The organism is Streptomyces sp. G-G2 (assembly GCF_030063135.1).
In the GTDB taxonomy this organism is placed as follows: Bacteria; Actinomycetota; Actinomycetes; order Streptomycetales; family Streptomycetaceae; genus Streptomyces.
Genome location: NZ_JASISO010000044.1, coordinates 1 through 57671 on the forward strand (window position 1 = coordinate 1; position 57671 = coordinate 57671).

47 protein-coding genes and 1 pseudogene are annotated in these 57671 nt (G+C 72.3%); 29 read left to right on the forward strand and 19 right to left on the reverse strand.

The features are described 5' to 3' along the window. The first annotated feature begins 38 nt into the window (after positions 1-38). Positions 39-1424 (forward strand): hypothetical protein, encoded by a 1386-nt coding sequence (locus QMF80_RS28890; protein ID WP_283458515.1) that lies wholly within the window; start codon positions 39-41, stop codon positions 1422-1424. A 203-nt stretch (positions 1425-1627) separates the two neighbouring features. After that, positions 1628-4018 (forward strand): ATP-binding cassette domain-containing protein, encoded by a 2391-nt coding sequence (locus QMF80_RS28895; protein WP_283458516.1) that lies wholly within the window; start codon positions 1628-1630, stop codon positions 4016-4018. A 302-nt stretch (positions 4019-4320) separates the two neighbouring features. On the opposite strand, the gene QMF80_RS28900 is transcribed toward QMF80_RS28895, so the two are convergent. The 3 genes from QMF80_RS28900 to QMF80_RS28910 are packed head-to-tail and all read right to left on the reverse strand — an operon-like array spanning position 4321 to position 8327. Then, entirely contained in the window at positions 4321-6369 is a 2049-nt protein-coding gene (locus tag QMF80_RS28900; RefSeq protein WP_283458517.1) for a dipeptide ABC transporter ATP-binding protein, read from the reverse strand. Further along, positions 6366-7319: an ABC transporter permease gene (locus QMF80_RS28905; RefSeq protein ID WP_502962946.1), complete on the reverse strand. Its 954-nt coding sequence runs from the start codon at positions 7317-7319 to the stop codon at positions 6366-6368. The genes QMF80_RS28900 and QMF80_RS28905 overlap by 4 nt, the downstream gene beginning before the upstream one ends. Positions 7320-7343: 24 nt before the next feature. Beyond that, complete coding sequence (locus QMF80_RS28910) at positions 7344-8327, reverse strand: ABC transporter permease (RefSeq protein ID WP_283458518.1); 984 nt, start codon at positions 8325-8327, stop codon at positions 7344-7346. 266 nt (positions 8328-8593) lie between these two features. Here QMF80_RS28910 and QMF80_RS28915 point away from each other — a divergent pair, with 266 nt between their 5' ends. The 3 genes from QMF80_RS28915 to QMF80_RS28925 all read left to right on the forward strand — a co-directional run bounded on the left by QMF80_RS28915 (position 8594) and on the right by QMF80_RS28925 (position 11555). Beyond that, positions 8594-10282: an ABC transporter family substrate-binding protein gene (locus QMF80_RS28915; protein WP_283458519.1), complete on the forward strand. Its 1689-nt coding sequence runs from the start codon at positions 8594-8596 to the stop codon at positions 10280-10282. 96 nt (positions 10283-10378) lie between these two features. Continuing rightward, positions 10379-10921 (forward strand): hypothetical protein, encoded by a 543-nt coding sequence (locus QMF80_RS28920; protein ID WP_283458520.1) that lies wholly within the window; start codon positions 10379-10381, stop codon positions 10919-10921. 1 nt (position 10922) lies between these two features. Then, a complete protein-coding gene (locus QMF80_RS28925; RefSeq protein WP_283458521.1) occupies positions 10923-11555 on the forward strand; it encodes a hypothetical protein in 633 nt (210 codons plus the stop codon). Here the strand turns inward: QMF80_RS28925 and QMF80_RS28930 are convergent. Further along, complete coding sequence (locus tag QMF80_RS28930) at positions 11545-11763, reverse strand: hypothetical protein (RefSeq protein WP_283458523.1); 219 nt, start codon at positions 11761-11763, stop codon at positions 11545-11547. The genes QMF80_RS28925 and QMF80_RS28930 overlap by 11 nt on opposite strands. Positions 11764-11932: 169 nt before the next feature. On the opposite strand from QMF80_RS28930, the gene QMF80_RS28935 reads away from it, so the two are divergent. From QMF80_RS28935 to QMF80_RS28945, 3 genes are all read left to right on the forward strand, one after another. After that, positions 11933-12136, forward strand: a complete 204-nt coding sequence (locus QMF80_RS28935) for a hypothetical protein (RefSeq protein ID WP_283458525.1) — start codon at positions 11933-11935, stop codon at positions 12134-12136. 341 nt (positions 12137-12477) lie between these two features. After that, positions 12478-16467 (forward strand): Pls/PosA family non-ribosomal peptide synthetase, encoded by a 3990-nt coding sequence (locus tag QMF80_RS28940; RefSeq protein ID WP_283458527.1) that lies wholly within the window; start codon positions 12478-12480, stop codon positions 16465-16467. A gap of 41 nt (positions 16468-16508) precedes the next feature. Further along, complete coding sequence (locus tag QMF80_RS28945) at positions 16509-17951, forward strand: M1 family metallopeptidase (protein WP_283458531.1); 1443 nt, start codon at positions 16509-16511, stop codon at positions 17949-17951. Positions 17952-17978: 27 nt separating this feature from the next. On the opposite strand, the gene QMF80_RS28950 is transcribed toward QMF80_RS28945, so the two are convergent. Both QMF80_RS28950 and QMF80_RS28955 read right to left on the reverse strand, forming a co-directional pair. Continuing rightward, the gene (locus QMF80_RS28950; RefSeq protein ID WP_283458533.1) at positions 17979-18344 is read right to left on the reverse strand and encodes a hypothetical protein; all 366 of its coding nucleotides are present in this window, start codon (positions 18342-18344) and stop codon (positions 17979-17981) included. Positions 18345-18445: 101 nt separating this feature from the next. After that, a complete protein-coding gene (locus QMF80_RS28955; protein WP_283458535.1) occupies positions 18446-18877 on the reverse strand; it encodes a hypothetical protein in 432 nt (143 codons plus the stop codon). Between the two features lie 265 nt (positions 18878-19142). Here QMF80_RS28955 and QMF80_RS28960 point away from each other — a divergent pair, with 265 nt between their 5' ends. Further along, positions 19143-20522 (forward strand): Vps62-related protein, encoded by a 1380-nt coding sequence (locus tag QMF80_RS28960; RefSeq protein WP_283458537.1) that lies wholly within the window; start codon positions 19143-19145, stop codon positions 20520-20522. Between the two features lie 103 nt (positions 20523-20625). Here QMF80_RS28960 and QMF80_RS28965 read toward each other — a convergent pair whose 3' ends face one another. After that, positions 20626-21657, reverse strand: coding sequence for a medium chain dehydrogenase/reductase family protein (locus QMF80_RS28965; protein WP_283458539.1), 1032 nt, complete (start codon positions 21655-21657; stop codon positions 20626-20628). 197 nt (positions 21658-21854) lie between these two features. Here QMF80_RS28965 and QMF80_RS28970 point away from each other — a divergent pair, with 197 nt between their 5' ends. Beyond that, a complete protein-coding gene (locus QMF80_RS28970) occupies positions 21855-22550 on the forward strand; it encodes a TetR/AcrR family transcriptional regulator (protein ID WP_283458540.1) in 696 nt (231 codons plus the stop codon). Between the two features lie 172 nt (positions 22551-22722). On the opposite strand, the gene QMF80_RS28975 is transcribed toward QMF80_RS28970, so the two are convergent. Next, entirely contained in the window at positions 22723-23994 is a 1272-nt protein-coding gene (locus QMF80_RS28975) for a serine hydrolase domain-containing protein (protein ID WP_283458542.1), read from the reverse strand. Between the two features lie 216 nt (positions 23995-24210). Here QMF80_RS28975 and QMF80_RS28980 point away from each other — a divergent pair, with 216 nt between their 5' ends. The 4 genes from QMF80_RS28980 (at position 24211) to QMF80_RS28995 (ending at position 29510) form a co-directional block, all read left to right on the forward strand. After that, positions 24211-25578: a mycothione reductase gene (locus QMF80_RS28980; RefSeq protein ID WP_283458544.1), complete on the forward strand. Its 1368-nt coding sequence runs from the start codon at positions 24211-24213 to the stop codon at positions 25576-25578. 445 nt (positions 25579-26023) lie between these two features. Then, the gene (locus tag QMF80_RS28985; protein ID WP_283458546.1) at positions 26024-27700 is read left to right on the forward strand and encodes an NAD(P)/FAD-dependent oxidoreductase; all 1677 of its coding nucleotides are present in this window, start codon (positions 26024-26026) and stop codon (positions 27698-27700) included. Continuing rightward, positions 27697-29160 (forward strand): ATP-binding protein, encoded by a 1464-nt coding sequence (locus QMF80_RS28990; RefSeq protein ID WP_283458548.1) that lies wholly within the window; start codon positions 27697-27699, stop codon positions 29158-29160. The genes QMF80_RS28985 and QMF80_RS28990 overlap by 4 nt, the downstream gene beginning before the upstream one ends. Next, the gene (locus tag QMF80_RS28995) at positions 29157-29510 is read left to right on the forward strand and encodes a UBP-type zinc finger domain-containing protein (RefSeq protein WP_283458551.1); all 354 of its coding nucleotides are present in this window, start codon (positions 29157-29159) and stop codon (positions 29508-29510) included. Before QMF80_RS28990 ends, QMF80_RS28995 begins: the two co-directional genes overlap by 4 nt. 42 nt (positions 29511-29552) lie before the next feature. Here the strand turns inward: QMF80_RS28995 and QMF80_RS29000 are convergent, their stop codons facing one another. The 3 genes from QMF80_RS29000 to QMF80_RS29010 all read right to left on the reverse strand — a co-directional run bounded on the left by QMF80_RS29000 (position 29553) and on the right by QMF80_RS29010 (position 32772). After that, positions 29553-29867 (reverse strand): hypothetical protein, encoded by a 315-nt coding sequence (locus QMF80_RS29000; protein ID WP_283458553.1) that lies wholly within the window; start codon positions 29865-29867, stop codon positions 29553-29555. Then, complete coding sequence (locus QMF80_RS29005; protein WP_283458555.1) at positions 29864-30232, reverse strand: STAS domain-containing protein; 369 nt, start codon at positions 30230-30232, stop codon at positions 29864-29866. Before QMF80_RS29005 ends, QMF80_RS29000 begins: the two co-directional genes overlap by 4 nt. A gap of 101 nt (positions 30233-30333) precedes the next feature. Then, complete coding sequence (locus tag QMF80_RS29010; RefSeq protein WP_283458556.1) at positions 30334-32772, reverse strand: SpoIIE family protein phosphatase; 2439 nt, start codon at positions 32770-32772, stop codon at positions 30334-30336. 151 nt (positions 32773-32923) lie between these two features. On the opposite strand from QMF80_RS29010, the gene QMF80_RS29015 reads away from it, so the two are divergent. The 3 genes from QMF80_RS29015 (at position 32924) to QMF80_RS29025 (ending at position 34270) form a co-directional block, all read left to right on the forward strand. Next, positions 32924-33763 carry a class II glutamine amidotransferase gene (locus tag QMF80_RS29015; RefSeq protein WP_283458558.1) on the forward strand — a complete coding sequence of 280 codons (840 nt, stop codon included), beginning with the start codon at positions 32924-32926 and terminating at the stop codon, positions 33761-33763. Between the two features lie 120 nt (positions 33764-33883). Further along, a complete protein-coding gene (locus QMF80_RS29020) occupies positions 33884-34006 on the forward strand; it encodes a hypothetical protein (protein ID WP_283458560.1) in 123 nt (40 codons plus the stop codon). A gap of 42 nt (positions 34007-34048) precedes the next feature. Beyond that, a complete protein-coding gene (locus QMF80_RS29025; protein WP_283458562.1) occupies positions 34049-34270 on the forward strand; it encodes a hypothetical protein in 222 nt (73 codons plus the stop codon). Between the two features lie 31 nt (positions 34271-34301). On the opposite strand, the gene QMF80_RS29030 is transcribed toward QMF80_RS29025, so the two are convergent. Together QMF80_RS29030 and QMF80_RS29035 are read right to left on the reverse strand one after the other, a co-directional pair. After that, positions 34302-34847: a DUF6328 family protein gene (locus tag QMF80_RS29030; RefSeq protein WP_283458564.1), complete on the reverse strand. Its 546-nt coding sequence runs from the start codon at positions 34845-34847 to the stop codon at positions 34302-34304. Positions 34848-35010: 163 nt separating this feature from the next. Further along, entirely contained in the window at positions 35011-35172 is a 162-nt protein-coding gene (locus tag QMF80_RS29035) for a hypothetical protein (RefSeq protein WP_283458565.1), read from the reverse strand. Positions 35173-35270: 98 nt separating this feature from the next. On the opposite strand from QMF80_RS29035, the gene QMF80_RS29040 reads away from it, so the two are divergent. The 9 genes from QMF80_RS29040 (at position 35271) to QMF80_RS29080 (ending at position 46813) form a co-directional block, all read left to right on the forward strand. Then, positions 35271-35717, forward strand: coding sequence for a hypothetical protein (locus QMF80_RS29040; RefSeq protein ID WP_283458566.1), 447 nt, complete (start codon positions 35271-35273; stop codon positions 35715-35717). Positions 35718-36224: 507 nt separating this feature from the next. Beyond that, entirely contained in the window at positions 36225-37688 is a 1464-nt protein-coding gene (locus QMF80_RS29045) for a xanthine dehydrogenase small subunit (RefSeq protein ID WP_283458567.1), read from the forward strand. Further along, entirely contained in the window at positions 37685-40084 is a 2400-nt protein-coding gene (gene xdhB / locus QMF80_RS29050) for a xanthine dehydrogenase molybdopterin binding subunit (RefSeq protein ID WP_283458569.1), read from the forward strand. The genes QMF80_RS29045 and xdhB overlap by 4 nt, the downstream gene beginning before the upstream one ends. Position 40085: 1 nt before the next feature. After that, positions 40086-40967, forward strand: a complete 882-nt coding sequence (gene xdhC / locus QMF80_RS29055; protein ID WP_283458604.1) for a xanthine dehydrogenase accessory protein XdhC — start codon at positions 40086-40088, stop codon at positions 40965-40967. A 127-nt stretch (positions 40968-41094) separates the two neighbouring features. Next, positions 41095-41649, forward strand: a complete 555-nt coding sequence (locus QMF80_RS29060) for a PadR family transcriptional regulator (protein ID WP_283458570.1) — start codon at positions 41095-41097, stop codon at positions 41647-41649. 86 nt (positions 41650-41735) lie between these two features. After that, complete coding sequence (locus QMF80_RS29065) at positions 41736-43463, forward strand: acyl-CoA dehydrogenase family protein (protein WP_283458571.1); 1728 nt, start codon at positions 41736-41738, stop codon at positions 43461-43463. 214 nt (positions 43464-43677) lie between these two features. Beyond that, the gene (locus QMF80_RS38430) at positions 43678-43923 is read left to right on the forward strand and encodes a LuxR C-terminal-related transcriptional regulator (RefSeq protein ID WP_283458572.1); all 246 of its coding nucleotides are present in this window, start codon (positions 43678-43680) and stop codon (positions 43921-43923) included. A 119-nt stretch (positions 43924-44042) separates the two neighbouring features. After that, entirely contained in the window at positions 44043-45308 is a 1266-nt protein-coding gene (locus tag QMF80_RS29075; protein WP_283458573.1) for an RICIN domain-containing protein, read from the forward strand. Positions 45309-45544: 236 nt separating this feature from the next. Continuing rightward, the gene (locus QMF80_RS29080) at positions 45545-46813 is read left to right on the forward strand and encodes a YhgE/Pip domain-containing protein (RefSeq protein ID WP_283458575.1); all 1269 of its coding nucleotides are present in this window, start codon (positions 45545-45547) and stop codon (positions 46811-46813) included. A 148-nt stretch (positions 46814-46961) separates the two neighbouring features. Here QMF80_RS29080 and QMF80_RS29085 read toward each other — a convergent pair whose 3' ends face one another. The 4 genes from QMF80_RS29085 to QMF80_RS29100 form a co-directional block, all read right to left on the reverse strand. Further along, positions 46962-47798: a phosphatase PAP2 family protein gene (locus QMF80_RS29085; RefSeq protein ID WP_283458576.1), complete on the reverse strand. Its 837-nt coding sequence runs from the start codon at positions 47796-47798 to the stop codon at positions 46962-46964. A 66-nt stretch (positions 47799-47864) separates the two neighbouring features. Next, positions 47865-48818 carry a YihY/virulence factor BrkB family protein gene (locus tag QMF80_RS29090; RefSeq protein WP_283458578.1) on the reverse strand — a complete coding sequence of 318 codons (954 nt, stop codon included), beginning with the start codon at positions 48816-48818 and terminating at the stop codon, positions 47865-47867. Between the two features lie 53 nt (positions 48819-48871). Beyond that, the gene (locus QMF80_RS29095) at positions 48872-50641 is read right to left on the reverse strand and encodes a bifunctional phosphatase PAP2/diacylglycerol kinase family protein (RefSeq protein ID WP_283458580.1); all 1770 of its coding nucleotides are present in this window, start codon (positions 50639-50641) and stop codon (positions 48872-48874) included. Continuing rightward, complete coding sequence (locus QMF80_RS29100; RefSeq protein WP_283458582.1) at positions 50638-50805, reverse strand: hypothetical protein; 168 nt, start codon at positions 50803-50805, stop codon at positions 50638-50640. Before QMF80_RS29100 ends, QMF80_RS29095 begins: the two co-directional genes overlap by 4 nt. Before the next feature lie 282 nt (positions 50806-51087). Between QMF80_RS29100 and QMF80_RS29105 the strand changes: the two genes are divergently transcribed. Genes QMF80_RS29105 through QMF80_RS29115 form a run of 3 tightly spaced genes read left to right on the forward strand, consistent with a single transcriptional unit; the run spans position 51088 to position 55433 of the window. Then, a complete protein-coding gene (locus tag QMF80_RS29105) occupies positions 51088-52569 on the forward strand; it encodes an MFS transporter (protein WP_283458584.1) in 1482 nt (493 codons plus the stop codon). A gap of 39 nt (positions 52570-52608) precedes the next feature. Further along, positions 52609-54723: a helix-turn-helix domain-containing protein gene (locus tag QMF80_RS29110; protein ID WP_283458586.1), complete on the forward strand. Its 2115-nt coding sequence runs from the start codon at positions 52609-52611 to the stop codon at positions 54721-54723. Beyond that, a complete protein-coding gene (locus QMF80_RS29115; RefSeq protein ID WP_283458587.1) occupies positions 54699-55433 on the forward strand; it encodes an SDR family NAD(P)-dependent oxidoreductase in 735 nt (244 codons plus the stop codon). Before QMF80_RS29110 ends, QMF80_RS29115 begins: the two co-directional genes overlap by 25 nt. A gap of 112 nt (positions 55434-55545) precedes the next feature. Here the strand turns inward: QMF80_RS29115 and QMF80_RS29120 are convergent. Continuing rightward, a pseudogene (locus tag QMF80_RS29120) lies at positions 55546-55894 on the reverse strand (amino acid permease); the annotation flags it as partial. Positions 55895-56010: 116 nt separating this feature from the next. Further along, entirely contained in the window at positions 56011-57429 is a 1419-nt protein-coding gene (locus QMF80_RS29125) for an NF041680 family putative transposase (protein WP_502962947.1), read from the reverse strand. Positions 57430-57671: the final 242 nt, after the last annotated feature.

Sequence of the window (57671 nt, forward strand, 5' to 3'; positions counted from 1 at the left end):
CCTCTCCCCCTCTCCCCCAGCCAGAAGGTCCCACGTACGTGCGCATGCTCGCCAGACGCCTCCTGCTCCCCGGCCTCACCACCCTGGCGCTCACCGCCACCGGCTGCTCGACCGCCACCCCCACCGGCGCGGCGGCTCCCACACCCGCGACCGCTCCGTCACCGGCGGCCGACGGCGCCCAGCGGCTGGAGGTGGCCGCCGCGCCGCAGGGCGCTCCCGCGCCGACGGCTGTGGGCCGCGCCGGCGCCGGGCGGGGAGCCCCGACGAAGTCCTCACTGAAGGTCGCCTCCTACGACCGGCAGACCCGACGAGCCGTCATATCCGATACCCGGCAAGCACCTTCGGCGCCGGGTCACTCCCCCGCGCCCGCCCCACCCGTCGCCGTGGGCGACGTCGTCGCCAGCGCACCGGCTCCGGGCGCCCCCGACGGACTCCTCGCGAAGGTCACCGAGGTCGGCCGGAAGACCTCCCTCGGCACCGAGGTCCAGACGGCCCCCACGACCCTGTCCGCCGTGCTCGACGCCGACAAGGCGGACGGCAGGGTCCCCGTCGACCCGGCGTCGGTCACGGTCGAGCCCCTGATGAAGGGCGTCACCTTCTCCTGGGCCAGGAGCCAGGGGGCCCGGTTCGGGCCCCAGGGCGCCACGCTGCCCCTGGGCAGCCTGCGGCTCGATGTGACCGCGCCCGTCGACACCGCCCCGGACGCCCCCGTGCAGGCCGCCGCCTCGGTCTCCGGTTTCGTCCAGCTCGCGCCCACCGTGGAGTTCTCGTACGACGGTTCGGGCGGCTCCGGCCCGCGCTCGGCCTTCCTCGGCATGAGCGGTGTCTGGTCCTCGCAGTGGAGCCTCAAGGGCCGCGCCGCCGCGAGTACGGGCGCCCCCCGGCGGATCCCGTTCGCGAAGCTGCACAGCGCTCCGGTCATCCAGGTGGGTCCGGTCCCCGTCGTCGTCGACCTCGACCTGACCGTCTACGTCCAGGTCGAGGCCGACGGGCGCGTCACCCTCGATGTCCGGCAGGACGTCAAGGGCGACTTCCGCGTCGGCGGCGCCTACGCGACGGGCCCGGGCTGGACCCCGGTCAGCACCTCGAACGTCCACAGCACACCGGTGACGAGCGAGGTCACCGCCGCGGGCCGGATCAAGGGCGCGCTCGGCGCCGAGGCCTCCGTGGGGCTGTACGGGGCCGTCGGCGTCTCCGCCGACTTCGCTCCCTACCTGCGCGGCGAGGCCGACGCCAAGGCGTCCGCCGCCACCGGCGGCGCGGCCTCCGCGCACGCGGCCTGGGCGCTGTACGGCGGCTTCGGCCTCAGCGGCCAGCTGCACGCGCAGCTGTCCCTCTTCGGGACGCCGGTCTTCGAACGCCGGATCCCGCTGGGCGCCCTCACCCGCGAGTGGCCCCTCGTGAGCGGCCGGACCAAAAGCTAGTGCCGCGCAGGGCCTTCCGCCCCCGTGGACCAACGGCGGATGCCGCTCCTGGGTGAGACGGTTCGGGCCGTCCCCGACAATCCGCACGGAACGGGTCAGGAATGGAGAAGCGGTTCCGGCCACGCAGCCCGTAGCGTTTCCGAACGAGCCAGGCGCCGCCGCCGCAGACCGCGGGGGCGGCGCCGCCCGACGGAGGAGACACGATGAGCAGGGGCACGAGGACGGACCAGCAGTCGCCCGGGTCGTACGGCGGCGACAGCCACGATCTGATCCGCGTGCACGGCGCGCGCGTGAACAACCTCAAGGACATCAGCGTCGACATCCCGAAGCGACGGCTGACGGTGTTCACGGGCGTCTCCGGGTCGGGCAAGAGCTCCCTGGTGTTCGGCACCCTCGCCGCGGAGTCGCAGCGGCTGATCAACGAGACGTACAGCGCCTTCGTCCAGGGCTTCATGCCGACGCTGGCGCGCCCCGAGGTCGACGTACTCGAAGGCCTGACCACCGCGATCATCGTCGACCAGCAGCGGATGGGCGCCGACCCCCGCTCCACGGTGGGCACCGCGACCGACGCCAACGCCATGCTGCGCATTCTCTTCAGCAGGCTCGGCCGGCCGCACATCGGGCCCCCCGGCGCGTTCGCCTTCAACGTGCCCTCGGTCAAGGCGAGCGGCGCCATCACCGTCGAGCGCGGCGCCAGGAAGACGGTGAAGGCGACCTTCAGCCGCACCGGCGGCATGTGCACGCGCTGCGAGGGACGCGGCTCGGTCTCCGACATCGACCTCACCCAGCTGTACGACGACTCCAAGTCGATCGCCGAGGGCGCCTTCACCATTCCCGGCTGGACCTCGGACAGCTTTTGGACCGTACGGGTCTACGCCGAGTCGGGCCTGCTCGACCCGCACAAGCCGATCTCCAAGTACACCAGGCGGGAGATGCGGGACTTCCTGTACCGCGAGCCCACCAAGGTCAAGGTCGAGGGCGTGAACCTCACCTACGAGGGGCTGATCCCCAAGATCCAGAAGTCGATGCTGTCGAAGGACCGGGAGGCGATGCAGCCGCACATCCGGGAGTTCGTGGACCGGGCGGTGACCTTCACGACCTGTCCCGAGTGCGACGGCACCCGGCTCAGCGAGGCGGCCCGGTCCTCGAAGATCAAGAAGATCGGCATCGCCGACGCCTGCGCGATGCAGATCAGCGACCTGGCCGAATGGGTCCGCGGGCTCGACGAGCCCTCGGTGGCCCCGCTGCTCGCCACGCTGCGGCAGACCCTCGACTCGTTCACCGGGATCGGGCTCGGGTACCTCTCGCTGGACCGGCCCGCGGGCACCCTGTCGGGCGGGGAGGCCCAGCGCGTCAAGATGGTCCGCCACCTGGGGTCCCCGCTCACCGACGTCACCTATGTCTTCGACGAGCCCACCGCGGGCCTGCACCCCCATGACATCCAGCGGATGAACGCGCTGCTGCTGCGGTTGCGGGACAAGGGCAACACGGTGCTCGTGGTGGAGCACAAGCCGGAGACGATCGTGATCGCCGACCACGTCGTCGACCTGGGCCCCGGCGCCGGAACGGCGGGCGGCGCCGTCTGCTTCGAGGGCACCGTGGAGGGGCTGCGGGCCGCCGACACCGTCACCGGCCGTCATTTCGACGACCGGTCCGCCGTCAAGGAGACGGTACGCACCTCAACCGGCGCCCTGGAGATCCGCGGCGCGACGAAGCACAACCTGCGCGGCGTCGACGTCGACATCCCGCTCGGGGTGCTGGTCGTCGTCACCGGCGTCGCCGGGTCCGGCAAGAGTTCCCTGGTGCACGGGTCGGTCCCGGCGGGTGCGGGTGTGGTGTCGGTCGGCCAGGGTGCGATCCGCGGCTCGCGGCGGAGCAACCCGGCGACGTACACCGGGCTGCTCGACCCGATCCGCAAGGCGTTCGCGAAGGCCAACGGCGTCAAGCCCGCCCTGTTCAGCTCCAACTCCGAGGGCGCCTGCCCCGCCTGCAACGGCGCCGGGGTGCTCTACGTCGACCTCGCGATGATGGCGGGCGTCGCCACCCCCTGCGAGGAGTGCGAGGGCAGGCGGTTCCAGGCGTCGGTGCTGGAACACCGGCTCGCCGGCCGCGACATCAGCGAGGTCCTCGCGATGTCGGTGACGGAGGCCGAGGAGTTCTTCGGCGCGGGCGAGGCCCGCCTCCCCGCCGCGCACACCATCCTGGAGCGGCTCTCGGGCGTCGGTCTCGGCTACCTGGGCCTCGGCCAGCCGCTCACCACCCTCTCCGGCGGGGAGCGCCAGCGGCTCAAGCTGGCCACGCACATGGCGGAGAAGGGCGGGATCTACGTCCTCGACGAGCCGACCACCGGCCTGCACCTCGCCGACGTCGAGCAGCTGCTCGGCCTGCTCGACCGGCTCGTCGACTCCGGGAAGTCGGTGATCGTCGTCGAGCACCACCAGGCGGTGATGGCGCACGCCGACTGGATCATCGACCTCGGCCCGGGCGCGGGCCACGACGGCGGCCGGATCGTCTTCGAGGGCACGCCCGCGGAGCTCGTCGCCGGCCGCTCCACGCTGACCGGCCAGCACCTGGCGCAGTACGTCGGCCCCTGACCGGCGGCTCCGCGCGGAGCGGTTCAGGAGGTGGTGGCCGACGAGGACCACGACCGCGTCGCCGGGCGTGAACAGGTCTCCGCTCGGGGCGCCCCGCACCCCGGGCGCGCCGAACGTCGGAGCGCCCTCCGGGGACGGCCGGAAGGCGGGCGCCGCCGCGTTCCCGCGGTCCGGCACCCCCCCGAACCCAGGACCGTCCCGGCCCCCGGTTTCCCCTCCGCGCCCCCGGTACCGGCACGACAGCGCACACGGCCGGACCCGCCTCCCGCCGTGCGGGCCGGGACCCGCAGTGCGCGCGGCCCTCAGAGCACCTCCCGTACCTCCGGGAAGTGGCACGACGCCACGTGGTCGGCCGCGTGGGACGTCGGTTGCGGTTCGTCGGTCGCGCACCGCTGCCGCTGCCGCGGATCCAGTCGTACGTAAACCGGGCAGCGCCCCCGGAACCGGCAGCCCTCGTAGCGCCGGGTGGGACTCGGCGGGTCGCCGACCAGCAGGATCCGGCCGCGCTGCCGCTCGCGCTCGCGTTCCGGGTCGGGCAGCGGCACGGCGGAGAGCAGCGCCTGCGTGTAGGGGTGGCGGGGGCGCTCGAAGACGTCCTCGACGGTCCCCGCCTCGACGGTCCGCCCGAGGTAGACGACGCTGACCCGGTCCGCGATGTGCCGTACGACGGACAGGTCGTGCGAGACGAAGAGGTACGCGAGCCCCAGCTCGGCCTTGAGCCCGCGCAGCAGGTTCAGCACGCCCGCCTGTACGGACACGTCCAGGGCCGAGACGGGTTCGTCGAGGACGAGCAGCTTCGGTCCGACGGAGAGCGCCCTGGCGATCCCGACGCGCTGGCGTTGCCCGCCGGAGAACTCGTGCGGGAAGCGTTCGGCCGCCGCCCGGTCGAGCCCGACCTGTTCGAGCAGCTCCGGTACCCGCCGGGCGGCGCTCGCCCGGTCGGCTCCCTGCGCGCGCAGGGGCTCGGCGATGATGTCGCCGACCGGCATCCGGGGGTCGAGGCTGGCCATGGGATCCTGGAAGACGATCTGCACCTGCCCCCGCAGGGCTCGGCGTTCGGCCCTGCCCAGCGTGGCCGGGGTCTTCCCGAAGAGTTCGACCGCGCCGCCTTCGGGCCGCGCGAGGTGGAGCAGTTCGAAGAGGGTGGTGGACTTGCCGGAGCCCGACTCGCCCACCAGCGCCAGGGTTTCACCCGCGCGGATCTCCAGGTCCACCCCGTCCACGGCGTGCACGGTTCCCACCCGCCGTTTGAAGGCGGCCCCCTTGAGCACGGGGAAGGTCTTGACGAGACCGGTCACCTTCAACACCGTGTCACCGGCGGCCTGTCGCGGGACCTCCGGGATGTCGGGCACGGGGTAGACGTCCAGGACCCCGAGCCCCTTCTCGCCGATCTCACCGGAGCGGACGCAGGCGGCGGAGTGACCGCCGCCGTCCAGGGTCCGCAGCCGCGGGACCTCGGCCGTGCAGCGCTCCTGCGCCATCGGGCAGCGCGGCGCGAAGGCGCAGCCCGCGCCCACCTGTCCCGCCGCCGGGGGCGAACCGGGGATGGGGACCAGCGCGCCGCCCGCCGTGTCCAGCCGGGGTACGGCCCCGATCAGTCCCATCGTGTAGGGCATCGAGGGCCGCCCGAACACCTCGGACGCCGTCCCCGTCTCCACGATCCGCCCCGCGTACATCACCGCGACCCGGTCCGCCGTGCCCGCGATCACCCCCAAGTCGTGGCTGACCAGGACCAGCGCCGCCCCGGTCTCCCGCTGGGCCGTGCGCAGTACGTCGAGGACCTGGGCCTGGATGGTGACGTCCAGGGCCGTCGTCGGCTCGTCGGCCAGGAGTACGTCGGGATCGTTGGCCATGGCCATCGCGATCATCGCCCGCTGGCGCATCCCGCCCGAGAACTCGTGCGGGAACGCCTGGGCCCGGACCCCGGGTTCGGGTATCCCGACCAGGTCGAGGAGTTCCACGGCCCGGGCCCGAGCCCGGGCCCGGGAGACGTCCTGGTGGGCGCGTACCGCCTCGGCGATCTGGTCCCCGATCCGGTAGACGGGGGTGAAGGCCGACAGCGGGTCCTGGAACACCATCCCGATCCGCTGCCCGCGCACCGCCGTCAGCGCGGTGTCCGAAGCGCCGACCAGTTCGGTGGGGCCGAGCCGCACGGAGCCCCGTACGGCGGCGTTCGCCGGAAGGAGGCCGAGCATCGCGAGCGCGGTCGCGGACTTGCCGGACCCCGACTCCCCGACCAGGCCGAGGACTTCACCGCGAGCCAGGGAGAAACTGACCCCGCGCACGGCGGGCAGCCCGTCGAAGTCGACCTCCAGGTCCTCGACGGTCAGGACCGCGGGTGCGGCGCTCATCGTCGTCCTCCTTCGGCCGTGGGGGCGGACGCGCGGCGCGGCGCCCGGCGCGCGGCGCGCCGGGACGTCGGGTCGAGCGCGTCCCGCAGCCCGTCCCCGACCAGGTTCACCGCGAGCACGAAGACGATCAGCAGCGCGGCCGGGAAGAAGAACATCCAGGGGTAGGTGACCGCCGCCCCGGTGGTGCTCGCGATGAGCGTGCCGAGCGAGACGTCCGGAGCCTGTACGCCGAACCCGAAGTAGGAGAGCGCGGTCTCACTCATCACCGCCCCGCCGACCGCGATCGTCGCGTCGATGATGAGGAACGAGGCGATGTTGGGCAGGACGTGCCGCCAGATGATCCGGAGCGGCCCCACCCCCATGTACACGGCCGCCTTGACGAACTCCCGCTCCTTGAGCGACAGCGTCATCGACCGGACCACCCGCGCCGTGATCATCCATCCGAACACGGCGAGCAGCCCGACGAACGCGACCCAGCCGCCGTTCCGCAGCCGGGGCGAGATGATCGCGATGATCAGGAACGAGGGGAAGACGAGCAGCAGGTCGACGAAGAACATCAGCAGCCGGTCCGGCCAGCCGCCGAAGTACCCGGCGCAGGCGCCCACCAGTGAGGCCAGCACCGTCGAGAAGAGCGCCACCAACAGCCCGATGAGCAGCGACTTCTGGAGTCCGCGCACGGTCTGCGCGAAGACGTCCTGGCCGATCCGGTTGGTGCCCCACCAGTGCGCGGCGCCGGGTCCGGACCGCAGCGCGGTGTAGTCGATGTGGCTGTAGTCCCAGGGGCTGACGAGCGGCCCGGCGAAGGCGAGCAGGAAGAGCAGCAGCAGGACTGCGGCGCCGGCCGGGGCGCTGCGGCCCCGCAGGAACCGGCGCAGTACGACGGTGGTGCGCCCGGCCGGGCGGGCGGTGCCCGCCGCGCCCGGGACGCTGTTCTCGATCACGGCGGTCATGGTCGGGGTTCTCCGGTGGGTGCGTCAGGCATTGCGGATGCGCGGGTCGAGCGCGGCGTGCAGTACGTCGGCGAGGAAGCCGGACAGGAGCACCATCACGGCGGCGAACACATTGACGGCGACGACCGAGTTGACGTCGTTCTTGCCGATGGAGGAGATGAACCACTCGCCCATGCCGTGCCAGCCGAAGATCGTCTCGGTGAAGGTGGCGCCGGTGAACAGGGCCAGGAATCCGTAACTGAAGTACGTCGACATGGGGATCAGGGCGGTGCGCAGGCCGTGCTTGAGCAGTACCGTCCGGCGCCGCAGTCCCTTGGCGGCGGCGGTGCGAAGGTAGTCCGAGCCGAGTACGTCCAGCATGGTCGAGCGCTGGTAGCGGCTGTACCCGGCGATCGCGCCGAGGGCGATGGAGATGGTGGGCAGCAGCAGGTGGACGCCCCGGTCCTTGGCCACCGCCCAGAACCCGGAGTCGACGCCGGGGGTCTTCTCCCCGGTGAACTGGATGACGTCCGTTCCGGTCTTCTCGTTGAACCAGATCGCGCCGATCTTCAGCAGAACGGCCAGCAGGAACACGGGAGTCGAGAGCAGCGCGAACGAGGCGATGGTCATCGCCCGGTCGGCCGGGCGGTACTGGCGTACGGCCGTCCAGGCCCCCGCGAGCACCCCGAGCACGGTGCCGGCGATCGTACCGAGCAGCAGCAGCCGCAGGCTGACCCCGATCCGCCGCCCGAACTCGGCGCCCACCGGGGTTCCGTCGATGGTCTGCCCGAGGTCGCCGCGCACCGCGTGCCCGGCCCAGGAGGTGAACCGGGAGAGCAGCGGGGTGCGGTCATTGACGCCGAGGGCGGTGAGGTGGTGGTCCACGGACGCCGCGGACAGGGGGGGCTGGCGGCCCTCGTAGTACGCGCGGGGGTCGAGGGCGTAGGAGGCGAGCAGGTACGAGAGGAGGACGGCGGCCAGTAACAGCACGGCGTAGTAGCCGAGCCGCTTGGCCAGGTAGGCGGCCACGGGTGGGGACCTCCGCAGTGCTCGTGATCCGCAAGGGATTCGTCGGAAGAACGTGATTCCCAGGGGTCACTTGGGTATCACTGCCGCGGCGGCTCAACAGGTCCGGTTCATCGGCGTGTTGATCATCTTGGCCGTTGTTTGTTGCGGACATGCAAAAAAAACATAACGTGATTCCAGCAGCCCTCCCTCGGGAGCGCAAGATCTCCTACGGTCGGCGCAGTCTGCGGCCTCGATCAGGCCGCCTCGAAAACGGAGGACGTATCCCGATGCGCAGAACCACGCTCATCGCCCTGGCCGCAGCCGTCTCGGCCACCCTGACGGTGTCCGCCTGCGACTCCTCCGGGACGGACGCGAAGCCCGCGGCCAAGGAAGCGGCGCCCGCGGTCGACGGGCAGAGCACCAACGCCCAGCCGGTGAGCGCCCTCAAACAGGGCGGCTCCGTCAAGATCGCCATCGACCAGTGGATCACGCAGTACAACGTGAACCAGGTCGACGGGCAGCAGGGCGACGCCGCGGAGATCGCGCGGACCGTGCTGCCGCACCTCTTCTACGCCGACGCCAAGGGCGTCGGTCAGCCCAACACCGCCTTCCTCGTCTCGGCGAAGGTCGTCTCGACCAGCCCGCAGGTGGTGGAGTACCAGCTCGCCCCGAAGGCCAAGTGGTCGGACGGGACGCCGCTGGGCTGGAAGGACTTCGAGGCGCAGTGGAAAGCGCTGAACGGCTCGGACAAGGCCTACGAGGCCGCCGACACCTCCGGCTACGACCAGATAGCGAAGGTCGAGCAGGGCGCCGACGAGCACGGCGTGAAGGTCACCTTCGACAAGCCGTACGCCGACTGGACGCGGCTCTTCGACCCGCTGTACCCGGCCGCGTACATCGACACCCCCGAGAAGTTCAACAAGGGCTGGGGGGAGAAGGCGCCGGTCACCTCCGGTGCCTTCAAGATCGGTGCGTACGACAAGACCGCGCAGACCATCACCTTGGTCCCCGACCCGCAATGGTGGGGCGACAAGCCCGTGCTGGACTCGATCGTCTACCGCGTCCTGGACCGCTCCGCACGCACCGAGGCCTTCCTCAACAAGGAGCTGGACGAGGCGCCCGCGCTCCTGCCCGAGGACTACAAGCGGCTGGTCAAGGACCCGACCGCGGACATCCGCCGCGGCGCCCGCTGGGACGAGGTGCACATCACCCTCAACGCCGGACGCGGCCCGCTCCAGGACGTCAAGGTGCGCAACGCGCTCCAGGCGGCCATCGACCGCAAGGGCATCAACGCCAGCTTCGCCAAGGACCTCTCCTTCGAACTGAAGCCGCTCAACAGCCACTTCTTCATGCCGAACCAGGCGGGGTACAAGGACAACTCCAGCGAGTTCGACACCTACGACCCGGCGAAGGCGGGCAAGCTGCTCGAAGAGGCGGGCTGGAAGGACGCGGGCCAGGGCAAGCCGCGCACCAAGGACGGCAAGGAACTGGCTCTCGACTACACGCTGAGCGCGGGCGGTTCCTCCTCCCAGGAGGACCAGGCCCAGTTGGTGCAGCAGCAGTTGGGCGCCGTCGGCGTGAAGGTCAACATCAACAAGGTTCCGGCGAACGACTACTTCAACAAGTTCGTGAACACCGGGAACTTCGACCTCGTCAGCTTCCGCAACGTCGACGCGGCCTACACGTCCAAGCTCATCCCGGTTTTCCAGCAGCCCCAAGGCGCCAACCTCTTCCAGAACTTCGGCTCGGTCGGCAGCCCCCGGATCGACGACCTGCTGAAGCGGGCCGGGCAGACCACCGACCACGCCGAGGCGCTCACGCTCTACAACGAGGCCGACGTGGAGATCTTCAAGCTCGGCCACTCCATCGAGCTGTACCAGCGGCCGGAGATCGTGGCGGCCCGCAAGGGTCTGGCGAACGACGGCGCGGTCGGACTGTCCGACGTCGACTACACCAAGGTCGGCTGGCAGAAGTAGCCCCGGCCGCCGGGCGCGGCCTCCCCGGGGTTTGGCCCGGCGCTGTGCGGGCAGCCGCGCGACAGAGGCTGACGACGCCCCGGATGGAGGCCGACCATGTCGAACACCATGCTCATCATCGTGATCGTGATCGCCGCGGTCCTGGTGTGCGCACTCGCCGTCGGGTTGTGGATGAGTTCCCGGCGACGGCATCTGCAGAACAGGTTCGGACCCGAGTACGAGCGAACAGTCGAGGCGGAAGGAGGCCGGCTGGCCGGAGAGCGGGAGCTGCGTTCCCGGGAGGAACGGCACGCCGAGCTGGAGATCAAGGAACTGCCGGTTGAGCGGCGCCAGCAGTACGCCCAGGAGTGGAGCGGCGTCCAGGAGGGCTTCGTCGACCGGCCGGAAGGCTCCGTCGGCGAGGCCGACGAGCTGGTCACCCGGCTGATGCGCGAGCGTGGCTACCCCACGGAGGGGTTCGGCGGACAGCTGCGCGACCTGTCGGTGGAACACGGACGGACCTTGGAGCACTACCGCGCCGCGCACGACGTGAAGGTGCGCACCAGCGCGGGACGGACGACGACGGAGGAACTCCGCGGGGCGATGGTGCACTACCGCGCGCTGTTCGAGGAGCTGCTGAGCGACCAGAGGAGCCGGTGACATGCAGAACTACGGAGCGAGGAACGATCGGGACGCGGACCAGGATCTGGACCCGCGCCGGGATCCGGATCAGGACCGGACCGAGGACTCGGAGCTGACCACCGAGGACATCGCCCGTCCCGCGTCGGGCGCGTCCGCGCCGTCGACCCTGCGTGCGGACGAGGAGCGGCAGGTGCCCCTCTATCCGGGCGAGGCCACCGGGCAGACCACCGCCGACGATGGCGCCGGGGGTACGGACACGGACCTCGGGAGCCGTGACGACGACCCGCTCGGCGGGCGGACCACCGGCGGCGAGGACGGCCAGGGGTTCGGCCAGGACGACGGCCGGGGCATGGCCGGCGGAGACGGACAGGCCCCGACGACGGACGAGCCGCTGCTCGGCGTCCAGGACGCCGAGGGGTACCGGAAGTCGTGGAGCGACATCCAGGGCCGGTTCGTCGACGACCCGCAGGACGCCGTCCGGTCGGCGGACAAGCTCGTCGCCGAGGTGATGCGGACCCTCGCCGAGACCTTCTCCTCCCGCAAGCAGGGACTGGAGGGTCAGTGGGACCAGGGCGAGCAGGTCGCCACCGAGGAACTGCGACTGGCGCTCCAGCAGTACCGGTCCTTCTTCAACCGGCTGCTCAACACCTGAGGGTGGTGGCGGCCCCCGGGGGACGGCCGCCACCACCGGCCGGCGTGTCGTCGAACCAGTAGTCGCCCGCTGCCAGTGAGCCCGGGGAATCCGGGCTCACTGGCAGCTGCATGCCCGGGGCGGCGCCCGCTCCGCCGCCCGCCGGGAGCGGGCTGCTCGTGTGCGCCGTGCGCTCGGGGCGTTCGTCCCGCTCGGGGCGTTGGTCCATGGAAGGGCTCCTGGTCGATGGGGGACCTCGGGTACGCCGACCATCCTCGCGCCCCCGTGGCCCGCCCGCACTCCGCCGACGGCGGGTACGACGGCGGCACGACGGGCCGCGTCGGCCGGACCCTGCTTTCGTGGGTCAGGACAGCGCACGTCCACCACCGGGAGCCGCCATGTACGAAATGCAGGTCGGCGAGGCCGTCACCGGTACCGGGCTCGTATGGCACGTCGTCGCCCACGACCGCCTCGCCACTCTGTGCGGGCGGCCGCTCCAGCCCGCCCGAAGCCCCGTCACCGACCATCACTGCCTGCCCTGCATGGCGTCCTTCCAGGAGCTCATGCGCGGACCTGCGGGGTCCACCGAAGCCGGTACCTGAGCTCGGCGGCCCCGCGGCCACACCGTCCCCTCCGCGCCAGGCGCAAGACGTCGGCATCAAGATCCTCGGCGGCCCACTAGTGCCGCGTCAGGCAGCCTTCGCCCCGTCGCGACGCCCCGCACGCACTCTCGCCACACCGGCCGAAAGCCCACGTACGTCCCGCACAAGGATTTTCGGCCGACACGCCCGGAGCACGCACCGGACGCCGCTCCTCGCCGGGCAAACATTGCCTGACGCGGCACTACACTGGCCGGTTGTTTGGCGCTGGACCGGAACAACCCGGGCACACCTGGGCTCCGCCCGGCGGCCCGGGCGGTTCCGGGACCGAGACGCGAGGGCCGATGGCAGCCACACCTGAGCGCGGTGAGATCACTCCGCTCGACGACGGGAACCTCCCCGCAGAGCCCGAGCGGCCCGAGCGGTACGGAGCGCCGGGCGAGCCCGAGCGGTCCGGGGAGCGCGGGGATCCCGGGGGCTCCGGGAAGTCCGCCCTGTTCCGCGCCGGGGCCGCCGCCCCGCCCCGCACCCTCGTCGACATCTTCGAGGCCTCGGTGCGGGCGTACCCCGACGAACCCGCCCTGGACGACGGGACCACCCGGCTGACCTACCGGGCCCTGGCCGCCGAGGTGGAGCGCCGCAGGCGCGCCCTGGCGGCCGCAGGGGTGGGGCTCGGCGACCGCGTCGGCATACGCGTGCCGTCCGGCACCAACGAGCTGTACGCGGCGGTCCTCGCCGTACTCGCCGCGGGCGCCGCCTACGTGCCCGTCGACGCCGAGGACCCGGACGAGCGGGCCGAGCTGGTCTTCGGCGAGGCGGGCGTCCGGGCCGTGCTGGGCGCCGGACAGCGCATCGACGTCACCGGTCCCGCCGACGCGGCCACCGCCCCGGCCGCCGCGCGCCCCGGGCCCGGGCCCGGGCACGACGCGTGGATCATCTTCACCTCCGGTTCCACGGGCAAGCCCAAGGGCGTCGCCGTCACCCACCGCGGCGCCGCCGCGTTCGTGGACGCCGAGGCCGACCTGTTCCTCACCGAGGAGCCCATCGGCCCCGGCGACCGGGTGATGGCCGGGCTGTCCGTCGCCTTCGACGCCTCCTGCGAGGAGATGTGGCTGGCCTGGCGGCACGGCGCCTGCCTGGTGCCCGTCCCCCGCTCCCAGGTGCGCAGCGGCGCCGACCTCGGACCCTGGCTGGTCGACCAGGAGATCAGCGTGGTGTCCACGGTGCCGACCCTGGCCGCGCTCTGGGAGCCCGAGGACCTGGGCGAAGTACGGCTGCTGATCTTCGGTGGGGAGGCCTGCCCGCCCGAGCTGACGCAGCGCCTGGTCACCGAGGGGCGCGAGGTCTGGAACACGTACGGCCCCACCGAGGCCACCGTCGTCGCCTGCGCCGCGCTGCTGACCGGCGAGGAACCGATCAGGATCGGCCTCCCGCTGAACGGCTGGGAGCTGGCCGTGGTCGACGAGTCCGGCGAGCCCGTGCCCATGGGCGGCAGCGGCCAGCTCGTGATCGGTGGCGTCGGTCTGGCCCGCTACCTCGACCGGGACAAGGACGCCGAGAAGTACGCCCCGTTGACGTCCCTGGGCTGGCAGCGCGCCTACCGCAGCGGCGATCTGGTCCGCGCGGAACCGGAAGGGCTGGTGTTCCTCGGCCGCGGCGACGAGCAGATCAAACTGGGCGGCCGCCGCATCGAGCTGGGCGAGGTGGACGCGGCGCTGCAGGCCCTGCCCGGCGTCGCGGGCGCGGCCGCCGCCGTCCGTACGGCGCGCAGCGGCAATCAGCTGCTCGTCGGCTACCTCGTCGTCCAGGAGGGCTGGGACCACGCGGGGGCGGTCGAGCGGCTGCGCGCCGAGCTGCCCGCCGCCCTCGTGCCGCTGCTCGCTCCGGTCGACGAGCTGCCGACCCGGACCTCGGGCAAGGTGGACCGGGGCGCGCTGCCCTGGCCGCTGCCCGCCCTGGAGACCACCGGCCCCACCGAGGAGCTGTACGGCACCGAGGCCTGGCTCGCCGAGCAGTGGAGCGAGACCCTCGGCGTGACGGTCGGCGGCGCCGCCGACGACTTCTTCGCGATCGGCGGCAACAGCCTCGCCGCCGCCCAGCTCACCACCCGGCTGCGCACCCGCTACCCCCGCGCGGCCGTCCTCGACATCTACCAGCAGCCCACGCTGCGCAAGCTGGCCCGGCGGCTGGAGAAGTCCGTACGGGACGACGGCGCGGCCCGGACCGTCGCGCCGGTGCCGCTGCGGGCCAAGGTGATCCAGTCCCTCCTGCTGCTCCCGCTGTTCACCCTGGTGGGGCTGCGCTGGACGGTGGCGGTACTGGCCCTGGGCAACGTACTGCACTGGTTCGGCGGCTACCCGTGGGCGCCCACCGCCTCGTGGTGGCTCGTCGCCGCCGGGGCGGCGCTGCTGTTCAGCCCGCCGGGCAGGCTGGCGATCGCGGCGGGCGGCGCGCGCCTGCTGCTGCGCGGGGTGAGGGCGGGCCGCTACCCGCGCGGCGGGAGCGTGCACCTGCGGCTGTGGACGGCCGAGCGGCTCGCCGAGTACGTCGGCGCGACCTCGCTCAGCGGTTCCTGGCTGGAGCGGTACGCGCGGGCCCTCGGCGCGAAGATCGGCCCCGAGGTGGACCTGCACGCGCTGCCCCCGGTCACGGGCATGCTCAAGCTCGGCCGCGGCTGCGCCGTGGAATCCGAGGTGGACCTCTCCGGGCACTGGCTGGACGGGGACCGGCTGGAGATCGGCCCCGTCAAGGTCGGTGCGGGCGCGGTCGTCGGCACGCGCAGCCTGCTCTTCCCCGGGGCGCGGGTCGGCAAGCGGGCCGAGGTGGCCCCCGGCTCCGCCGTGGTGGGTCAGGTACCGACCGGCCAGCGCTGGGCGGGAGCGCCCGCCACCAAACTCGGCAAGGCCAAGCGCAACTGGCCCAAGGAGCGGCCGCCCCGTCCGGTCGGCTGGCGCGCCGCGTACGGGGCGGCCGGTTTCGGCCTCAGCGCCCTGCCCGTGCTCGCCGGCCTGCCCGCCCTGCTCGTCGCGGGCCGGTTCGTACCCGCCGGGGCCGGGGCGGCCGAGGCGCTGCGGGGGGCACTGCTCGCCGTGGTGCCGGGGGCGCTGGCCTTCGGGTTCGCGTACGCGCTGCTGCTGCTGGTCTCCGTACGCCTGCTCAGCCTCGGTCTGCGTACGGGCGTCCATCCCACGCACAGCAGGATCGGCTGGCAGGCCTGGACGGTCACCCAGCTGATGGACCTGTCCCGGGAGACGCTGTTCCCGCTGTACGCCGGGCTGATCACCCCGGTGTGGCTGCGGCTGCTCGGCATGCGGATCGGCCGGGGCGCGGAGGTGTCCACCGTGCTGGCGCTGCCGAGCCTCACGACGGTGGGCGAGGGCGCGTTCCTCGCCGACGACACCCTGACCGCGCCGTACGAACTGGGCGGCGGCTGGATGCGGATCGGCCACTCCGAGATCGGCCGCCGGGCGTTCCTCGGCAACTCGGGGATGACCGCGCCGGGCCGCTCGGTGCCGGACGACGGGCTGGTCGGCGTTCTGTCCGCCACCCCGAAGAAGGCGAAGAAGGGCAGCTCGTACCTGGGTCTGCCGCCGGTCCGGCTGCCCCGCTCGGCGCCCGCCGCCGACCAGGGCCGTACGTACGACCCGCCGGCCCGGCTGCTGTGGGCGCGGGGTCTGGTGGAGCTGTGCCGCCTCGTCCCGGTGTTCTGCTCGGTGGCGCTGGCCGTGCTGACGGCGGCGGCGCTCTGCGCGCTGACGGCGGCGGGCGGCCCGGGGATCTGGGTGGCCGCGCTGCTGTCGGGAGCGCTCCTGTTCGGCGCCGGGCTGGCGGCGTGCGTGGTCACGGTGGCCGCGAAGTGGCTGCTCGTGGGCAGGCACCGGGCCGGGGAGCACCCGCTGTGGAGCGGTTTCGTGTGGCGCAACGAGCTGGCCGACACCTTCGTCGAGGTGCTGGCCGTGCCGTGGCTGGTCGGCTCGGTGCCCGGTACTCCGGTGCTGTCCCTGTGGCTGCGCGGGCTCGGGGCGACGGTCGGCCGGGGCGTGTGGTGCGAGAGCTACTGGCTGCCGGAGACGGACCTGGTGGTGCTGGGGGACGCGGTCAGCGTCAACCGCGGCTGCGTGCTGCAGACGCACCTCTTCCACGACCGGATCTTGAGGACGGATACTGTGGTCCTCCGCGAGGGCGCCACCCTGGGCCCGGGCGGGATCGTCCTGCCCGGAAGCACGGTCGGAGCCCGCAGCACGCTGGGTCCCGCCTCGCTGGTGATGGCGGGGGAATCCGTCCCCGGTGACACCCGTTGGCTGGGCAATCCGATCGAGGCATGGTGGACCTGAGAGGGTCCGGGCACAGCACGGCACAGGGAGCGCAAGCGGCGATGAGCGGCCAGACGACAGCGGGATCGGACCCGTACTTCCCGGCCAACGGCGACTCCCGTTACCGTGTGCACCGGTACGAACTCGCTCTGGAGTACCGGCCGGGCCCCAACCGGCTGGCCGGGACGGCCCGGCTCAGCGCGATCGCCGGGCGGGCCGCGCTCGTCGAGTTCCATCTGAACCTGGCCGAGTTCAAGGTGGGCCGGGTCCTGGTGGACGGCCGGGCCACGCACTTCACCCACCGCGCCGGGAAGCTGCGCATCCGTCCGGCCAAGCCGCTGCCCGCGGGCTCGGCCTTCACGGTGGAGGTGCGCTGGGTGGGCAACCCCAAGCCGGTGCGCAGTCCTTGGGGCGGCATCGGCTGGGAGGAGCTGACCGACGGCGCGCTGGTGGCCAGCCAGCCGGTCGGCGCGCCCTCGTGGTACCCGTGCAACGACCGGCCCGCCGACAAGGCCTCCTACCACATCTCGGTCAACACCCCTTCCGCGTACACGGTGGTGGCGAGCGGGCGGCTGCTCACCCGGACCACCCGGTCCAGCACGACGACCTGGGTGTACGAGCAGTCCGCGCCCACCTCCAGCTACCTGGTCGGGCTGTCCATCGGCATGTACCAGACGGTGCTGCTCGGCGACCCGGGGCTCGACGGCGTGCCGCAGAGCGCCCACGTGCCCGCGCACCTGCTGCCCCGGTTCTCCCGCGACTTCGCCCGGCAGCCCGCCATGATGCGGCTGTTCGAGGAACTCTTCGGGCCCTACCCCTTCGGCGAGTACGCGGTGGTCGTCGCCGACGAGGAACTCGACGTCCCGGTGGAGGCCCAGGGCCTGTCCCTGTTCGGCGCCAACCACGTGGACGGGGCACGTGGTTTCGAGCGGCTCGTCGCCCACGAGCTGGCGCACCAGTGGTTCGGCAACAGCGTGACGATCGCCGACTGGCGGCACATCTGGCTGAACGAGGGCTTCGCGAAGTACGCCGAGTGGCTGTGGTCGGAGCGCACCGGCGGCCGCACGGCGCACGAACACGCGTCCGCCGCGCACCGGTTGCTGGCCGCACAGCCGCAGGACCTCACGCTGGCCGACCCGGGCCGCAAGCTGATGTTCGACGACCGTCTCTATCAGCGCGGCGGGCTCACCGTGCACGCGGTCCGGTGCGCCCTGGGTGACGGCGCGTTCTTCCGCATGCTGCGCGAATGGGCCGGCGCGCACCGGCACGGAGTGGTGACCACCAGCGGCTTCACGGGTCACGTGGCCCGCTACGCGGCCGAGCCGGTGGACGGCCTGTTCGCGGCCTGGCTGTACGAGCCGTCGCTCCCGCCACTGCCCCCGGCGCCCGTACGCACGCCCGTGCGCCCGTCGGTCCAGCCGTCGACGCCGCCTTCGGTCCCGGCGCGGCCAGGGTACCCGCCGACGAACGGCGCGGCGGCGGGCCGGAGCCGCAACTCGGCCTGACGGGCGCACGACTGGCCTGCGGCCCGCTCAGGAGCCCCCGTCGTAGTTTCCGGCTTCCACTTCGAGGGCGAGCTGCTGGAGCACCTCGATCGAGGAGAGGTCCGTACGGCCGCCGTCGTGCGCCATCGCGAGACTGGTGAAGGCCAGGCTGAATCCGGCGACCATCGTGTGCAGGGCCGGGCCCAGCGCCTCGGCGACGAGCCGGGCCACCTGCGCCGGTGAGGAGTCGGCCGGGACGCTGATCGAGGGCAGCATCTCGTTCAGCAACTGGGTGACGACCCTCGCTTCGGTCTCGGGGGTGTCGTCCTCTTCACCGGCTTCGGCTGCCCGGCGGATCTCCTGGGCCTCGGTGAGGATGCCGATGACTCGCTTGAGCACCTCTGCGCGTTCCATCTGCGGAGCCTAGCCTCCAGTCGGTCGCTGCGGGGGCCCGTTGCACCCGGTCAGTGGCGGGGGCGATGGCGGGGTTCTGTCGCGGGGTTCAGTGGCGGGGTTCAGTGGCGGGGGCCCTCGGTGGCCGCGGGGTGCGTGACCGGTGTGATCTTGGCGGCGTTCAGGGTGATCCGCTGGATCCGGGTCTCGTGGTTCGACGCCGTGGTGCTGGCGCCCCGCACCTGGTTCGGGGCCGCGTCGGTCAGCTCCCAGGTGGTGATCACCTCGCGGCGGACGGCGTCCGTCTCCTCGATGGAGACGGAGCGCGGTCCTCGCGGGTCCTCGGCGAGTGCCCAGGACAGGGCCTTCGGGGTGTCGGTGAGGACGCAGCCGGTGAGCGTCACCGTGAGCACCTCCCCGGGGAAGCCGCCGTCGCCCTGGGGGCCGAGACCCTGGACGTCCTCGCAGGTGAAACGTTCACCCTCGACGGTGACACGGAACTCTGTGGAGCGGGCGGCCGAGTTGCTGGTGGAGTTCATAGTGGAATCAGTCATGCCGACGCGCCTGCCCACGGCCCGGCGGCCCATGCGGACCCGCCCGGACCCCGTCCAGCGGCCCGGAACTCCTGGGACTCCGTACCCGGTGCGGGAGATCCTTCGCAAGGCGCGTAATAGGCACGAGAATGCTGAAATCCGGCCTTCCCCAGACCACTTCGGACACGCTGCGCGCCCAATTGATAGCTTTCCGTACACGAGGGGGCCGATCGCGGTCACATCTTGCGACGACCCCTGCCCGCACAGTGAGCGGAAGTGGGATTCCATGGTCGACAGCATCAGGTACGGGGCGCTGGACATCGCGGTGACCGACCGGTTCACCCGCCGTTGGGACGACGCCGGGTCGGGCGCGACTCTGGACGGCGCGTTCTTCAACCCGGAGATCTCCTCCACCCTGTACGCGCAGGGCTGGCGCTACCTCGGGAGCACCGGCCACCGCAGCCACGCCGACATGACGGGGGCCCGGGGCGCGATCCTGGTCCGCGGCGCGAACGCGGCCGACCAGATGATCAAGCCCCCGGTCCGGTTCGACCTCATATGGACGGACGAGAAGTCGGGCGCCAAGAAGAACGGTTCGGTGTGGCGGCCGGTGGCTCCGCCCGGATATGTCGCCCTCGGAGACGTGTGGGCCGCCCTGAGCTGGGACGCGCCGCTGACCGAGTACTACGCGTGCGTCCGCCAGGAGCTGGCGGGCCGCCGCTACGTACGGGAGGGCGTGATCGGCGACATGATCTGGGACGACAAGAAGTCCGGGGCCAGGAGGGACGTGTCGACCTGGCAGATCCGGCCGCCGCAGTACCCCACCGACAGCACCGAGCGCCTCATCCTGGGCGCCGATCTCCACCGGGCGCACGCCAGTCACGCCCGCCCGAGCGGCACGGTCCACGTCCTCGACCTGCCCGCGGCGGTGGCCCGGCGCAATCCCCCGGCCGTGCCGGTGCTGACCTCGCACCGGGAGCCCGATCCGGTCGCGCAGATCACCGACCGCGCGGTGACCGTACCGATGACGGTCGTGAAGGACCCCGGCAAGAACATCGCCTGGCAGGCGGCGAACTCGCCCTTCTACACGCTGGAGCGGCGGGTCAACTTCACCCTGCAGATCTTCCGCAACAACGAGGCGGGCAGCACCCCCGCCGAGTCGAGCGTGGCCGTCACAACCGGCATCACCAAGGAGATGAGCGAGGAGTTCAGCCGCCGGACCAGTACGACGGTGAGCGCGTCGGCCGGTATCGAGATCAAGGGTCTCAGCGCCTCGGTGGAGACCAGCGTGACCACCGAACTCGGGTACAGCAGCCGCCACAGCGTCACCCAGCTCAACTCCGTCACCAAGACGCACGGCCTCACCACTCCCGCACGGTCCTCGGGAGCCCTGTGGTCGGCGACGCACGAGATCATCGCGATCCGCAGGAACGGGGAGGCGGTCGGCGGGCAGGGCGGCCTGAAGTTCGACGTCGACTCCTACTTCACCGGCCAGTACCCGCGCGGCGCCCAGGCCCAGATGTCCACCGAAGGCGTGGGGGCCCAGGAGGGCACGCTCGCCCAGGCCTTCGGTGAGACCGGCGAGCCGAACGTCCCCGACGCCGAGCCGCAGGGCGCGGACGCCGACGAGGATCCCCGGATCGGCGAGGAGCCCCGGATCGGCTGACCGCCGCGCGGGCCGCCCGCGGACACCGCCTCCCCCGCCGACCCCGCCACCATCGGGGTCGGCCCCGGCGGTCCGGCGGCCCTCGGCGCTCCCCGGGACCGGGTCACGGGACGAGTACGACCTTTCCGGCGACCGTGCCCGACTCCGCCAGGCGCATCGCTTCGGCGACGCGGGCGAGCGGGATCTCGGCGGCGACCTTGGCGGTGATCTCGCCGCGCTGGAGGGCGGTGAACACCTGGGTGAGGTCGGCGCGCAGCCGGGCCCGGAAGCGGTCCTTGGCGTAGGCGCGGCCGGCCCAGACGTTGAAGAAGCAGGCGCTGCGGCCATTGGGCAGCGCGTTCCACATCCACACCCGGCCCAGCAGCAGGAGGACCGGCAGCGCTCCGCTGCCCTCGTCGTCGCGGGTGGCGGCGCTGCCGTAGGAGACGAGGGTGCCGCCGGGGGCCAGCAGCCGCCAGGAGCCGACCACGCCGTCGCCGCCGACGTGGTCGAAGACCGCGTCCACTCCCCCGGGCGCCAGTGCGCGGACCCGGGTGGGAACGTCGCCGGAGCGGTAGTCGATCGGCGTGACCCCGAGCGCGCGCAGCGCCTCGTGATGACGGGTGGAGGCGGTGCCGATCACCCGGGCGCCCGCGGCGAGCGCCAGCTGCACCAGGATCGAGCCGACCCCGCCGTTGGCGCCGTGCACCAGGACGGTCTGGCCGGGGCGCACCCGGGCCTTGCGGTGGAGCATCTGCCAGGCGGTGATGCCGTTGACGACGGCGGTCTCCGCCTGCGCCGCCCCGACGCCCTCCGGCACGGGGACCACGTCGGCGGCATCGGCCACGACGTGGCTCGCCCATCCCCCGGTCTTCGTCAGGGCGGCCACCCGGCGGCCGAGCAGCTCGGGGTCGACTCCCTCGCCCGCGGTCAGCACGGTGCCGACGAGGTCGTATCCGGGGACGAAGGGGAACGGGGGCTGGTCGTAGTAGCGGCCGCGGCGCATCTGCTGCTCGGCGAAGGACACGCCGGTCGCCTCCATGGCGATCACCACCTGCCCGGCGGCCGGCACCGGGACGGGCCCGCGGCGCAGCTCCAGCCCTTCGGGTTCGACCTTGCCCAGCAGTACGACCTCGACGCGCTCGGCGGTGCTCATGACTGGACTCCTTGGGTTCCGACCCGACCTGAGTTTTGGCTTCTCGCGTTCGTTAGAAGCTGTAACTAGAATGGGCATGGGCCGCGCCGGTGTCAAGGGAGCGGCCTCCACGATCGCGATATGCCATGCCGAGAGTGATAGCCTCTCACTATCGCGATGCGCGACGAGGCGATACGCGACGAGCGACAGGTGGCGGCATGACCGGACGTACGACGACTCCCCGCGAGCGGTACCGGCAGCAGGTCCGCGCGGAGGTCAAGGAGAAGGCCTGGGAGCAGATCGCGGGGTCCGGCGCCTCCGCCCTGTCCCTCAACGCGATCGCCAAGCAGATGGGCCTGAGCGGGCCCGCGCTCTACCGGTACTTCGCCAACCGCGACGAGCTGATCACCGAACTCGTCCGGGACGCCTACCGCGACCTCGCGGACGCCTTCATCGCCGTCGCGAACGAGCGGGGCGCGGGAGGTGCAGGAGGTGGCGGAGGCGGCTCCGAGGGCGTCGTCGCACTGGCCCGGGCGCTGCGCCACTGGGCCCTGCGGCACCCGCACCGCTACTTCCTCGTCTACGGGACCCCCGTGCCCGGCTATCACGCGCCGCCGGAGATCACCGCCATCGCCTCGGAGATGATGGCCGTCCTGCTCGACGCCTGCGCCGCCGCCACGACGGGCCCGGCCGCGGGCGACGCGGGGGCCCGCCCGCTCGGCGAGCACCTGGCGAACCACCGAGAGTGGGCCGCGGACCGCCCGGACGCCCCGCCCGCCACCCTCCGGCTGGCCCTGTCCTTCTGGACCCGCCTGCACGGCGCCCTGTCCCTGGAACTCGCGGGTCACTTCACCGGTATGGGACTGGACCCCGCCGTGCTCTTCGCGGCGGAGGTGGACGCGCTGACTCCCTGATGCGCCGACCTCCTGATGCGCTGCCCCCTGGCTGCGCTGCCCCTTGTGCGCCGGCGGCTGTCCGCGGCAACGGCATCGCGGACCGGGCGGACCGAAGCGCGGTGGCTCCGGCCCGCCCGGTCGGCGGCCCCGGGCCGCGGTGGTCAGCGTCCCCAGCCCGGGGCCGCGAGGGTCAGCGGCGTTCCGGCAGGTCCGCCTCGGCCGGGGCAAGGGCCGGGGCCGGGGACGCGGCCAGACCGCGCGCGGCGGCCTTGGTCCCGGCCGCGGGGGCCGCGGGCTTACCGCAGAACGCGGCCTCCAGCGTGCCGCCCAGGGCGGTGTTGGCCGCCCCGTCGTTCGAGGTGTTCGCCATGGCGGAGAGGCTGCGCTTGCCGTCACGGGTCGTGAAGGCGTAGGTGTAGAAGCCCTGCACGGTGCCCGTGTGCCCGAACACCTGCGTACCGCACGAGAGGTCGTAGCGCCGCAGACCCAGCCCGTAGAAGCGCGTGTTCGTCGCGTCCGTCGGGGTCACGGTGGTCATCTGGTCGAGCATGCGCGCGGGCAGCAGCTTGCCGCTGACCAGCCCCGACATGAAGGTGCTCAGGTCCGCCGCGTTGGAGATCACCGCTCCGGCGGTCTGCGCCCAGGACACCGTCTGCTCGGTGGAGTCGACCAGCGCCTCCCCGTCCTCGTCCGGGTGGAGGTAGCCGTGGGCGTGCGCGCCCCGGATGACCGTGGAGGGGTGCACGTAGGAGGTGTCGCGCAGCTTCAGCGGCTTGATGATGCGGCGGTCGTACTCCTTGGCCACCGGCTTCCCGGTCACCTTCTCGATGATCATGCCGACGACCACGAAGTTGGTGTTCGAGTACTTGTACGACACGCCGGGCTCGGTCGTGCGGGGCTCGGCGAGCGAGAGGTCCACCAGCTCCTGGTAGCCGAAGACCTTGTTGCGCACGGCCTCGAAGCCGGGGACCGTGTCCGCGAACATCACGTTCGTGTAGTCCGACAGGCCGCTGCGGTGCGTCATCAGGTGACGCACCGTGATCCGGTCGTCCGGCAGCAGGCCCGGCAGGTAGTGGTTGACCGGGGTGTCCAGGTCAACACGGCCCTCGTTCACCAGCTGGAGCAGCACGACGGAGGAGAACGTCTTGGAGACGCTGCCGATCCGGAACCGCGAGTCGACGTCCATCGCGGTGCCGTAGGCGGTGTCCTGGACGCCCAGAGTCTTGCTCTTCACCCCGTCCGGACCGGTGTAGCGGGCCAGGGCGCCGGGCGCACCCGCGTCCAGGGTGTTCTGCAGGGCCTTGGTCAGACCCTCCATGTCGGGCGTCACCTGCTGGGTCGGCGCGGCGGCGGCAGGCGGAGTGGCCGGTGCGGCGTGGGCCGCGGTGGCCGGGACGACACCGGCTGCCACGGCGAGCAGGGCAGCACTGACGGTCAGGCGTCGTTCAAGGGACAGGCGCACGTATTCCTCAACTCGATGGGTGGGGCCAGGGCATGCGAAAGTGCGGCAGCCCCCGGGGGACAACCCCGGAGACTGCGGACATTCCTGAGCCTACGTAAGATCATCGGCTGATGGATACCACCCCCGGACAAAAGGTGTGCTCCATCGGACCCCGCGGGCGCGCGGACCGGCGCGCCCGACGCGCGCCGCCGGGGCGGGATCTCGTAGCCTGGCACGATGCGTCAGTACGATCTTGTGGTCATCGGTGCGGGATCCGGCAACGCCGTGATCGACGATTCGTTCGCCGGTCTCGACGTGGCCGTCGTCGAGGAGCGGTGGTTCGGTGGCACCTGCCTGAACGCGGGCTGCATCCCGAGCAAGATGTTCGCCTACACCGCGAACGTGGCCCGTACCGTCGGCGAATCCGGCACCTACGACGTGGACGCCGAGCTGACGGCCGTGCGCTGGCGGGCGGCGCGCGACCGGGTGTTCGGGCGCCTGGACGCCGAGCGCGAAGAGGGCCGCCGGGGCCGCCTGGAAGCGGACTCCATCACGGTGTACGAGGGCCGGGCCCGCTTCACGGGCCCTCGGGAGCTGCGGATCGATCTCGCGGACGGCGCCGTCGACATCAGCGCCCGGCAGATCGTCGTCGCCGCTGGAGGCCGCCCGCTGGTGCCCCCGCCCGTCGCCGATTCCGCGCTGCCGTACGAGACGTCCGACACCGTCATGCGGATCGACGCGCCGCCGCGGCGCCTGGCCGTGCTCGGCGGCGGCTACGTCGCGGCCGAGCTGGCCGAGGTGTTCGCCGCGGCGGGCAGTTCGGTCACCATCGTCGAGAAGGAGGACCGCCTGCTCGGCCAACAGGACGAGTCGGTCGCCGAACGGTTCACCGAACTGGCCCGGTCCCGCTACGACCTCCGGCTCGGCCGCGAGCTCACCGCCGTCGACGGCCGTCCGGGCGCCCTGCGGCTGAGCCTGGACGACGGTTCGACGGTCGAGGCGGACATGCTGCTCGTCGCCGTCGGCCGCGTACCCAACAGCGACCGGCTGAACCTCGACGCCGCGGGCATCGCCACGCACGACGACGGCCGCATCGTGGTCGACGGCCACCAACGCACCACGGTGGACGGTGTCTTCGCGCTCGGTGACATCTGCACGCCGGTACCGCTCAAGCACGTCGCCAACCGCGAGGCCCGGGTCGTCGCCCACAATCTCCGCCACCCGGACGACCTGATCAGCGCCGACCACGACCTCGTGCCCGCGGCGGTCTTCGCCCGTCCGCAGATCGCCTCGATCGGCGCCACCCAGCAGGACTGCCGCGAGCGGGGGCTGGACCCGCTGGTGGGCGAGGCGCGGTACGCGGACATCGCCTACGGCTGGGCGACGGAGGACACCACGGGCTTCTGCAAGGTGCTCGCCGAGCGGGGGACCGGCCGCCTGCTCGGCGCCCATGTGATGGGCCCGCAGGCCTCCGCCCTCATCCAGCCCCTCGTGCTGGCGATGACCCTGGGCATCGACGCCGTCACCCTCGCCCGGTCCCCGTACTGGATCCACCCGGCCCCCACCGAACTCGTGGAGAAGGCCCTCCTCGACCTCGGCCTGTGACCCTGACCGCTGAGGCGGGACGAGGGCATCGGCCCGGTGGATCCGGGTAGGGGGACCCGTGAACGGGCGCCGCTACGAAGCCACCACCCGGCGCCGACAGGTCTCCGAGCCGAGGTGATCACCATGGGAACCCCTCCCGTCGATCCCGTCCCGCCCAGTCCCACTCCCGCGCCGGGGCCCGGTCCGGGCCCCCTCCCGGGTCCCGTTCCCGCCCCGGGGCCCGACCCCGTGCCGCCGACACCGCCGCGGCCCGGGCCCGATCCCCAGCCCCCACCGGCCCCGGGCCCCGCTCCGCACCTCCGGCCCGGCCCCCTGCCGGGTCCGCTCCCGGCCCCGGGGGCCGGTCACCTGACCGGGCGGTCCCCGGCGATCGACCCTACGATGGGCGGGAACGGCACGGGCGGCCCGCCGTGCCGCCCGCCCAGAGCACCCGGGGTGGACACGTATGGCAGAAGCCGCCGAGACCGCGCGGACCGTCGTCCTGACCGTGGACGACGACCCCGGGGTCTCCCGTGCCATCGCCCGTGACCTGCGACGCCGCTACGGCGCCGCGTACCGGATCGTGCGCGCCGAGTCCGGCGACTCCGCGCTGGAGGCGCTGCGCGAGCTGAAGCTGCGGGGCGATCTGGTGGCGGTGATCCTCGCCGACTACCGGATGCCGCGGATGAACGGCATCGAGTTCCTCGAACAGGCCCTGACCGTGTACCCGGGTGCGCGGCGCGTGCTGCTGACCGCCTACGCCGACACCAACGCGGCGATCGACGCGATCAACGTCGTCGACCTCGACCACTACCTGCTCAAGCCCTGGGACCCACCGGAGGAGAAGCTCTACCCCGTCCTGGACGATCTGCTCACGGCCTGGCGCTCCAGCGACTACCGGCCGGTGCCCGCCACCAAGGTGGTCGGACACCGCTGGTCGGCGCGCTCCTCGCAGGTACGGGAGTTCCTGGCCCGCAACCAGGTGCCCTACCGCTGGTACTCCTCCGACGAGCCCGAGGGGCGGCGGCTGCTGGAGGCGGCCGGGGCCGACCCCCAGCGGCTGCCCGTGGTGATCGCACCGGACGGTTCCGTGCTGATCGAGCCGGAGGCGGCCGAGCTGGCCGCCCGCGTGGGGCTCGCGACGATGCCGATGGCCGACTTCTACGACCTCGTGGTCATCGGCGGGGGCCCGGCCGGGCTGGGCGCGGCGGTGTACGGAGCCTCCGAGGGACTGCGGACCGTACTGGTCGAGCGGTCGGCGACCGGCGGCCAGGCGGGCCAGAGCTCCCGCATCGAGAACTACCTCGGCTTCCCCGACGGCGTGTCCGGTGCGCAGCTCACCGACCGCGCCCGCCGCCAGGCCGCCCGGTTCGGCGCCGAGATCCTCACGGCGCGCGAGGTCACGGCGCTGGAGGTCAACGGCGCGGCGCGCGTCGTCCGTTTCTCCGACGGTTCGGCGGTCGCCGCGCACAGCGTCATCCTGGCGACCGGGGTGTCGTACCGGCAGCTCCACGCCCCGGGCTGCGAGGACCTGACCGGGTGCGGGGTGTACTACGGCTCCTCGCTCACCGAGGCGGCCTCCTGCCTGGAGCAGGACGTGTACATCGTGGGCGGCGCCAACTCCGCCGGGCAGGCGGCGATGTACCTGGCGCGGGGCGCGAAGTCGGTGACACTGCTGGTGCGCGGGGAGTCCTTGGCGGCGTCGATGTCGTACTACCTGATCCAGCAGATCGAGGAGGCCCCGAACATCACCGTGCGCACCCGCACCGTCGTCGAGTCGGCGCACGGCCAGGAGCACCTGGAGCAGCTGACGCTGCGCGACGTGGACGGCGGCGCGACCGAACTGGTCGACGCGCAGTGGATGTTCGTCTTCATCGGAGCGGCCCCGCTGACCGACTGGCTGGACGGTACGGTGCTGCGCGACGAGCACGGTTTCATCCTGGCCGGGCCGGATCTCACGCCGGACGGGCGCCCGCCCGCCGAGTGGGCACTGGACCGGTCGCCCTACCACCTGGAGACCAACATTCCCGGCGTGTTCGTGGCGGGCGACGCGCGCGCCCAGTCCGCGAAGCGCGTCGCGTCCGCCGTCGGAGAGGGAGCCATGGCCGTGATGCTCGTCCACCGTTACCTGGAGCAGTCGTGAGCGGGCAGGTCGTGCCCTGCGCACCGCAGGAGATCGCCTCGCTGTTCCTGTTCGAGAAGCTGTCGACCGAGCAGCTCGGGCGACTGTGCGCGGAGGGGCGGGTCGAACGGTTCGAGGCTGGTCCGGTGTACGCCGAAGGGGACCCGGCCACCTGCCTCTACGTGATGGTCGAGGGCACCGTCGTCCTGTCCCGCCGGGTCGGCGCCGACGACGTGGAAGTGAGCCGGACCTCGCAGCGCGGCGTGTACGCGGGAGCCATGCAGGCGTACTTGGGCGACCGGGTGCCGCAGACGTACCACAACTCGATGCGGGTGACGGAGCCGACGCGGTTCTTCGTCCTCCCCGCGGAGTCGTTCGCGCACATCATGCGGGAATGGTTCCCGATGGCCGCGCACCTCCTGGAGGGGCTCTTCTTCGGTTCGAAGGACCTCCAGCGGGCCATCGGCCAGCGTGAACGGCTGCTGGCCCTCGGCTCGTTGTCCGCGGGGCTCACCCACGAACTGAACAACCCTGCCGCGGCGGCCGTCCGGGCCACCGAGGCGCTGCGGGAACGGGTGGGCAAGATGCGGCACAAGCTGGCCGTCATCGCCCAGGGCCCCTACTCCCGCGAGGCGCTCGCCGATCTCATCGAGATCCAGGACCGTACGGCCGAACGCGTCGCGAAGGCACCGGTGTTGAGCCCGATGGAGGCGTCCGACCGGGAGGACGAACTGACCGACTGGCTCGACGACCACGGCATCACGGAGGGGTGGCGGATCGCACCGACGTTCGTGCAGGCCGGACTGGACACGGACTGGCTGGAGCACGTGGCGGCGACGGTGGCCGAGGACATCCTGCCCGGAGCCGTGGGCTGGCTCAACTACACCGTCGAGACCGAGCTGCTGATGGACGAGATCAACGACTCCACCACGCGCATCTCGCACCTCGTGGACGCCGCCAAGCAGTACTCGCAGCTCGACCGCGCCCCGTACCGCGTGGTCGACGTCCACGAACTCCTGGACAGCACCCTGCTGATGCTGTCCGGGAAGATCGGCCGGGTGCGGGTGGTCAAGGACTACGACCGCTCCGTGCCGGACGTGCCCGCCTACCCGGCGGAGCTGAACCAGGTGTGGACCAACCTCATCGACAACGCCGTGTCCGCCATCGGGAGCAGCGGCCCCGACGGCACGCTGACCGTCCGCACGGCACGGGAGGGCGACCGGCTGCTGGTGGAGTTCCGCGACACCGGGCCCGGCATCCCGGCGGACATCCGCGGCCGTATCTTCGATCCGTTCTTCACCACCAAGCCGATCGGTGAGGGCACCGGCCTCGGCCTCGACATCTCCTGGCGGATCGTCGTCAACAAGCACCACGGCAGCCTCCAGGTCGAATCCGCACCCGGCGACACCCGTTTCCAGGTGCTGCTCCCGCTCACCGCACCGGTACCCGAGGCCCCCGAGGCCGCCGAGGAGCCCGTATGACCGACATCAGTGGAATCGACCCGGGCGTCCCGCCCACCGGCACCGGCTGCGTCGACTGCGACGCGGCGGGGGGCTGGTGGTTCCACCTGCGGCGGTGCGCCCAGTGCGGGCACATCGGCTGCTGCGACTCCTCCCCCGCCCAGCACGCCACCGGCCACTGGAAGTCCACCGGCCATCCGCTGGTGCAGAGCTTCGAGCCCGGTGAGGAGTGGTTCTGGAACTTCGACACCGGCGCCCTGTACGAGGCCGGGCCCGAGCTGACGCCGCCGGGCAGCCACCCGGCGGACCAGCCGGTGCCGGGACCGGCCGACCGGCTCCCGCAGGACTGGACGGGGCAGCTGCGCGGCTGAGCGGGGCGGCGGAGCACGTCGGCCGCCGCGCGGCCCCGGGGGTCAGTCCGGCTCCTGTGCGAGGCGCAGGGCCAGGGCCTGGAGGATCTCCTCCGTGGGCATCTCGGGGTCGGTCTCGTCGTAGGCGTCCGCGACCACCTCGAAGGCCAGGATGAAGCCGTTGATCAAGGAATTGACGGGGCCCGACAGCTGCTGGAGCACGGACTGGCCGATCTCCGCCGCGTCCGCCTCCAACGGCACCAGGATGCGGTCGGGCGTCACCTCGCCCAGCAGGTCGGAGATGTACTCGGGCCCGACGCCGCCCCTCAGGCCCGTGAGGGCCGCGATCGCCTTCAGCCTGGTGTCGTTGCCGGTCATGGGGCCAACCGTTCCAGGGGGCTCAGGGCCGCCGCCCGAGCGCGGGCGCCCTCCCGGGTCGGCTCGATCTCCAGGGACGGGCCCGCGCAGGACATCTCCAGCAGTTCCGCGAACTGGCTGGGCACGGGCCCGGCCAGCGCCAGCGGGGCGCTGCGGCGGCCGAAGAGGAGGGTGGTGAGCAGAGAGGAGTCGGCGAAGGTCACCGCGGAGATGTCCACCACGACGCGTACGCCGTCCCGTACGGCGGCCGCCAGTACCCCGCGGACCGGTTCGACGCTGTCGACGTCGAATTCGCCGGACAGCACGACGACCCGGACCCCGGCGTCGTCCAGGAGGACTTGCACCCGTGGGTGGTCGTAGCTCATGAAATCCTCCGCTCCGGCGGTCGCTCCCGGTGGGTGCCTGGAAATGGCCCCGTCAGGGCCACTTCCCGTGATCTGTGGGTTCATGCCTGCGGCGGGCGCGGTCACGGGCCGTCCGGCACGTGCACGTCCAGGACGCAGATGTCGTCACGGTGGTCCGGGCACAGCGCGGCGAGGGTCCGGGCGAGGGTCTCACCGCAGCCCTCGCGCACGAGCCGCAGGGCGGACGCCGCGAGGCGGGCGAGTCCGGCGCCGATGTCCTCGCCCGGCTCCTCCACCAGGCCGTCCGTGTAGAGCAGCAGGTGGTCGCCGGGCATCAGCTCGATGACCGCCTGTCCGTAGGCGGCCTCGAAGGAGGCGCCGAGGAGGGGACCCTGCGGCTGTTCGAGGAAGGTCGCCCGGCCGCCGCGGACCAGCAACGGGGGCAGGTGTCCTGCCCGTACCCAGATCAGCCGTCTGTCCCAGGGCTGGTAGCGGGCCATGACCATGGTGGCGGTGGCGCCGCCGGAGGGGTCCGAAGCGGTGTGCAGCAGGAGGGAGTTGAGTCGGCGCAGCACATCGGGCAGAGGCGAACCGGTGACCGTCATGCCCTTCGTGGTGAACCGCAGCTGGGCCATGGTGCCGACGGCGCCGAGCCCGTGACCGGCCACGTCCCCGACGACGAACAGGGCGCTCTTGTCCGGGAGTTCGATGCTGCTGTACCAGTCCCCGCCGACGTTGAGCCCCTGGTCGGCGGGGACGTAGGCGACGTCGATGCCCAGCCCCGCCAGCTCCATGGACTGCTCGGGGGTCGGCAGCAGGGTGTCCTGGAGCCGAGCGGCCAGCGCGCGTTCGGCCTGGAGCATGCCGCGCTGGAGGAGGACCGCGCGCTCCGTCTCGCGCAGCGCGAGTTCGGTGCCGCGCTGCGTGGTGAGGTCCTGGAAGAAGCCGTGCACCTCGACCGGGGTGCCGTCCGCGTCCGTCTGGGCCTCGGCGACGATCCTCAGGTGCCGCAGACCGCCCGCGGTGGTGATCCGGAACGTCTGGTCGACGGCCTCGCCCTCGCTCAGCAGCCGCTGGACGGCCGTGCCCAGCTGCGGTAGGTCGTCGGGGAGGACGTGCCGGGGCAGTCGCTCCAGTGACAGCGGCCCCTCGGCGGGATCGCGGTCGAAGATGGCGTAGACCTGTTCGGACCAGGTGGCGGTTCCCGTCGCCAGGTCCCATCCCGCCCAGCCGAGGTTGCCCAGCCGCTGCATGTCGGCCAGGCGCCGCGCCTGGCGTTCGCTCGCGTCGTGGCGGACCCAGGACACCACCAGCCGGTCCTCCAGCCTGGACGCGCGGACCGAGAAGACGGACCGCCGCGGAACGCCGCCGACGACCTCCTCGTAGGTGAAGGGCTCGCCCTCGTACCCCGTTCCGGTGGTGAGCGTCTCCCGGTACCCCTCCCACACGGGGGTACTCCCCAGGGTCGGGTACGTCTCCAGGATCCGGCGGCCCACGAGTTCCTTGCCGCGCCGCCCCGCCACGTCCACCGACTCGGGTGAGGCCGCGTCGATGCGGTAGTCCTCCACCTCGCCCGACTCCGAGCGCAGCGGGGTGAGCAGGATCGCGGGCCCCGGCAGGGCGTCCAGGACGCGTTGTACGGACGTCACCCCCAGGTCGCCCCGGCCAGCGTCCGCATCGGCGTCGAGGGAGCGCGCCGGGGCCCCGAGCGGGCCCGCGCACAACCGGGCCGCCCGGCGCAGCAGCGCCCGGGTATCGGCCGGGAAGGGGCCGGGGCGCGCCCGCAGGAACCCGATGACGGCCTTCGGGGGCCCCTCGGCGGGTACGGGAAGCCAGGCGCGCGAGAGCCAGCGGTCCGGCGGGTCCCCGATCAGGAGGTAGCGGCGGGCGTCCTGGACCGGATCCTCCAGCCACAGGGCCCGCCGAGCGGCGACCGCCTCGTGGGCGGCGACTCCGGTGAGCGGGGGGATGCGGCGCCACCGCTCGGCGAGCGACTCGTCGATCCCGGCGCGGCCGGTCAGCTCCAGGCTTCCGGCGAGGGTCAGGGAGTAGATCATGACCGCGTCGACGCCCGCGTCCACGCCGAGCACGCCGAGCAGCAGCTCCGCGACGCCGTCACCCGCGTCCGCCACCGCCAGGCCCTGGGCGAGGCGGGACAGGAGGGGGCGCAGCGTGGCGCCGCGGTCGGGGCGGCCGGCGAGGTGGCGTCCGCGGCCGGGGGCCGGTGCGGCCATGGCCTCCCCCGCGCCTGCGGGCCCGGACGCCTCGGCGGGTGCGGTGCCGGGCGGCGGGCCCGGGAGCGCCCGCCCCAGGACGAGCCAGCACTCCTCCAGGAGGGTGTGCCCGCGCTCGGCGGCGTGGCCGAGGAGCAGTCCGTACGCCGTTTCGGCGCAGACCCCCGACTGGGCCATCAGCACGCCCTTGGCCCGCTCGACCACGGCCGCGGTCGCGGCGACGCCCTCCAGGTCGGCGACTTCCGAGCGCAGCCTGGCGACCACCCTGGCGAGCGCCAGCACCTCGGGGGTGGCACTCTCACCCGTCGGCAAGGCACGGCCCTTCATCTCTCGAGCATGGCACGGCTGCCTCCGGTGTGCGCCCAGGTGCGGCGGGCCCCCGCGCGGGAGCCCCGGGGCGGCGGACAGCCGGGGTTAGGCTCGGGGGAAAGGTGTGAAGGGAAGCGCGCGGGAGCGCAAGCGGAAGGGGACGGTGCGCATGTGCCGCTGGCTCGCCTATGCAGGATCACCGATGCTCCTCGACGCCATGCTCTACCGTCCGGAGCACTCGCTGATCAACCAGAGTCTCCATGCCCGGATGGGGGTGGAGGCGACCAACGGCGACGGGTTCGGCATCGGCTGGTACAGCCAGGACGGTGACGGCACACCGGCCGTCTTCCGCGACATCGGACCGGCCTGGAACAACCGGAACCTGCGCGAGCTGTCCGCGCACGTCCGATCACCCCTGTTCTTCGCGCACGTCCGGGCGTCGACGGGCTCGGCCGTCCAGCAGACCAACTGCCACCCTTTCCGGCACGGCCGCTGGCTGTGGATGCACAACGGGGCCATCGCGGACTTCCGCCGGCTGCAGCGGGACCTCTGCATGGCCGTCGACCCGGCGCTCTTCCCCTGTATCGAGGGGTCCACGGACTCCGAGGTGATGTTCTACCTGGCGGTGACCTACGGCCTCGACCAGGACGTTCCCGGCGCGGTGGCCCGGATGGCGGGTCTGGTGGAACGGCTCGGCAAGGAGCACGGGGTGCCGGAACCGCTCCAGATGACGGTGGCGGTCAGTGACGGGAAGCAGGTCTGGGCCTTCCGGTACTCCAGCCAGGGGGCCTCCCGGTCGCTCTTCTACAGCAGCCGCGCCGAGACCGTCCGCCATCTCCACCCGGAAGTGGACTACCTCCGCGAGATCTCCGACGACACCCGCATCGTGGTCTCCGAGCCGCTGGGAGACCTGCCCGGCGTGTGGAACGAGCTTCCCGAGGCCAGCTACGCGGTGATCCCTTCCGCGCTGGGGACGGACTACCTGCCCTTCGTGCCGGAACTCCCCTGACGGACCGGTCCCCGACGGGGCCGAGGTGGCCGAGAGGCCGCGAGGGGCAGAGGTTCCCTCGGTACGGGGAGGCCGGAGGCGGGGCGCATCAGTGCTCCGAGTGCGGGCATGCGCGCACGTATGACACCGCATGCGACAGCGGCCTCGGTGTGGGCCGCGGATCCCGGACCCGCCCTGCTGCACCTGACGGTGATGGCCTTCGCCCTCCTCGTCCTCTTCGTCGGCCTGGCCCGGCCCAGGTAGCCACAGCCGCGGCCGCGGAGACACTCGCCGGAGGATCCACCCGTGTTGTTCTTGGCACTGCTCATACCGCCCCTGCTGATGTGCTCCGTCCTCGGGCTGGCCCACTACGAGGAGCGCATGCTGGGTCCGGCGAGAACCACTCCGCCCCCGGCCCCCGCGGCCAGGCACCTGCACGCCGTACCGGAGCCCGTACCGGAGCACGGCGCCCCGGCCGGTCCGAAGCACGTGCTCCGCCACGGCAAGCACCGGCGCCACGCGGCCTGACGGCGGAGGAGGCCGCCGCTCCGACGGACCGTCAAGGGCCCTCGGTGTGGCGGGAACGCGCCCACAGGGGCAGCACGAACCAGCAGAGAAGGAACCAGAGGAGCACCACGCCCACCAGCCAGAGGGCGAGCCCGTCGTGCGTGGCCACCCGCAGGACGAGCAGGAGGGCGGCCACGAGCGTGGCCAGCAGCAGCACCAGGCCCACGAAGGTGAGCCGGGAGGCCCAGACGACGGCCTGGGGCTTGATGCGCCTGCCCGAGACGATGCGGTGGAAGGCGACCGGCGCGATCAGCGCACCGGTCGACAGCGACCCGAGGACGACGGTCACGATGTAGATCGTCTTGTCGGGCGTGGCGAGTCCCTGGAAGTGCGGGGTGAAGACGACCGTCAGGAGAAACCCGAAGAGGATCTGGACACCGGTCTGGGCGACGCGGATCTCCTGCACCAGCTCCTGCCACCGCCGGTCCGCCCGCTCCTCCGTGGTCTCGCCGCGGCCGTCCGCCGGTCCCCCCCGCTTCGCCGCGCCGGGTTCGCGTTCCGCGCCCGAATGCGCCTGCGCCTCTGGTCGATCTCCCACGAAGAACCCCTCTGCCGACGCCGCACCGCGGGAACCCGGCCCCGCTCGTCCTTCCCGCTCGGCGGTAGCTCCGCACCGCCCTTTTCGTTCGGCGGGTGCCCACATGACGCGCCGGCCAAACCCCTGCCGGCCGGTCAGGAGCCGACCCGGTGCACCTTCCCGGTCACGGCAGTAGGTGACGGCGCCCCACCGCGGTGAACAGGCAGACCAGCGCGACGGCCGCGAGCACGAGCACGGTGTTCTGGGCGACGTGGACCGCGCCCTGGGCCACCCGAGCCGACAGGTGGTCAGGGTGGCCGTGACCACCGCCACGATCCGCACCCATGGGGATGAAAGGCGGCTCAATCCCTGCCCACCGGGCCCCCGGGGGGCCATAGTCCTTGCAGAGAAAGCAAGCTAGACGAGGGGTACGGAACTGTGCATGTGACCCGCACCGGAACGCTCCTGGGCGCAGCGGCGCTCATCGTGCTGGCCCTCCCGGCCAACGCCGACGCGGCGGCCGTCGCCTGCGGCGGAGGTGTATCCACCGGCCGTGTGGCCGTCAACGGCTGCATCAGTGCCCAGCGGGGATCTGTCCACGAAGTCCCCACCCGGGAGATCACGGCGCACCTCAAGGCGCGCAACACGGGAGCCAAGGGACTGAACGTCGCCTACGAGGCGTTCTTCCGCGTGGTCGACGGCGGCCACTGGGAGAAGATGGGCAGCGGTCGCGCGTACGTCCGGGCGGGCGAGTCGATCGGCCCTGTCGAAGTGGGCAGTTCGACCCGGGTGTGCGGCCCCGTGAAGGTCGAGATCCGCGTACACGCCCGCGCCGACGGCGCCGCCTGGAGCGGCTGGTCCGCCGCATCCACGAAGCAATGCCAGACCTGACCGCCCGACCGCCTCGGCCCGGCACCCCGGGCCACCCGGTCGAGTGCGCACTCGACCGGGTCGTCGCTGCCGCGGCCCACGACGGATTCCGGGTCGTGGGCGGCACCTGGGGCCGTCGCCGGTCCTCGATCCCGTATCTCAGTGGAAACTACTGGTCCGCGCCGGTCTGCTTGACCGATGGACCCGCGCCATCGTAGTTTCGAACAGAACGACTCGCGAACTGACGGAAGGAGGCGACGTCGGATGTCGACCATCTCCGAACTGGACCGCCTCGCCCACCAGATCGCCTGGGCTCCCGGTCGTGTAGCACACGGCTGCTGAGCAGCCCCTCGCCTGGATGCCCGATCGCGGGCCCCGGCACCCTTCGGTCTCTTTCACCGCCTGCGGCACATCGTCGCGGGCTGATTCGCGCGCTCTGGTTCCTCGAGCCGCGCCACTGAACTAGAGAGCTCCTGACATGGCTACTGGGACGACCAGAACGACCACGCACCGAAATGAGGACGCGCCGTGGTAGCGGCGCGGATCACGGTCAACGGCAAAGAGACACCGATTTCCCCGGCCGCGCCCCACACCACGGTGCTGGATCTTCTGCGCGAGCGCGGCCTCACGGGCACCAAGGAGGGCTGCGCCGAGGGTGAATGCGGCGCCTGTTCGGTCCTGGTGGCCCGTCCCGGGGTGAACAAGCCCACTGACTGGGTGGCGGTCAACGCCTGCCTGGTCCCGGCCGCGGCGCTCGACGGTCAGGAGATCATCACCTCCGAGGGCCTCGCCACCGCCGGCGAACCGGGCAGGCCGCCCACGCTGCATCCGGTGCAGGAGGAGATGGCGGCGCGCGGCGGCTCCCAATGCGGTTACTGCACACCGGGGTTCATCTGCAGCATGGCCTCCGAGTACTACCGGCCCGACCGCTGCGCTCACGCGGAACCTGCCGACGGCACCGACTCCGAACACGGTCCGAACGGCTTCGATCTGCACGCGCTGAGCGGAAACCTGTGCCGCTGCACCGGTTACCGGCCGATTCGCGATGCCGCGTTCGCCGTCGGTACGCCCACCGAGGACGACCCCCTCGCGCAGCGTCGCGAGCGGTCCGCGCCCGAACCGGCCGCCACCCAGTACACCCGGGACGACAGCACGTTCCTGCGGCCGAGCACCCTGGCCGAAGCGCTGCGGCTGCTCCACGAGCGGCCCGACGCGGTGGTGGTCGCCGGAAGCACCGACTGGGGCGTGGAGGTGAACATCCGTTCCCGACGGGCACGGTGCGTGGTGGCCGTCGATCGACTGCCCGAACTGCGCGCGCTGCGCGTCGAATCCGACCACGTCGAGATCGGGGCGGCGCTCACGCTCACCGAGATCGAACGCCGCCTCGACGGCAGCGTCCCGCTCCTGGCAGAGCTGTTCCCGCAGTTCGCGTCCCGGCTCATCCGCAACAGTGCGACCCTCGGCGGCAACCTGGGTACCGGCTCCCCCATCGGTGACAGCCCACCGGTGCTGCTCGCGCTGGAGGCGTCGCTGGTCCTCGCCGATGCCGACGGCGAGCGCGAGGTCCCGCTGGCCGACTACTTCACCGGCTACCGGCAGAGCGTGCGCCGTCCCGGGGAGTTGATCCGCGCGGTGCGCGTCCCGCTGCCGCTGTCACCGGTCACGGCCTTCCACAAGATCGCCAAGCGGCGCTTCGACGACATCTCCAGCGTGGCGGTCGCTTTCGCGCTCGACATCGAGGACGGGATCGTCCGCAAGGCGCGGATCGGCCTGGGCGGGGTGGCCGCCACCCCGATCCGCGCCCTGGCCACCGAAGCGGCCCTGGAGGGCAAGGCGTTCACGGCAGAGACCGTCGAGGCCGCGGCCCACGTGCTCCGGGCCCAGGGCACGCCGATGGACGATCACCGGGCCAGCGCCGACTACCGCTCCGCGATGCTCGGCCAGAGCCTTCTCAAGCTGTACGCGCAATCCACCGAGGCGGTGTCGTCATGAGCCATTTGTCCGAACGCCCCGAGAAGCCAGTCGTCGGGGTCTCGATGCCGCACGAGAGCGCCGGCCTGCACGTCACCGGCGCCGCGCTCTACACCGACGACCTGGTCGCTCGTACCAAGGACGTGCTGCACGCCTACCCGGTCCAGGTCATGAGGGCCCGCGGCAGGATCACCGCGCTGCGCACCGAGCCGGCGCTCGCCGTGCCCGGTGTGGTCCGCGTGCTGACCGGCGCCGATGTGCCCGGCGTCAACGACGCCGGCATGAAGCACGACGAACCGCTGTTCACCGACGAGGTCATGTTCTACGGCCACGCGGTGGCCTGGGTGCTGGGGGAGACCCTGGAGGCGGCCCGGCTCGGCGCGGCGGCCGTCGAAGTGGAACTCGACGAACTGCCCTCTCTCGTCTCGCTCCAGGAAGCGATCGCGGCCGGCAGTTTCCACGGTGCCCGGCCCGTGATGCTGTCCGGCGACGTGGATGCCGGCTTCGCCGACTCCGCGCACGTGTTCACCGGCGAGTTCCAGTTCTCCGACCAGGAGCACTTCTATCTCGAGACGCACGCGGCGCTGGCCCTCGTCGACGAGAACGGGCAGATGTTCGTCCAGAGCAGCACCCAGCATCCTTCGGAGACGCAGGAAATCGTCGCGCACGTGCTCGGCCTGCACAGCCATGAGGTAACCGTCCAGTGCCTGCGGATGGGTGGCGGTTTCGGCGGCAAGGAAATGCAGCCGCACGGGTTCGCCGCCATCGCCGCGCTCGGTGCCCAGCTGACCGGGCGCCCGGTGCGACTGAGGCTCAACCGGACCCAGGACCTGACCATGTCAGGCAAGCGCCACGGGTTCCACGCCGAGTGGAAGATCGGCTTCGACGCCGAGGGCCGCATTCAGGCCCTGGACGCCACCTTGACCGCGGACGGTGGCTGGAGCCTGGATCTGTCCGAACCGGTGGTGGCGCGCGCCCTGTGCCACATCGACAACACCTACTGGATCGCGAACGCGCGCGTCGCCGGTCGGATCGCCAAGACCAACAAGGTCTCCAACACCGCCTTCCGCGGCTTCGGCGGGCCGCAGGGCATGCTGGTGATCGAGGACATCATGGGCCGGTGCGCGCCGCTGCTGGGCCTGGATCCGATGGAGCTGCGGGAGCGCAACTTCTATCGTCAGGGCCAGACGACACCGTACGGGCAGCCCGTCGCTCACCCCGAACGGATCTCCACCGTCTGGCGGCAGGTCCAGGCCGACGCCGGGACGGCCGATCGCAAGCGCGAGATCGCGGCCTTCAACGACACGCACCCGCACACCAAGCGGGCGCTGGCGATCACGGGCATCAAGTTCGGCATCTCGTTCAACCTCACCGCCTTCAACCAGGGCGGCGCGCTGGTGCTGATCTACAAGGACGGCTCCGTCCTGATCAACCACGGCGGCACCGAGATGGGCCAGGGCCTGCACACCAAGATGCTCCAGGTCGCCGCGACCACGCTGGGTATCCCGCCGCACAAGGTCCGGCTGGCCCCGACGCGTACCGACAAGGTGCCCAACACCTCTGCCACCGCCGCCAGCGCCGGAACGGACCTCAACGGTGCGGCGGTGAAGAACGCCTGCGAGCAGTTGCGCGAGCGGCTGCTCCAGGTGGCCGGCACCCAACTGGGCGCCCCCGCTTCGGACGTGCGCATCGTCGAGGGCGTCGCGCGCTCCCTCGGCAGCGACCGGGAGCTGGCTTGGGACGACCTGGTGCGCACCGCCTACCTCCAGCGAGTTCAGCTGTCGGCGGCCGGTTTCTACCGCACCGAGGGTCTGCACTGGGACGCGAAGTCTTTCCACGGCTCGCCGTTCAAGTACTTCTCCTACGGCGCCGCCGCGGCCGAGGTGGAGGTGGACGGCTTCACCGGCGCGTACCGCATCCGGCGGGTGGACATCGTTCACGATGTCGGCGACAGTCTGTCCCCGATGATCGACATCGGTCAGGTCGAGGGCGGTTTCGTGCAGGGCGCGGGCTGGCTGACGCTCGAGGACCTGCGCTGGGACACCCGTGACGGGCCGCAGCGCGGCCGGCTGCTGACCCAGGGCGCGAGCACCTACAAGCTGCCGAGCTTCTCGGAGATGCCCGAGGAGTTCAACGTCACGCTGCTGGAGAACGCCTCCGAGGAGGGCGCGGTGTACGGCTCCAAGGCGGTGGGTGAGCCTCCGCTGATGCTCGCGTTCTCGGTGCGCGAGGCGCTGCGGCAGGCCGTCGCGGCATTCGGGCCCGTCGGAGTCAGCGTGGAGCTCGCCTCTCCGGCGACGCCGGAGGCGGTGTACTGGGCGATCGAAGCGGTCCGCGGAGGCGGGGCGCGGCGCGAGGGCCGCGTTCTCTCCGGCAGCGCGATCCCCACCGACTCACGTGCTGTGAGCAATGCCTGACATGACGTGGGTGGCCGCGGTCGCACGGTTGCGAGCACGCCGGGAACCCGGCGTGCTCGTGACCGTCGCGACCGTGCGCGGTCACGCGCCCCGCCGGGCCGGTGCCAAACTCGTGGTGGGACGGACCGAGACCTGGGGTTCGATCGGCGGCGGCAACATCGAGGCCGTCGCCATCGACCGGGCCCGCGAGCTGAACGCCGCGCCCGATCCGGAGCCGGAGCTGATGGAGTTCGCCCTCAACGACAAGGTCACCGGCCGCCACGGCGTGCAGTGCTGCGGCGGAGCCGTCAGCGTACTGCTCGAACCGCTGCCCGTGGTCCAAGCGGTGGCCATCTTCGGTGTCGGGCACGTCGGACTGGAGCTGGCACGCATCCTGGCCCGCCACAGCCTCGATCTGCACCTGATCGACACCCGTCCCGACATGCTCGCCGACGAACGTCTCGGTGTGCTCGCGGACGCGGTGGCTCAGATCCACGTGCACCACACACCGCTGCTTCCGGAGCAGGCCCTCGCGGAGCTGCCGCCCGGCGCCCACGTCCTGATCATGACCCACGATCACGCCGAGGACGCCGCACTGTGCGACGCCGCCTTGCGCACGACCGGCCTCGGCCCGATCGGATTGATCGGATCGGCCGCCAAATGGGCGCGGTTCCGGCAACGCCTGGCCGACGAGGGCGGTCACGACGCCGCCGCCATCGACCGGATCAAGACCCCGATCGGAACGGCCGGGATCACTGGCAAGGAACCCGCCACGATCGCGGTGAGCGTGGCTGCAGACCTGCTCCGCTCCTTCGAACAGGACCCCCACGGGGCGCTGGCGCACGGGGTTACCCCGGTCCGCGCACGCTCCGGTAGCCGGCAGCCAGTAGCCGGTAGCCGGTAGCCGGCAATCACGGGGCGCGGCCTCCCGGGCCGGCCGGGCCCGGGGCTCAGCGGGGCGCCGCGTGAGCCGCGTCTCACCCGGACGCGGGCGCTTGTCTATGCAACGAGTTGCATAGAAGGATCGGGGCATGGCACTCGAGCACGCGATCCTCGTCTCCCTCCTGGAGAAGCCGGGCTCCGGCTATGAACTGGCCCGCCGGTTCGACCGGTCCATCGGCTACTTCTGGACCGCCACCCACCAGCAGATCTACCGGGTGCTCAAGCGGATGGAGGGCGACGGCTGGGTCGACGTGCTCGAAGTGGCGCAGCAGGCCAGGCCGGACAAGAAGGAGTACTCCGTCGCGCCGGCCGGCCGGTCCGCACTGTCCGCGTGGCTCCACGAGCCGATCCAGCCCGACAGCGTCCGGCACGAGCTCGCCGTGAAGATCCGCGGCGCGGCCTTCGACGATCCGGCCGCGCTCATCCTGGAGGTGGAGCGGCACCACCGGGCGCACGCGGACCGGCTCACCCACTACCTGGCGGGCGAGCTGCGCGACTTCACCGGCGTGGACGCTCCCGCGGCGGACGACGCCGGGCGTGAGCTCCAGCACGTGGTGCTCCGTGGCGGCATCGCCTACGAGCGGATGCAGCTCGCCTGGCTGGAGGACGTACGCGCCACGCTCCAGCGTCTCGTGGCGGCCTGACCCCGGCGCCGCCGTCCCCCGCCCTTCCCGCCGCACATCCCGCGCCACCTCGCACCCCTCATCCTCCGACCGGAAGGCGAACGTCCATGAGCGACCCCCTGCTCTTCAACCCGCGCACCTACGACCCCGCGCACTTCGACCCCGAGACCCGCAGGCTGCTGCGCGCCACCGTCGACTGGTTCGAGGACCGGGGCAAGCGCCGGCTGCTGGAGGACTACCGCTCCCGAGCCTGGCTCGGGGACTTCATCGCGTTCTCCGCGAAGGAAGGGCTCTTCGCCACCTTCCTCACCCCCGCCTCCGCCGCTTCCGGCGAGGACGAGCCGGACAAGCGCTGGGACACCGCGCGGATCGCCGCCCTGAACGAGATCTTCGGCTTCTACGGCCTGGACTACTGGTACGCGTGGCAGGTCACGGTCCTCGGCCTCGGTCCGGTCTGGCAGAGCGACAACGCCGACGCCCGCGAACGCGCCGCCGAACTCCTCGCCGAGGGCAAGGTGTTCGCGTTCGGCCTGTCCGAGAAGGCGCACGGCGCGGACATCTACTCCACCGACATGCTCCTGGAGCCCGACGGTGGCGGCGGCTTCCGGGCCACCGGGTCCAAGTACTACATCGGAAACGGCAATGCCGCGGGACTCGTCTCCGTCTTCGGCCGCCGCACCGACATCGAGGGCCCCGACGGCTACGTGTTCTTCGCGGCCGACAGCCGCCACCCGGCGTACGGGCTGGTGCAGAACGTCGTCGACTCGTCCAAGTACGTCAGCGAGTTCCGCCTGACGGACTACCCGGTCACCCCCGCCGATGTCCTGCACACCGGCCGCGCCGCCTTCGACGCCGCTCTCAACACGGTGAACGTCGGCAAGTTCAACCTCTGCACGGCGTCGATCGGCATCTGCGAGCACGCGATGTACGAGGCCGTCACCCACGCCGCCAATCGCATCCTCTACGGCCGCCCCGTCACCGCCTTCCCGCACGTGCGCCGCGAGCTGACCGACGCCTACGTCCGCCTGGTCGGGATGAAGCTGTTCAGCGACCGCGCCGTCGACTACTTCCGCTCCGCCGGCCCGGACGACCGTCGCTACCTGCTGTTCAACCCGATGACCAAGATGAAGGTGACCACGGAGGGCGAGAAGGTCATCGACCTGATGTGGGACGTCATCGCGGCCAAGGGCTTCGAGAAGGACACCTACTTCGCGCAGGCGGCCATCGAGATCCGCGGGCTGCCGAAGCTGGAGGGCACGGTCCACGTCAACCTCGCCCTGATCCTCAAGTTCATGCGCAACCACCTGCTGGAACCGGTCGAGTACGCGCCCGTCCCGACCCGCCTCGACGCGGCCGACGACGCCTTCCTCTTCCGTCAGGGCCCCGCCCGCGGTCTGGGCTCCGTACGGTTCCACAACTGGCGCACCGCCTACGACGCGTACGCCGGCGTGCCGAACGTGGCCCGCTTCCGCGAGCAGGCCGACGCCCTGTGCGAGTTCGTCGCCACGGCCGCCCCGGACGAGGCGCAGAGCCGCGACCTCGATCTCCTCCTGGCCGTGGGCCAACTGTTCGCACTCGTCGTGCACGGCCAGCTGATCCTGGAGCAGGCGCACCTGACCGGCCTGGACGAGGACGTGCTCGACGAACTCTTCGGCGCCCTTGTGCGCGACTTCTCCGCGCACGCGGTCGAGCTCCACGGCAAGGTCTCCGCCACCGCCGCCCAGCAGGAATGGGCGCTCGGCGCCGTCCGCCGTCCGGTCGTCGACACCGATCGCGCGGCCCGCGTCTGGGCGCGGGTGGAGAACCTGGCCGGGGCCTACCAGATGGCTCCCTGACCCTCACCGCCGCGGCGCGGTGACCTGCGTCCGAGCCGCGTGCCCCGCGGGCCGTCCCGACGGCCCGCGGGGCACAGCCGTGTGTACGAGCCGTCCGGCGTGAGGGGTGGACCTGGGTACAGCCTGTTCGGTCGCCCGGTGCGGTTGCTGGGGCGGCGCGGCCCGGCATCGTGGTCCGCGTACGGATGCGAGCCGACGGGTGGGGGGACGGGTCATGGCCACCGCGCACGGGGTGGGACGGGAACGCGAGGTCCTTGAGCTGATGGCCGAAGGCCGGTCGAACGCCGCCATCGCGGCCACGCTCCACTTCGGCGACGCCGACGCCGACGCGGCCCGTGCTCCGACCACGGCCGGGGCAGATGCCGACAGGGTCTCCGGAGCGGATCCGGCCGATCAGAACGACCGACGATGCGCACCGGACGCTGCGGGCATCTTGACGCAGCCGTACCCTGCGCCTTGAATCAAGACGTGAACAAAGAGGCCCGGACGGTCCGCTTCCGCGTTCACTCCTTGGCGTTGGATTGTCATGCTCGCGCCATATATCACTCTCCGCATGTCCCCCCACACCGAAGTGATGTGATGACCGTGCACCCCACCTGGCACCGGCGCGCGCTCTTATGCGCCCTCGCCCTCCTCTGCTGGGGCGGTCTGGCCGCCCCCGCCGCCGGCGCTTCCGTTCCGGCCCCCACGCCGTCCGCCGCCGCGGCCGTGACCTTCTCCGACGAGTTCGACGGACCGGCCGGAGCCGCCGTCGACCCCGGCAAATGGCAGACCGAGACCGGCGACAACGTCAGCAACCACGAGCGGCAGTACTACACGGCGGGCAACCGCAACGCCGCCCTCGACGGTCAGGGCCACCTGGTCATCACCGCCCGCCGGGAAAACCCGGGCAACTACACCTGCTGGTACGGGCGCTGCGAGTACACGTCGGCCCGCCTGAACACCGCGGGCCGTTTCACGCAGACGTACGGACACGTCGAGGCGAGGCTCAAGGTGCCGCGGGGCCAGGGCATGTGGCCCGCCTTCTGGATGCTCGGCTACGACATCGGCCAGGTCGGCTGGCCGAACTCCGGCGAGATCGACGTGATGGAGAACGTCGGCTTCGAGCCCTCGACTGTACACGGAACCCTCCACGGGCCGGGCTATTCGGGCGCCGGCGGCATCGGGGCGGCGTACACCCTCTCCGGCGGCAAAGCCTTCGCGGACGCCTTCCACACCTTCGCCGTCGACTGGGCCCCCGACTCCGTCACCTGGTCCGTCGACGGCGTCGTCTACCAGCGGCGGACGCCCGCCGACCTGGGGGGTAGCAGCTGGGCGTTCAACAAGCCGTTCTTCCTGATCCTCAACCTCGCGGTGGGCGGCTACTGGCCGGGTGACCCCGACGGCAGCACGGCCTTCCCCCAGCAGCTGGTGGTGGACCACGTCCGCGTGACCTCGTCCGACGGCGGCCCCGACGGTCGGAGCGGCCAGATCAGCGGGCTCGCCGGCAAGTGTGTCGACGTCACCGCGGCGAACCCGGCCAACGGCACCCCGGTCCAGCTCTACGACTGCAACGGCACCACCGCCCAGCGGTGGACCCTCGGCTCCGACGGGACCGTACGGGCGCTCGGCAAGTGCCTCGACGTCGCGAGCGGCGCCGTCGCCGACGGATCCCCGGTCCAGCTCTACGACTGCAACGGGACCGGCGCCCAGCGGTGGGTGGTGTCCGGGGCCCACGACATCGTGAACCCACAGGCGAACAAGTGCCTCGACGTCCCCGCGGGCAACTCCGCCAACGGTACGCGGCTGCAGCTGTGGACCTGCACCGGAGCCGCCCAGCAGAAGTGGACCGTCCCCGCCGGCTGACCCCGGCCGGCCCCACTCCCCCAGCGGGCCGGGCCACGCAGCGCAACAGCGAGCGGCTCGGACGCGACGGGCGCGACGCCATGTGTACTGCAACGGGGGGAGGCGTGCGAGGCGTGCGACGGCCCGCGGGGGCGCGGGCCTCATCCTGACCTCTCGTACGGTCAGCACGTCCTCACCCGTTCGGCCGTTCTCACCCGCTGTGCGGTCCTCGCACCGCCCGGAACCCACGGAGAACCATGGCTGAGCCCGCCGCCCCCCAGGCCACCGCAGCGACGCTGCTGTGCCACCCCCGGTTGTGGCTGGTGCCCGCGGTCCTCACGGGGCTGCTCGCCCTGCTGCTGTCCCTGCTGTACATGGGCGGCATCGTCAACCCCAACCAGGAACTGCACGACCTGCCCATCGCCCTCGTCAACGACGACACCGGCAAGCCGCCGGCCGGGCAGAGGGAGAACCTCGGCGCACAGGTCACGGCCGCGATCGCGGCGGACACCGGGGGCGGCAAGGCCGGGTGGCGCGCGCTCACCCGCGCCCGGGCACAGGAACAGCTCGACTCAGGCAAGGTCTACGGCGCCCTGGTCGTCCCGGCCGGCTTCACGGACGCCGTCACCGCCCTCACCACCTCCGGGGCCGCCCGACAGCCGGCGATCACCGTACTCACCAACCCCGGCAAGGGCAGCCTCGGCTCCTCCCTCGCCGGCCAGATCACGACCAAGGCCGCGCACCAGGCGTCCTTGACCATCGGGAAACAGCTCACCGCGGCGGCCGGCGCGCAGGCGAGCCCCACCGTGAAGGTGCTGCTCGCCGACCCGGTGAACGTGATCACCCAGGTCGGCCACCCCATCGGCACCAGCAGCGGCCTCGGGCTGACGGCCTTCTACTACACCCTGCTGCTCGTGCTGGCCGGGTTCATGGGCGGCAACGTCATCAGCAACGGCGTCGACACCGCCCTCGGCTACGCGGACAACGAGATCGGCCCCTGGCACACCCGGCGCCCCACCGTGCCGATCAACCGCACCCAGACGCTGCTGCTGAAGATGGTGATGACCGCGGGCATCATGCTCGTCAGTGCCTCGCTGGTCCTCCTCGCCTGCGTCACCTTCCTCGGCATGGACGCGTCCCATCTGCCGCTGCTGTGGATCTACTCGTACTGCGCGGCCCTCGCCGTCGGCCTGGGCGTGCAGGCCATCAACGCCGCGTTCGGCGGGATCGGCCAGCTGGTGTCGATGTTCGTGTTCATCGTCCTGGGCCTGCCCTCGTCGGGCGCCACCGTGCCTCTGCAAGCGGTACCCGGCTTCTACCGCTTCCTGTCCCACTTCGAGCCCATGCGGCAGCTCAGCGACGGGGTGCGCGCGATCCTCTACTTCGACGCCCGCGGCGATGCGGGGCTCACCCGCTCCTGGGTCATGATCGTGCTCGGCGCCGTCCTCGCCCTGCTCTTCGGCTTCGCGATGACCGCGTACTACGACCGCAAGGGGCACAAGCGCCTCACCCCTCAGCCCGCCTGACCCCCCGGACCGGCGCGGTTCACCTTCCGACGGCGTTCATCGAGGCGGTCGCGGCGCCGCGAGGACGGCAGCGCTCGCGACGAGGATGGTGCTTGCAGTTCCCGCTCAAGGCCCCCTCGTCGGTCGGGTCGGTGCGGATCACAGCCGCTCAGTCGTGGGCGCCGACGTCCACGGGCGGTTCGGGGTCGGTGGAGGTCAGCTCCGGCTCCAAGCCGTCCGCCACCGCCGCGCGCGGCAGCCCGGTGTCGGCCCGCCAGGCCTGGAAGACGAGCGACGTGGCGGTGACCACGACAAGTCCCAGCAGCCAGCCGCCGACGACATCGCTCACCCAGTGCACGCCCAGTGCGACCCGGGTGTAGCCCACACCCACCACCGTGGTCACGGCGAGTACCCAGGCCAGCGGGCGCCAGGCCCGGGACACCATCGGGAGCAGGACCAGCAGCAGCACGGCGCAGGACGTGGTGGCCGTCATCGCGTGGCCGGAGGGGAAGGAGAAGCCGGGCGCGTGCGAGACCGGATCGGGCAGCTGCGGCCGGGCCCGCTCCACCGCGTTCTTGACCAGCAGGCCGATCTGGCTGCTGGAGAGGGCGGTGACGGCCGCCCACGCGGCCAGCCGCCAGGCACGGCGGATCAGCAGCCACACCACCAGCGCGGCCACGAGCAGCCGCATCGTGACCGGGTCCCACAGGACGCCCGTGAGGAACTCCAGCACGCGCACCCACGCCGGGTGGGCGAGGGCGCTCTCGTGCAGCCGCTGCGCCGCACCCCGGTCGAGCCGGTACAGCGGGGGCCACCCGGACTGGACGAGCACCAGGGCGAGGGCGAAGGGTACAGCCGCCACCGCGGCGGCGGCCGCGGCCAGGACCAGCCGGGTGCCGTAGGCCGCGTCGGGCCCGGAGTGGCGGGCGAGGAAGGCCCCGAGGGGCCGGACGGACCGGGCGGCCCACCGGGGTCGCCCGGGTTGCCGGGTGGTGCGCTGAGCCATGGTGGCGGCGCCTCCGTTCGGGTCGGAAGGGTCTGCGGTGGGCCGGGGCCGCCGGGCGCCGGGCGCTCAGACGCCCGGGTCCGGTGTGATCGGACCCTTGACCCCGGCGCGTACGGCTTCCAGTTGGGCGGCGAACGACAGCCCGAGGAAGAGGGCCATCGAGGTGAGGTAGGACCACAGCAGTAGGGACATGACCGCGCTGAGCGGCCCGTACACACTGTTGAAGGAGCCGCTCGCGCCGACGTACAGGCTCAGCCCCCACGTGGCCGTGAGCCACAGCACCAGGTAGACCACGGCGCCGAAGGCCAGCCAGGTGTAGCCGGGCTGGGCGCGGCGCGGGGAGAGCCGGAAGACCGCGCTCGTGGCCAGTACCGCCAGCAGGACCCCGACGGGCCAGCGCAGGATCTCCCACGCGCGGGTGGTGTCGGGGCCGAGCTGGTAGACCTCGGCCACCGCCCGCGTGAGGTCGTGACCGAGGACGGTGAGGATGAAGCTGAGCCCCAGCGGGAAGCCGGCCAGGGCGGCCATGAGCAGGCCGCGGGTGTATTTGCGCAGGAACGGCCGGTCACGCTCGTTGCCGTATATGCGGTTCGCGCCGCGCTCGACCTGGCAGAGCCCGGTGGTGACGTTGACCATGGAGAACAGCAGGCCGAGCCAGAGCGCGGCCTGGCCGCCGCCGCCCCCGTGGCGGCGGCTCTGGTCCAGGGCGTCGTCGACGAGATCCTGGCTGGGACCGCTGGTGGTCTGGCGGATCGTCAGCTCGACGACACGGCCGATCTCCTCGGAGTGCAGTACGCCGGACAGGCCGACGGCCGCGATGGCCAGCGGAACGAGGGTCAGTACGGTCTGGAGGGCGAGCGCGCGGGAGTGGCTGAAGCCGTCGGCGTAGCGGAAGCGCACGAAGGAGTCGCGCGCCAGGCTCCAGCCCCCGTAGCGGCGCAGGGCCGCCCAGGCCTCGTCGGCCGACAGCTCCTCACCCTCTACGTCGCGTCTCTGCGGAACCCGTGTCGCGGTGCCCATCGTCTCCCTGCCTGCCTGTGTCTGTCGTGGCGTGTGCCGTCCGGTACGGGAGTTCAGTGGTGCGGGGCGAGGCTCGGGCTCGGGTCCGCGCTCGGGTCCTCGTCGGCGCCGTCCCGCAGCCGCCCGCGCGCCGCGGGCAGCGCCGCGGGCAGCGCCGCGGGCCGTACGTCGCCGGGCAGCACCCGGGGCAGCCGTACGCGCAGGGCGCCCGGCTCGATCTCGGCGCTGAGGCGGGCGCCGGACGCGATGCCGTCCCCGTCGATCTCCCGGGGCTGCGGAGCGGCGCAGTGGATGTCGACCCGGGTGGCGCTGAAGTACTCCAGCGCGCCCCCTGCCGTGCCTCCTGCCGCTGCCCCTGCTCCGGGCCCGTCGGAGACCGGTTTCCGCAGGGCCCGCCCGGTGAGGTGGGCGGCGGCCGCCAGCCAGCCCGAAGGGCCCTCGGGTGCGAACAGCACCACGTCGAAGCGGCCGTTGTCCGCCCGGGCCTGCGGCAGCAGCGGCAGGCCGCCCTGGAGCACGCCGACATTGCCGATCACCGCCATCCGGGCCCGGCGCCGCAGCGGGCGCCCGCCGTCGAGCCGGATCGTCAGCCGGATCCCGGGGTCACCGAGGTGGCGCAGGGCCGACACGACGTAGGCGGCCCAGCCCAGCCGGGACTTCAGGCGCGGCGAGGTGTCCTGGACCATGGCCGCGTCGAAACCGACGCCCGCCATCACCACGAACCGGGTCGGCTCGATGCCGTCTCCCTGCACCCGGCCCACGTCGATGCCGTGGCTGTCGCCCGAGAGGGCCTGCTCCAGGGCGGTCACCGGGTCCAGGGCGAGCCCCAGGTTCCGGGCGAGGAGGTTGCCCGTACCGCACGGCACGACGGCCAGGTCGGTGCCGGAGCCCGCCAGTAGTTCGGCGCAGGCGCGGACCGTGCCGTCGCCCCCGCAGACCACGACGAGCACGACCGGCTCGGCGGCGAGCTCCGCGGCGAGCTCCCCGCACGGGAGTTCCTCGGTCGTCAGGATCCACCGCTGCTCGGCGATACCGTGCCGGTCCAGCACGGCCCGTACCCGGTCGGCGAGTTCGGCGTCGCATCCGTGCGGATGCCGCACGACGACGGTACGTCCGGCCCTCGGGGAGGCCGCGGAGGCCGTCCCCCGCGGCTCCGGGGCCCGGCGGTGGGCGGCCAGCAGGACAGTTCCGAGCACGGCCAGCGTCACCGCGCCGTTGAACAGGCCGCCCAGCACGTCGGAGGGGTGGTGCATCCCCCGGTACAGCCGGGACCCCGCCACCGCGAGCGGTACCAGCAGCAGGATCGCGGCGACGGGCCGGCGCCAGGAGCCGCGTACCCGCACCAGAGTGATCACGGCCAGGCCCCCGTACAGGGCCACGGATGCGCCGACGTGCCCCGAGGGGAAGCTGGAGGTGGGCGGCGCGAGGTCGAGGTGGGGCACGCCGGGGCGCGGCCGTTCCACGGCCATCGTCACGAGGAGGAACATCGCGGACTGGAGGGCGACCGAGCCGGCGAGGAACCCCGCATCGGCCCACCGCGGCGCCGACGGAACCAGCAGCAGCGCCAGCACGCAGACCAGCGTCAGACTGGTGACCACCTGGGTGCTCGCCAGCAGCGAGAACCACTCCGTGGCCCAGGTGGCGGCCGCCCCGCGGTGTGCGGCGAGGAACCGGTTGACCCCGTCCTCCGCGGACAGCGGCCAGTACCCGGCGAGTGGGCCGGTCACCGACCGGCCCACGGTCATCAGCAGCGCCACGTTCACTGGCAGTACCAGCAGGAGCCAGATCCGTCTCGCGGCCATGGGGCCGCTGCCGCGCGTCATGCGGCGACCGCCGTCGGCGCACAGGAGGCGACCTCCAGCTCACGGCGCGTACCAGCCGCGCCCCCGGACTCGCTCCCGCGCTCACTCTCACGCCCGTGTTCGTACAGCGCGCCGAGCTCCTCGTAGCGCAGGAGAAGTGCCTGCGCGCGGGTGGGGGAAGACATCACCGTGGAACCCCTTCAGTTCACCGAACGTTGTCCCCCGCTTGCCCGCGAATGACCCGCCGATGCGTCCCACCGGCTTGCGTCCCACCGCCGAGGCGCCGACGCAGCCGGGCCGGCCATCGCCCCACACGCCTCGCGGACTCGCCGCCCGGTCCGGGTGCGTCCCGCGTGCACACAGTTGGGGGTCCAACTGTGGTGGTCTCCCACATAGCTGCCTGACCTGGGCTTTCCTACGGTGTGGCGACACGGAATCGTCCCCTCACCCAGTCGGAAGTGGTATCCATGGCCGCCGCTGCATCCGCTCCCCCAACTCCCGCCAGCATCAAGCGCGTCGTCGCCGCGAGCCTCATCGGCACGACCATCGAGTGGTACGACTTCTTCCTCTACGGGACCGCCGCCGCGCTGGTCTTCAACAAGTTGTTCTTCCCCACCGCCGACCCGCTCACGGGGACGCTGATCGCGTTCCTCACCTACGCCATCGGGTTTCTGGCCCGGCCGCTCGGCGGTGTGGTGTTCGGGCACTTCGGGGACACGTTCGGGCGCAAGAAGCTGCTGGTGCTCAGCCTGCTGATGATGGGCGGGGCGACCTTCGCCATGGGGCTGCTGCCCACGCACGCCAGTATCGGGGTCGGCGCGCCGGTCCTGCTCACGCTGCTGCGGCTGGTCCAGGGGTTCGCCCTCGGCGGTGAGTGGGGTGGCGCCGTACTGATCGTCTCCGAGCACGGCGGCGACCGGCACCGCGGCTTCTGGGCCTCCTGGCCGCAGTCCGGAGCTCCCGGCGGGAACCTGCTGGCCACCGGGGTGCTCGCGCTGCTCGCCGCCGTGCAGTCGGACGCCACCTTCCTGGCCTGGGGATGGCGGATACCGTTCCTGCTGTCCGGTGTGCTGGTGGCCGTCGGACTGTGGATCCGGCTCTCCGTCTCCGAGTCGCCCGTCTTCCTCGCCGCCCAGGCCAAGGCCGCGGCGGAGAGCGCCGAGAACGGCGAGCATCCCGACCACGTTGAACGGGCGCCCGTCGTACGGGTGTTCCGCGAGGACTGGCGTCAGGTGCTCACCGCCATCGGCACCCGGTTTGGCGAGAACATCTCGTACTACGTCCTCACCTCCTTCCTCCTCGTGTACGTCACCGTGCACCTCGGCCTGCCCAAGACCACCGCGCTGGACGCGGTCCTGATCGGCTCCGCCGTCCACTTCGTCACCATCCCCGCGTGGGGCGCACTGTCCGACCGCGTCGGCCGCCGCCCGGTCACCCTCATCGGCTCGGCCGGGATGGCCGTGTGGGCGTTCGCCTTCTTCGCGCTCCTCGACACCAAGTCCCCCACCGTCATCACCCTGGCCGTCACGGCCGGGCTCCTGCTGCACGGGGCCATGTACGGACCGCAGGCGGCCTTCATCTCCGAGATGTTCGACACCAAGGTCCGCTACTCCGGGGCCTCGATGGGCTCGCAGCTCGCCTCGATCGTCGCGGGGGCCCTGGCGCCGATCATCGCCGTCGAGCTGCTCAAGGACTACGGCTCCTCGGTCCCGGTATCGATCTACCTGAGCGCGGCAGCCGTGATCACCACTCTTACGGTCGCCTTCGCGAAGGAGACCCGTGGCCGCGACCTGACGCGTACCGTGAGCCGCACCTCGGCGCCCGGCCCGCACGGCGCGGACAAGCCGGGCAGTACGGACGGCGCGAGTGGCACGGCCAGCACGAAGGGTACGAAGGGTGTGTCCGGGCTGTCGGACCGGGCCACCACACAGACCCGGCGCGCCGTCTGATCCGGCGCGTGCGGTGCACCGAAGGGGAGGACGGCCCGCATGACGACGGTGAGGACGGGAGGCACCGGACCGGTCGCGGGCACACCGCGGGCCCTGCTGGACCTGCTCGAACTGCTGGGCCGCGGAGCCCCGTCGGAGCACTTCGCCCGGCCCGCGGCGGCTGCCCGCGCGGCCGGGGCGGGCCCCGTGGAGCTGGAAATAGTCGAGGAGGCCACCCGGGTCGCCCTCGGCATCCGCCGCACCCTCGACCAGCACCGGCGCCGCGAGGCGGAGCTGACCGCGCTGTTCGACACCGCCGGGGACCTGGCGGCCCTGCGCGATCCGGACGCCGTACTGCGGGCCATCGTCCACCGGTCCCGGATGCTGCTGGGTACGGACGTCACCTACCTCACCCTCAACGACCCGGGCGCCGGGGACACATACATGCGGGTCACGGACGGCTCGGTCTCGGCCGCCTTCCAGCAACTGCGCCTGGGCATGGGGGAAGGGCTCGGCGGCCTGGTCGCGCAGACCGCCCGCCCGTACGCGAGCGCCGACTACCGCACCGACAGCCGCTTCAAGCACACACCGGCCATCGACAGCGGGGTGCGCGAGGAGGGGCTGCGCGGGATCCTGGGGGTGCCGCTGCGCGTGGGCGACCGGGTCATCGGAGTGCTGTACGCCGCCGACCGCACCGTCCGTGACTTCGCGCCCGAGGCCGTCGCCCTGCTCTCCTCGCTCGCCGACCACGCGGCCGTCGCCATCGACGGCGCGCGGCTGCTGGAGGAAACCCGGTCCGCACTGGTCGAGTTGAACGCGGCGAACGAGACCGTACGCGCGCACAGCGAGGCGATGCGGCTGGCCGCCGAGACACACGACCGGCTCACCGAACTGGTGCTGCGCGGCGCGGACACGGCCGATCTGGCCCGCGAGGTCGCCGCCCTGCTGGGCGGCGGGCTGGTGGTCCACGACCCGGACGGCGTCGAGCTGGCCCGGGTGGGATCGGAGCCGCCCGCCGTCCGGCCCGGCGTCCGCGGCCCGGTCGCCGCGCGGGCGGCGGGAGTCGCGGCCTCCCGCTCCGGTGGGCGCGCCGTCCCCGTGGACGGGATCTGGGTCTGCGCGGTGCTGGCCGGGCACGAACTCCTGGGCAGCATCAGCCTGTCCGGCCGGGCCGACCTCTCGGACTCCGAGCGCCGGCTCTTCGAACGCACCGCGCTGGTCACGGCGTTGCTGCTGATGCTGCGCCGGTCCACCGCCGAGGCCGAGGACCGGGTCCGCGGCGAGCTACTGGGTGATCTGCTGACCGCCGAGCACGGCGGCCGGGGCCGCGACAGCGGCAGCCGGACCCTGCGCGCCCGCAGGCTGGGGGTCGACCTGACCCGGCCGCACGCCGTTCTGGTGCTGCACTGCGACCCCGCGCTACGGGCCCGGCTGGCCGCGGAGGCGGGTCGCCGGGCGCGCTCCCTGAAGGGTCTCGCCGGGCTGTACGAGGGCCGGGTCGTCCTCGTCGCTCCGGCCGGGGCGGCTCCCGCCGGGGCGCCCGGCGCGTTGGCCCGGTCGCTGGCGGTGGAGCTGGGCGAGGGCCTGGGCTCCCCGGTGACCGTGGGGTCCGCCGGTCCCGAGCCGGGCCCCGCGTCCGGTCCACCGGCCGGGCCCGCGTCCGGTCCGACCGGGCCCGCCTCCGGTCCGGCCGGGCTGCCCGCCCTGTACGCCGAGGCGCTGCGCTGCCTGGAGGCCCTGCACGCCCTGGGGCACACCGGGCACGGCGCGGCCCTGCCCGACCTGGGGTTCCTCGGGATAATCCTGGGCGACCGCGGTGACGTGAGCGGGTACGTGGAGTTCGTACTCGGTCCCGTCCTCGACTACGACCGCCGACGGGGAACCGAACTGATCCGGACGCTGGAGGCGTACTACGCGCACGGCGCCAGCCTGGCCAAGGCCAAGGACGCGCTGCACGTCCACGTCAACACCGTCGTACAGCGGCTGGAGCGGATCCGGCGGCTCCTGGGCGAGACCTGGCACACCCCTTCGCGCGCCCTGGAAATCCAACTCGCCCTGCGCGTACACCGGGTGTCGGGCATCGCGAGGTACCCACCGCCGGAGCCGCCCGAGCCCCCGCGAGAACGGACCGGTGGCAGGGGGGAGACGCCATGGGCCGACTCGACGGCAAGGTAGCGGTGATCACGGGCGGTTCGGCCGGGATCGGTCTGGCGATCGCGCACCGGTTCGTACGGGAGGGCGCCCGGGTGTTCGTCACCGGCCGCCGCGAGGCCGAACTCGCCGCGGCCGTGCTCAAGTTGGGCCGGGCCGCGACCGGGGTTCCCGGCGACGCCGCCGAGGTCGCCGACCTGGACCGGCTCTTCGCCCGGGTCGCGGCCGCGGGCTCCCCCATCGACGTACTGGTCGCCAACGCGGGCGGCGGCGGCCCGGCGGGCGGCTTCGCGGACTGCACCGAGGAGCGGTTCGACTCCGTCTCGGACCTCAATTTCCGCGGCACCTTCTTCACCGTGCAGCGGGCCCTGCCGTACCTGCGGGACGGCGCCTCCGTCGTCCTGCTCGGGTCGGCCGCGGGCTCGGCGGCCTCCGCCCGCTACGGGGTCTACGCCGCCGCCAAGGCGGCCGTGCGCTCGCTGGCCCGCAGTCTCGCGCTGGAACTCGCGGGGCGGGGCATCCGGGTCAACGCCCTCAGCCCCGGCCCCGTCGAGACGCCCTCCCTGGCCGCGGCCCCGGCCGACCTGCGGGCCAGGGTCACGGCGGCGGTCCCGCTGGGGCGTGCCGGACGCCCCGAGGAGGTGGCCGCGGCCGCCCTGTTCCTCGCGTCCGCGGAGAGTTCGTTCATCACCGGGATCGAGCTGCCGGTGGACGGCGGCGCCGGTCAGGTCTGACCGGCCCCGGAATCCGGCCTGCCAGGCGGTGGTTGACCCCGGGTGCGCCCAGCACGCCGTCGAGCAGGGGCCCGGGGTCCGACCCGAGCCGCCGCGTGAGGCGGCGTACGCCTCAGGCCGTGACCGTGGGCGAGGACGAGGGCGGCGAGGGCGGTACGGGGGCGGCCCGGTCGGCGTACTCCTCCGTGATCTCGCGCGGGCCGAAGGGCCAGACCCTCTCGGTCTTCGACCAGATGAGGAAGGCGACGCAGCCGAGGGCCAGCCAGGCCAGCGACCATTCGATGGGGTGGCGGCCGGGCGCGTTCTTGTCGGCGTACCCGTAGATCACCAGCCAGCCGACGAGCGCGACGGCGCTCGGCAACGGGTACAGCCACATCCGGTACGGCCGCCGCAGGCCCGGCTGCCGCCTTGCGCAGCACGCTCGCCGCGAGGATCTGCGCCAGGGCCTGGACGATGGCTTCGTATGTGACAACCGGTTCAGGCACGGATTTCGTGAAGTGGATCAGCTGTGCTGACTGGTTGTCCTGCTCTCACCCGATCTGGTCCCGGTCTCAGCTTGCCGTAAAACCTGGGGTGGTCAGCGGGGTTCTTGTTCGGTTGCTCGCTTGTCTGTCTGATCTTCTGTGCCGAGCAGGGCGTTTCCGACCTCGTAGGTTGGCGCCTTCCGTGTGTCGCGTCGGCCGGGCGGACGGCCGGGGCCGGGACGGGAGGGTTTCAGCGCGTTCGTGAGGACGGGCAGTGATCTGCGAACTTGACGAAACCCCCGGCGGACGCGGCCGGGGGTGAGCTGGTGGGCGGCCAGGGGTTTCTCCCAGGGGCGCTTGAGGTCGTCGGCCAGGGGCCGGGCCAGGCGTAGTTGGGTGTAGACGGCCAGGACGAGAGCGGTCCAGCGATCGGCTGCGGCAGGAGAGCGCAGGCAGATGCTCGTCCAGCCCAGGTGTTGCTTCCAGTAGCGGAAGGTGTGCTCAAGATCGAATCTGCGCAGGAAGCACGACCAGGCGCTGTCGGCGAGGTCGGCGTCCGCGCCGGTGCGTGACCACCACAGCCACAGGGGCTTCGGGCTGCCGCCGGAGGGCAGACGGTCGACGTCCAGGCGGATCACCGTGCCGGGGAGGATGGGCAGTTCGGGTTCGGGGTGGTGCTGCCAGATCGTCTGCCGGTTGAACTTGGGGTGCAGGCGCTCGAAGCAGCGCACACGGACGTTCCCGTACTTGTCGAGGTTGCGGACGGGGTCGTGGGCGGGTGGTTGCCAGGTGTCGGGGTTGTGGAACTCGAAGCGCTCGCCGTGGCGCCGGGGCCGGCCGCCCTTCGCGCCGACGCCTCCGCCCGGGGGCGCGTCTTGATAGAGGACGCGGTCGCCGCGCAGGCGTACGCAGACCTCGACGGGCAGGTCGGCGAGCTGGTGGGCGAGGTAGGGGCCGTCGTAGCCGCAGTCGGTCACGATCCGGATCGGCGGGTCGCCCGCCGTCCAACGTCCCAGGGCGACGATCCGGCTCACGACACTGCGCAGCTGGTTGGCGGTGGCCTCTTGGAGGTGTTCGCCCGGGCGTAGGCGGCGGGCATCCAGGGGTGCGGTCCAGGAGGTGGGGCCGCTGGTCAGGGCGGCGACGACGGAGTAGCACCAGCCGGGGATCATCTCGTGGGCGCCCTCGGCGCGGCCGTAGGTATGACAGAAAGTGCGCTGGTCACTTGTGCCGGCGTCCGGGCGTAGCCAGGGGGTGGTGTCCACGGCGAGCACGATCCCGCCGCCGGGGCCACGCGGCAGGTCGTGCAGGGCGAAGGACCAGTTCAAGCGCTCGAAGTCGACACGGCCGTTGTTCATGGCGCGCTGGATGGAGCCGTGGGAACGGGCGTGTTCGGGCACGAGGCTGAGTTCGGCCAGGTTGCGTACCGGTCCCTCGCTGCACAGCACTGCGTCGGCGATCTCGAAGAGCGCATCGCCCCATCGCGTGAGGCAGGAGCGGACATCGACGCGGAACTCCTTGAGTTCACGCAAGGCCGCGTCGCGGGCACTGGGATCGGGCACACTGGGAGCGACGGCCGCGTCGGCCTTACTTGGTGTCACAACCTCAGGATTACGACGCGGCCGTCGTCTTGTCCGGCGTTTTCCCATGCGAGGAGCTCGAACAACGCCTGTTCGAGACCGCCAGGTTTTACGGCAAGCTCAAGTGATCTGGTCCGATTCGCTCGCCGTCTCAGTTGATCTGGTCCATCTGATGCGGTCGGTGGGTGTGTCCG

Bases quoted from the DNA above. Each gene is read 5' to 3' on its own strand.
- QMF80_RS28895 (WP_283458516.1), top strand. From the start codon at position 1,628: ATGAGCAGGGGCACGAGGACGGACCAGCAGTCGCCCGGGTCGTACGGC.
- QMF80_RS28900 (WP_283458517.1), bottom strand. From the start codon at position 6,369: ATGAGCGCCGCACCCGCGGTCCTGACCGTCGAGGACCTGGAGGTCGAC.
- QMF80_RS28905 (WP_502962946.1), bottom strand. From the start codon at position 7,319: ATGACCGCCGTGATCGAGAACAGCGTCCCGGGCGCGGCGGGCACCGCC.
- QMF80_RS28915 (WP_283458519.1), top strand. From the start codon at position 8,594: ATGCGCAGAACCACGCTCATCGCCCTGGCCGCAGCCGTCTCGGCCACC.
- QMF80_RS28920 (WP_283458520.1), top strand. From the start codon at position 10,379: ATGTCGAACACCATGCTCATCATCGTGATCGTGATCGCCGCGGTCCTG.
- QMF80_RS28925 (WP_283458521.1), top strand. From the start codon at position 10,923: ATGCAGAACTACGGAGCGAGGAACGATCGGGACGCGGACCAGGATCTG.
- QMF80_RS28930 (WP_283458523.1), bottom strand. From the start codon at position 11,763: ATGGACCAACGCCCCGAGCGGGACGAACGCCCCGAGCGCACGGCGCAC.
- QMF80_RS28935 (WP_283458525.1), top strand. From the start codon at position 11,933: ATGTACGAAATGCAGGTCGGCGAGGCCGTCACCGGTACCGGGCTCGTA.
- QMF80_RS28940 (WP_283458527.1), top strand. From the start codon at position 12,478: ATGGCAGCCACACCTGAGCGCGGTGAGATCACTCCGCTCGACGACGGG.
- QMF80_RS28945 (WP_283458531.1), top strand. From the start codon at position 16,509: ATGAGCGGCCAGACGACAGCGGGATCGGACCCGTACTTCCCGGCCAAC.
- QMF80_RS28950 (WP_283458533.1), bottom strand. From the start codon at position 18,344: ATGGAACGCGCAGAGGTGCTCAAGCGAGTCATCGGCATCCTCACCGAG.
- QMF80_RS28955 (WP_283458535.1), bottom strand. From the start codon at position 18,877: ATGACTGATTCCACTATGAACTCCACCAGCAACTCGGCCGCCCGCTCC.
- QMF80_RS28960 (WP_283458537.1), top strand. From the start codon at position 19,143: ATGGTCGACAGCATCAGGTACGGGGCGCTGGACATCGCGGTGACCGAC.
- QMF80_RS28965 (WP_283458539.1), bottom strand. From the start codon at position 21,657: ATGAGCACCGCCGAGCGCGTCGAGGTCGTACTGCTGGGCAAGGTCGAA.
- QMF80_RS28970 (WP_283458540.1), top strand. From the start codon at position 21,855: ATGACCGGACGTACGACGACTCCCCGCGAGCGGTACCGGCAGCAGGTC.
- QMF80_RS28980 (WP_283458544.1), top strand. From the start codon at position 24,211: ATGCGTCAGTACGATCTTGTGGTCATCGGTGCGGGATCCGGCAACGCC.
- QMF80_RS28985 (WP_283458546.1), top strand. From the start codon at position 26,024: ATGGCAGAAGCCGCCGAGACCGCGCGGACCGTCGTCCTGACCGTGGAC.
- QMF80_RS28995 (WP_283458551.1), top strand. From the start codon at position 29,157: ATGACCGACATCAGTGGAATCGACCCGGGCGTCCCGCCCACCGGCACC.
- QMF80_RS29000 (WP_283458553.1), bottom strand. From the start codon at position 29,867: ATGACCGGCAACGACACCAGGCTGAAGGCGATCGCGGCCCTCACGGGC.
- QMF80_RS29005 (WP_283458555.1), bottom strand. From the start codon at position 30,232: ATGAGCTACGACCACCCACGGGTGCAAGTCCTCCTGGACGACGCCGGG.
- QMF80_RS29010 (WP_283458556.1), bottom strand. From the start codon at position 32,772: ATGAAGGGCCGTGCCTTGCCGACGGGTGAGAGTGCCACCCCCGAGGTG.
- QMF80_RS29015 (WP_283458558.1), top strand. From the start codon at position 32,924: ATGTGCCGCTGGCTCGCCTATGCAGGATCACCGATGCTCCTCGACGCC.
- QMF80_RS29020 (WP_283458560.1), top strand. From the start codon at position 33,884: ATGACACCGCATGCGACAGCGGCCTCGGTGTGGGCCGCGGATCCCGGA.
- QMF80_RS29035 (WP_283458565.1), bottom strand. From the start codon at position 35,172: ATGGGTGCGGATCGTGGCGGTGGTCACGGCCACCCTGACCACCTGTCG.
- xdhB (WP_283458569.1), top strand. From the start codon at position 37,685: ATGAGCCATTTGTCCGAACGCCCCGAGAAGCCAGTCGTCGGGGTCTCG.
- xdhC (WP_283458604.1), top strand. From the start codon at position 40,086: ATGACGTGGGTGGCCGCGGTCGCACGGTTGCGAGCACGCCGGGAACCC.
- QMF80_RS29060 (WP_283458570.1), top strand. From the start codon at position 41,095: ATGGCACTCGAGCACGCGATCCTCGTCTCCCTCCTGGAGAAGCCGGGC.
- QMF80_RS29065 (WP_283458571.1), top strand. From the start codon at position 41,736: ATGAGCGACCCCCTGCTCTTCAACCCGCGCACCTACGACCCCGCGCAC.
- QMF80_RS38430 (WP_283458572.1), top strand. From the start codon at position 43,678: ATGGCCACCGCGCACGGGGTGGGACGGGAACGCGAGGTCCTTGAGCTG.
- QMF80_RS29075 (WP_283458573.1), top strand. From the start codon at position 44,043: ATGACCGTGCACCCCACCTGGCACCGGCGCGCGCTCTTATGCGCCCTC.
- QMF80_RS29080 (WP_283458575.1), top strand. From the start codon at position 45,545: ATGGCTGAGCCCGCCGCCCCCCAGGCCACCGCAGCGACGCTGCTGTGC.
- QMF80_RS29085 (WP_283458576.1), bottom strand. From the start codon at position 47,798: ATGGCTCAGCGCACCACCCGGCAACCCGGGCGACCCCGGTGGGCCGCC.
- QMF80_RS29090 (WP_283458578.1), bottom strand. From the start codon at position 48,818: ATGGGCACCGCGACACGGGTTCCGCAGAGACGCGACGTAGAGGGTGAG.
- QMF80_RS29095 (WP_283458580.1), bottom strand. From the start codon at position 50,641: ATGACGCGCGGCAGCGGCCCCATGGCCGCGAGACGGATCTGGCTCCTG.
- QMF80_RS29100 (WP_283458582.1), bottom strand. From the start codon at position 50,805: ATGTCTTCCCCCACCCGCGCGCAGGCACTTCTCCTGCGCTACGAGGAG.
- QMF80_RS29105 (WP_283458584.1), top strand. From the start codon at position 51,088: ATGGCCGCCGCTGCATCCGCTCCCCCAACTCCCGCCAGCATCAAGCGC.
- QMF80_RS29110 (WP_283458586.1), top strand. From the start codon at position 52,609: ATGACGACGGTGAGGACGGGAGGCACCGGACCGGTCGCGGGCACACCG.
- QMF80_RS29115 (WP_283458587.1), top strand. From the start codon at position 54,699: ATGGGCCGACTCGACGGCAAGGTAGCGGTGATCACGGGCGGTTCGGCC.